The organism is Collimonas sp. OK412, from assembly GCF_900112135.1.
In the GTDB taxonomy this organism is placed as follows: Bacteria; Pseudomonadota; Gammaproteobacteria; order Burkholderiales; family Burkholderiaceae_D; genus Collimonas; species Collimonas rhizosphaerae.
Map to the genome: position 1 here is coordinate 1 of NZ_FOLC01000022.1, position 57,671 is coordinate 57,671.

Sequence of the window (57,671 nt, forward strand, 5' to 3'; positions counted from 1 at the left end):
GTTCCGGTTGACGTGCCGCCCGTTCCGGTTGACGTGCCGCCCGTTCCGGTTGACGTGCCGCCCGTTCCGGTTGATGTATTGCCAGTACCTGATGAGGTGGTACTGGTCGCCGTTGTGCTACCGCTTGAACTGGAATTCTCCCCGGCGCTATCGCCACCGCCGCACGCGCTCAAAGCCATGCCAGTCAAAATTGATACACACAGCAGTTTCATAAAACCAGGCATCGCATTTTCCAAAAAAATCAAGATAACCGGAACATCAACTTTTTCCATCCGGTAAAAAGGGATTCAACATTTACATCGGGACGCGGCCGCCCTGGTCAGAAAGGCAAGAACTCCGTCTTTGAGCCGTCCCTGCGGCTTCCCATGGAAACTATGTGTTTGCAAATCCATTCGTACTGCGCCTGGATCTCGCCAAGCAGGCTGGTATACCGCGCCTCAATTTCCCGAAGCAGCTGGCCTGCCCTCTCCCGCACGGAATTTTCCAGATCCCCATGGTTTTCCAGCGCGTCGAAAATAGCGTCGGCGAGCCTGTCATAAAAATGGAATTGATACTGGCTGCCGCAAATACGCTCCCACTCTTCACGAAAAATCGCATCGAAAGTCAGGCTCTCCACGAATCGCGCGGCGCTGGTCGTTTCATCCAGGTCGAAAGAACGTAGTATTTGCGCCAGCGACAAGGCGTCGTCGTCTGAAATTTTCTGTCCCATGTGGTCTACTCCATCGATCCCGGCAAAACGCGATAATTCGCAAGGTTCACAATCCGCTACACAATCCGCGACACAATCCGCGACACAACCCGTTATCAAGCTGAAAATTCCGGCGCCGGCTGCCTGCGACGCCAGGATGATTTCCTGGCGCCGATAATGAACAATGCGAAAGAATGTTTCAATCAGGCAATCCTGAATTTCGGGTAAGCATTTCCTCCAATCCCGGCATCGCCAGCCAGTTGGCATATCTCAAAAAACCAACGCCATGGGCGGCAAATGCTTGCGCCAATCGATCTCCACGGCAATGACGGCTTCATGGCCGGCGTAAGGAATTCCCTACAAGGCGCTTCCCGGATCCCGCGCAAATATCAAGATCCCCTGATAGCCTGGCCCCTGCACATTGCTTACCCTTGCGGCAAGTTCACCGGTCAAAGGGCATGTCTTGCACGACACTGTCCCTGCAGAAAACCGGAGCTAACGATCTAGCGCATCTTCAAGGGGAAAACCATGCCGTATCCGCCGACAGAAAATATTCAGGCATTCGCCCGGAATGCCATCCATCGATATGGTTGCAGCGATGCGTAAGACTGTCTTTATTTCTGTCAAACACCTCGCTGAAAAAGAACTGTTGCGGTATGAACTCATGATGCCGATCGCGAATGAAAAGACTGTATTCCGCTGGCTTCCGTCCGACTCCAGGGTTGCCTCGGTAGCGCTGCTCGACCCGTCCGTCTTCAATCCCCTGGAGACGCTGCCGGCCAACTGCATCTGCATCTGGGTTGCGGCATCCCCCGATCATCCTGCCGGCAAAGGCGACATGACCTTGCCGGCCAAGTTCCGCCTGTCGGACCTGATCAATGTACTGGACCGGGCGGCCTTGCGGATACTCGACATGAAGACCGGGACAAGCGGCATGGACGATGCGTCCGATCCCCTCTCCCAAAGAACCTATCGCATCTCCAGGTGGATCAGCCTGGAGCACGATTTTTCGGCTGTCAATTTCCAGAAAATCCTTGCGGTCATGACCAAACAATCCGTCGACTGGCGGTGGCTCCTCGTATACGGCGGCTTGTCGGAACGCGACGCTTATCTGTTTCTTGGCGAACTGAGAAAGAAAGAAGTGCTGGTCGAACGAAGCAAGCTGCCGGCCGCCCAAGAACCGGCCCAACAGTTCCACCCTGAGCAGAAGGAAAGCGGCGTCGGATTATTTGTCAAGAAAATCAACCAGTGGCTGGGCCGGACCCGTTCGCAAGAGCTGGAGACGACCCGCTAGTGAGCATACTGAGAATTGTCCTCCTGGGGCCGATGGGCATAGGCAAAACGACAGCCATCCGCTCTTTGTGCGGAGACCTGATGGTCGATTGCGATGTCCCCAACATGGATCCTGCCTCTTCAGCCAAGGCCAGCACGACCGTAGGCGCCGATTTCGGCGTGGTAGAGCTGGATGGCGGCGAACAGCTGCATATCTACGGCAGCCCGGGACAGGACCGTTTCGACTTCATGCGCGGCTGGCTGCTCTCCATGGCAATCGGCGTCATCGTCATGATCGACGCCAATGACGCAGATGCCATCCACACGGCAAAGCAATATCTGCGCACCGTCTTTTCCGTTTCCGAAACCATGCCATGCATGCTGCTGCTGGCGCGCCCGGTCAGCATCGAGGACAGCAACCGGTTTGCGTCGGAACTGACCAGTGCACTGGGCATGGCGGTCCCGATGATGACTGCAGACGTACGCGAAAAATCACAGATGCTGGATGCGCTGGACGTATTTTCATCGCTGCTGACAACAACATGACTTCGCATGGAAAGCAAAGCCAATCTTGCTTCTGCATCAATCACGGGCCATCACGTATTCAACCAGATCGGCTTGTCGCGGAACGGCATCATCGCTGTAGTCATGACTACGCTCGATGGACAGGAAATCGCGATCTACGACCCAGGGCGAAAATTCCACGCATCGCCGCCGCTGGCCGGCCGGCGGCGACGCGTCTGTTCCATCCAACGCCGCTATCTACATACATAAGGGAAAAACATGAGCAACATGACTGTTATCGTTGAGACACTGCTGGACATCGATGGCGCGCTGGCCGCGGCAATCGTCGACAGCAACAGCGGGATGATCCTGGGATCCGGCGGTTCGGGCGTCGACCTGGAACTGGCGGCGGCCGGCAATACCGAGGTGGTGCGCGCCAAGCTGAAGACCATGAAAAGCCTCGGCCTGCAGGACACCATCGAAGATATCCTGATTACCCTCGGCAAGCAGTACCACATCCTGCGGCCGATAGAAAAGCACGAGGGCCTGTTCATCTATGTGGTCCTCGACAAGAGCAAATCCAACCTGGCGCTGGCCCGCCGCAAGGTGCTGGATGCGGAGCAGGCGCTGGTGATGTAATCGCATCGCGCCCCGCGCGGCTTATCCGCAGGCTGCCACCCGCATCACCGTGCGGGCGGCGCATCCAGGCAACTCAATCCCCGATTTTATCGGTAGGGTAAAGAATCGAATCCCGCAGCAGGTATCCCATCGGCATGTTCATGCTCTTGCCTAGCGGCGGAATCGGGTTCATGAACCATTTGCCGTAGATCTTCCGGAAATCGCCGTCGTTCTGCATGTTCGCCATTTGCCGGTCAACCGATGCCTTGAACTCCGCATCTTCTTTGGTCAGCATGATGGCATAGGGCTCGACCGACATCGCATCGCCGACGATTGCGAATTCTTCGGGGTGCGTCATATTCGCGCGAAGGCCGTACAGGATAACGTCGTCCATCACGAACGCAGCGGCCTGCCCTTTTTCCAGCATGCCGAACGACTCGGCGTGATCGGCTCCTTCAATCAGATTCAAGGCCAGCGCTCTCACCTTGTTTCTGTCGTTCAATAATTTGACAGTAGTGGTTCCCTTGGTTGTCACAACGTCTTTTCCGCGCAAATTTATCCAGTTCTTGATACCCGAATCTGTGCGCACCGCCATCCGCACACCAGCAAAAAAATGTGGGACAGTAAACGCTACCTGCTTGCGGCGCTCGGCGTTATTGGTGGTTGTGCCGCATTCCAGGTCGGCGTGGCCGCTTGTGACGGCGTTTATGCGGGTGGAAGGCGTCACCGCCAGATAGCTCACTTTCAGCTGCGGCAGTTTTAACTCCTGTCGTATGCCCTCGATAATTTTCGAGCACAGGTCGATTGTAAAGCCGATCGGTTTCTTGTCCGCGTCAAGGTATGAGAACGGCGCCGTGGTTTCCCGATAGGCGACCGTGATAGTCTGGGTATCCCGAATTTTCGCCAGGGTGGCGCCTGCAATCGCCTCCGGGGAAAACAGCATGTAACTTAGCAACACCACTCCAAAAAGAGAACATCCTGTCCGCAGAAAACCATCAGTGTGCATTGAATCGCCTCGTTATGAAAAAAGAAGGATGCGAAATCCTAGAAAAACGCATTTGGCAGCCATTGCGCCGCACTCAGGGTAATCAGAGCCTGCCGGGAGGTATATCGGGAGATTCTGATCTTGATGTAGGGATAAAAACTTCGGACGCCAGCGCCTAGCCTATATCGCAGCGCCGGTCAGTTTTTCGCTGAGAAAATTCCCTGGTCCTATCGAGGGCCAGGCAGCCGTAGATAAAAAAAGCAAATAACCCGGCGCCACATAAACCGCTCAATAAAATCAGGTCGGGGCTCCACGTCTCTCGGTCCAGGCGAAACACGATAAGGACCGCCAGTGCCGCTCCCATCAACATACCCAGGATGCTTCCCACCGCCAAATCGGTCATTCTCAGATGACTGTTTTGCGACCGTATGAATTGCCAAATGTCGTTGAACCTGAACCGTCCCATCATCACCGCCTGTCGATTTTGGTTTTCTTCCTCACCGCCCCTTACCTTCCTCTTGCCCCTACTCGGGCGCGCCATTCAGTTCCGGACTGATATGAAATTCCAGGTCCTGATACGAATTCACATCCGCCCCCTTCAGCCTGGCCGGCATGAAAGAGGTATCGCGCAACATTGCCTCAATTCGCTCCAGCGCTTGCTGATCGTCGGCAATCATTTGCAATTTGTCGATCCGGGTCACCGCGCCGCTGGCGTCGATATACAGACGCACCCGGATCGGCAACCCCGAGACCGCGACGCCTGCCAGCAAATCCGGATCGGGTGCACTGTATGGCAAAGCGCCCTTGTCCACCTCTTGCGGCCCGTAAAATATCGGCGCCGGCGGCACAGACGCAGTTGTTTCGATCGTATTGCGTTCCTGGCGCGACTGGGCGAATTGGGTCTCATCCAATAGCGGTTTCCTTGCAATCGAGGGTGACGCACCTGCGGCGATAGGAGACGCCGTTGCAATGAGCTGCACCTCGACGCCATTCTCCGTCCCTGCGGCGGCAAGCGCCGACGACAATCCCGCCAGGTTGCTGTGATGCCACCACAGCATCATTAACGACATGTGGAACAGCACGGATGCCGCAATGCCAAGCAAGCGATGCATATCGCTCACGCCGCGCGATTCTGCCATACACGGCCAGTCTCGATAAGGCATTGCGGAAACCATCAATTCGCAACTGGAATCTGCCGCCAGTTCAAGCGATTAAATGGATTGTTCAAGGGCGTACCGGGATCATTAAAATTGTTCTTGCCGTAAGTATTACCCGTCACCACCTTGACTTTTCCATTCACTATTCCAAAATAGATGCCATTGTTCAGTCCCGCTGTAGTTACAAACGGCAGATCGGAATATTGTGATTTGCCGGTACCGTAGCTGACGGCATAATTATCATTGCTTCCTGAGGGAGTGCAGACATCGCCATCCGGCAGATTGGCGGCAAACGATACTATGCCGCCGGTTACGGCTGCTTGCGATGTCACGCGCTGCGCAATATTGTTAGCGTTCAGACCCAGATCGATATACCAGCCGGACGGCTTTTGAGGAGTTGCTCCAATGCCGTTTATCACATTAGTATTGTTATTCAGGTTGGCGCGGGTAATCGGATATTTTCCGATGGCGGCCGGCAAGGTCGCGCTGGTATCGAAGCGGCTGCCGGTGCCATCATTGATGGCGTAAAAAGTTTGCTGCTGGCTACTCTTGATATCGCTGTCCGCCAGCAACTTGCCGGTGCCGATCAGCACATAGCGTTTCAATGAATTCTTGTCAACCTCGATCAGCGGCCGGGTGGTGACAGGCTGTACCGCAGCTGCGTTGGACGAATCCGTCAGCAAAGCGATTTGCGTCGGCGCATCGTAACCGGCGCCGGTGGTTTTGGTTAAATCCAGGCGCCAGACATTGCCCAGCAAATCGCCTGCATACACGGCGTCGGCCGTGTAATCGGTATAGTCGCCGACATAGGCCGACGCCTGAGCCAGGCCGGCCGACGCGCTGACGCTGCCGGCGCCGGTGGAAATCGGCGGCTCCAGCAATTTGCCGTTGCTTGGATTGACGATATAAAAATAGCCTTTGCCGTCAGCATTGTTATAACCCGAGGTCAGGATGACCACCCAGCCGTACTTGGCGGTTTTAACCACGATGGCCGGGCCGTAGCTATAACCCATGGTGGGGTCGGTAAATTCCCACAAAACAGCTTTGGCGAGATTGGCTTCATCGCTCAGCGCACCGGGATCGGTAACGTCAAGCGCATAATAGCCCTTGCCGCCCTTGCCCAGGCCGCCCACCAGCAAAGTGCGCCAATCCGCAGCAGTCTTGGCGCCGCCGGCCTTGCCAAAATCGACATCGGTCTTCACCGGTGTCGCATCGACATAAAAATGATGGACGTAATTGGCGCTGGTCAGCGCAGCCAAGCCGCTCACGGCAGGAGTGGCGGATGGTCCTTGGAACAAGAAGCTAGGCACGTAGGCGAAGAGCTCCTTACCGCCGGTCGAGCCGCCGTCGAAAGCATGCAGCATGCCGTCATTGGCGCCAACGTACACTACCGTGCCGCGCGTTTTATGGGCGCCGACGAAGCTGCTATAGCCTGGATTATTGGAATCTGCGTAACGTTCTGACGGCGCGGCCACCGGATAGGCCTTGGACGTAACGATGTCGCCTAGCAGAAAAGCGCGTTGACGGAATGGCTTGCCTTCCTTGCTGCGGTCGCCGCGCAGGAAATTGACTACCTCCTCGGTGCTCGTGCCTGCCACGGCCAGGGCGGCGGCATTGCCTGCGTCGCTAATATTGGCGGCGCGGAACGGCACGCCTTGGCCGCCATCGCTGGTAGCGATGAAGCGTTGTGTGTCCCAGCCTGCGACCTGCTTTTTGCCGCTGCCGCTGGCAGCCGCTTGTCCCTCCAGCAGCGCACGCGCATCCCATAAGGATGTTTCTGAGGCTATTTGACCGCTGGTCGCATCGAACTGCAACGTGCTGGCAACTAAGTCGCCCGACCAGTTGGCAGAGAAATATTGCGTGCTATAGCTGACCGTGCCATCGGTGATGTTGTTGGGAGACGACACCGCCAGCGACGAGGAAAACTGCGATGCTGAACTGATGCTTTTAAAGGCATCGCTTAGGGACGACACCATCAGGTTAGCCTTGCCTGCATCGTAATAATTATCCGGCCGCAAATCGCTGTTCCGATCCGTGTCGCCAGCTTTGTTCCAGCTCGATTGCGCCAACGGGCTGGTATTCCCATAGGTGCTATAACCACCAGGAATCGCAAAGCCGCCGTATTTGGCGGCCAGCCAGTATTGATTTTTTCCGCTCTCTATCCCACCTTCCATCACATCCAGCCAGTAGGTGGTGGCGGTAGTCTTGAACAATTTAGACGTTGATAGATTGCCATTCGCATCGCGTGCAGTTTTAGTAAAATCGTTGGGCCGCAAATCGCTGGTATGGGCCGCATAGGCCAGGCCGGCAATAAAATAAGTACTCTGCTGGCAACTGCCGCACAATGCCAGGTAAGTCGTTCCAAGATTAGCTATGCCTTCCAGAGTTCCAACCTGATTGGTTGCGTCCGTGACATTGAATGGCCATTTATCCTGCTTCGACGCCGGCACGTCCGATGCGACATTCGCTGGCATGGTCGGTTCTTGACTTGGATTTTTTTTAGTTGCGTCCTGGCTGGACTGAGCGTTCCAGTTAAAGGCGCTTCCAGGAAGATTTGAATCGGCGTGGGTATTTTCGTCGCCGATACCGATAATGAAATTCTTCTGGCACGCATACTGGACCGGATCGTCCCAGCTGTCAATTACCGGAAAACCGTCTGCCATCGCATCAGTCAGGCCGTCTGTGTATTCAGGAACGTTTCCTACATGCCTGAGATAGCGGAGCGCCGCATAATACAATTCGCTAACCGGATCCGAGGACTTGTAGCTGTGGCCGGCAAGGCCGAATTTATTCAAGTAATTGATGACGCCGCTATTCCTTATGGTGCTGCCGGTGACGTTTCCGGTGGCTGCGGCGTCGGCGTTGTCGGGATTATCTGCAAAGATGCCGGTATCGGGGTCCCACTCCTTTTGCAGGTTATCGATACTGGTCGAACCCGGCACCAGCGTCCTGGGGCCGACTGCTTTCATCCTGGCGCGCAATACGCCGCCATCGCGCAGCGGGTTCGGATCGTTGAGATATGAGAACGCCGCAAAGCGCAATTTGTCGGCGTAGTTTTGAATCAAACCGGTGGGCTTGTATATACCGCTGCCATATTTGGTGCAGTTGGCTTCCAGCGACACCGCCTTTGGATCGCAGACCTTGACCAATACCGGTATGTCGTAGGTACTGCCGTCAGTCGTGCTCGACGCCGGGGCGTCCTTTCCGTTCGACTTATACCCACTGGTAACGAAAACGGGAAAAGTCGTGTCCGCGCTTGCGCGAATATTGGTGCGGTCATTCGTGTTCGACACCCGCATCGAAGTCCCCAAGTTATACACACGCACATAAATATTATTCCAGTTCTTGCCGCTGAACGGCGTAGCTCCGCTGATCGTCGCGGCATCATTGGTAATGGTCTGGACCGGAAATTTGCTCGCTCCTCCTTGATTTGTCGGCGCAAAACTCTTTTGCAATACCGTGGCAGTCTTGGTATCTACTACCCGATAGCCGCCGGTCAACGCCCAGCGGAAAGGGTCAATGGTTGCCGTAGTCGCCCAATTCAGGAAATTGCCGCTCCATTGTCCTGAACAGACGTGGTTATTGGCGGCCTTGCTTGGCGCAAAATAGCCGTTGTTATTATCGTAGTCGTAGCATTTGCCAGGATCGAAATAACCGATAAACGTTGTACCCGATGCATACGGATCCGTATGCGCGCGGCTGATCGCGGTAGGCCATTCAACCGATAAGGCGAGCAGTACATTGGAGGGCACGATGATGTTGCTGAACATCGGTGTGTCGTTAAGCGCGGTCTGCGCTTGCGCCGCACTTGGCGCGCCGGCGCTACCCAGCATCAGCGCTGCCAGCAGCAGGCCGTTCAGCCAATGCGACGCCTGTCGCACTTTCGGGATTCGATTCATGTACTGATGCTCCTGTTTATGCCAAACGGATAAAAATGTAACAGTCAGCCGCCTGCACTTTAGTGAGTAAAGGTGGTCTGGGTAAATGTTTGGGTATTGCGCGGGCCAAGCGCCATGATCGTGATCCGATAGACCGGCCCCAGGTCTATGCTCACCTTTGGGGTGTCGCCGGTCCCGCCTTTGTCGTCGACAAAAGAACCCATGGTGCAAGTCGATTTGTCGGGCACAGTCGTGCCCGGCATGCACATCCGGTCAATCACGTAACGCAACCGAATGCCGGTTGCTGTGTCGGTGATGTCGTCCTTTTTTGCCGAGGCTACCAATACGTCCGGTATACCGGGCAATTTTTGCGAGGTCGACGGCAAGGCATGAGCCCAGTAATTTTGGTCCGGCTGGTCGCTGTACAGAACCGTCTCCGACACCAGCGCACCGCTGACAAACTTGGTCCGGACCTGGGCTACGGCGCGTTCGGTCTGGTTCGCCAGATCGCGCTTGAAGGCCAGATTGCCTGCTGTCAGTAAAGACGTATCAGTCGAACTGATCAGCGCCACGCTGGCCAGCATCAGTATCAGCAGGGAAATCAGGGCCATGACCAAGACCGATCCGCGCTGCCTCATGCGTCGGTTTGAGGGCAGACTGGCGGTGGCCGCTTGGTGCAAGTCGCCTGACTCTAATTGGGCAGATGAAAAATAGAGAGATGAAATCATGGCATGCCTTCGTCAGTTGCTTACCACGAGCGCATTGCGCAGGGGAATCGTAGCGTCCAGCACGCGATATCGGAATTTCTGTTCCGCCTCGTTCAAGGTCTTGGCATAGGGAAAATCCGTGTCGCCGAACATGAATGGCAGGGTCGCCGGTGAAACAACGTTCTTATCCTCCACTGCGGAGCGGGTGATCAAGCCGATGCGGATTGCCTTGATGGCGGCAATTCGTTTGCCGGCGTCGACGCTGCCGTCCAGCAATGCGCTGGCAGCGTAGCTGCCGGTAGGCGCAGTCCATGCGATGGTGCCGTTGTTGGCTTGGTCAACACCGTAGATCGCGTGCATCTCGAGCACGCCATCGGCAATCTGGTCGACACTGGTCGCAGTGCCATTCAATAGATCGAAGGCGACCAAGGCATTATTAGATCCGACGCCATAAAGCTGGAGCGATGGGGTGAAACCAAGGTTGAGAGCAACCGAGTTGGACGAATAACTAGTCAGAGCCTTGTCTGTGCCGGCGGTATAAAATTGCCCGCCCAGCGGCAAAACGCCGGTACTCGCTGAGCCCGAATACGCCGTATCAACCGACTCAATCAAACATGCTGGTAGCGATCCGCTGCTGTCGCCAAGACGCTCGGCCAGCAGCAATTGCTGTCCTGCAGAAAAAGACAGCGTATTCAGCAGGTGTAGCGCACTCGGGCTGGCAGTGGGAGCGCTGGTCGACTCGATCGGCATTTCACCATAGCCGGCGGAGCCTGCCATCACGATCAGGGTATCGGAAAGCTTGCCGTTCGGATCTTGCGAGATAATCACCGGCGCCATACGAAAGGCACCGATATTCGCCGTCAGGTTGGAAAACGGATCCGGCAGCGAGGCCGGCGGGATCATCGCCTTGCCGCTATTCTTGGCGTTGATCGCACAACCGAAGGTCAGCGTATACTGTTGGGAAAAACCGGTCCCGGCGCTCCTGATGGCCTGGTCCAGCTGGTATAGCGCAAACGCGCCGTTCTGGTTCATGTCATTCGCGCCGGTGGTGTTTCTTTTACGCGCCTCGCTGACCGAAATCACGCTGAAAATCGCCAGCGACACCACTAGTCCGATGGCCATCGCCACCATCAGCTCGATCAGGCTCAGGCCGCCTTGGAATGGCGGACGCATCAGCGGCGCCATGCTTTCCGATTGCTTTTTCATTGCACGGCTACCTCGGTCGTATATGTATGGCTGGCGGCGGCCGTCTTGCTCTTTGCGGCGGCGGTCCAGCTGATGGTGATAGTGACTAATTTTGCATTGCTGGCGTCGAGTGTGGCTACCCCACTGCCGCCTTGCAGCGCGGCCTTCACCCTGGCCTGCCAGTTGGTATAGTCCTTGGCATTGCCGCCGTCGGCTGCGCACAGCAGATCGCAACTGCCCGTGGCCAGTTTGCCCTTGCTCCACAAGGTGGCGACCAGGTTATCGGCAAGCAACGCAGCCTGGCTGCGGTCTTCGGCGCTGATGGAATTATTGATGGTTGCGGCCTGCAATCCGACCAGCCCCAGGATGCCGAACGAAAAGATCAGGATCGCCGCCAGCACCTCGATCAGCATGAAGCCGCCTTGCCGTTTCAGAGAGTGATTCGTCATTTAGCATCCCGTCGGAGTGGAGTTGGACAAAGTAATGTTCGGGTCGCACATGCGGATCTGCCCGCCTTGCGTAACGACGATCCAGAGCGGACGGTCGCCGGCATTCGAGATCGTGAATATATAAGGCGCCTTACCTGTGTTGTTGAGCCGCCCGAGGCTGGTGAAAGTCAATATATCGACATCGCCGGCGACCGCGACATTGGCATTTGCGCCGGCCAGTGAAGAGCCTTGCACATAGGAACTGGAGGGGTCGCTGGCATCGGCCGCCAGCAACACGCCGTTTTCCTGCACGTACCAGTTGTTGCCGGTTTTCGAGGTGGCGGCGTCCTTGGCAGGGGGCGTGACTGCCGTGAGCCGGAAGTCAACCAGGCGACTGCGCCGCACAGCTTCGGTTTTTGCCAGCCGCATGCCGTTTTGCAGGGCCTCGGCAGTGGACCTGACCTTGGTATTCTGAATCCAGTTGGTGAGCGACGGCAAAGCTACCGTCATCAGGATCGCTGCCACGGAAATGGTGACCATCAACTCGATCAGGCTGAAACCGCGGCCGCCGGACGGCGATAGCGTCACGCGCACGGCTGCCCTTTTTTAACAATCCAGGCGCTGCCGCATGTGCTGCCCCAGCCGTCTTTCAGACTCGTGGTGGCCTTGATCAGCCCCTTGGCAACCGTATAACTGTAGGTGTAAGTAAAAGCGCCGACGGGCCCGGCGCCATTAGCCGTGATGGTATATTCCTGGTCTGCTCGATCGCAAGTAAACGTGAAATTCTTGGTATCGCTGGCGCAGGGACCATTGGTGTATTTCCGATTATCCTGGTAAAACTGCTCCAGCTGCGCTTGCGCAGACGCCATGCCGTTGGTGGCGTCCACCAGATAACCGCGCAATACATAATCGGTATAACTTGGATAGGCAATCGCCGACAGAATCGCAATGATGGCGATCGTGATCATCAATTCGATCAAGGTAAAACCTTTGCTTGCCACTACCATGCTAACCTTCTCTTCAGATGTGATTTTTACAAACAAACCAGACCGCGAGAATAACCATTCTTCAACAGGGGAAATATCGTCACATCCTGAACTTTATGTAGGGATTTCCTTTCTACCGGCAGGCAGGGAGGAGGTTGTCGTCATGTCAAGCAACAAACAGCAAAGACGCGAGGACAACATCGGCAACACGAACGCCATGACGAAAAGAATCCATCAGAGGCTGGAGGTGCGTGATAATGACGGAAAGAAACAGCTGTTCCACGGATGCCAGATCAAGACGCAAAGATCAGGACTGGCATTTCCATCCATGGTGAAGTGAATTGAGGGATTCATGATACGAGTACTGATTGCCGACGATCACGCGATCATGCGTGAAGGATTGAAACAATTGTTCGCTCTTGGCAAAGAGGTGACGGTGGCCGGAGAAGCCGTCAACGGCGGGCAGGTACTCGATGCCTTGCATGCAGGCGGGATCGACCTGGTGCTGCTCGACATGACCATGCCGGGCGTCAGCGGCGTCAACCTCATCCAGCGCATCCGCGCCCATGAATCCTATCCGCCGGTCCTGGTCCTCAGCATGCACAATGAACTGCCGATTGCACGCCGGGCCCTGGCTGCCGGGGCCGCCGGCTACCTGACCAAGGATAACAAACCGGAAACATTGATGAACGCGATCCGCAAAGTGGTCGCGGGAGGCCGTTTCATCGACCCTGAACTGGCGGAACAGATGGTGTTCGAGTCCAGCAGCTCCGACCAGCGTCCGCCCCATGAACTCCTGTCCGATCGCGAGTTCCATATCCTGCGGCTGCTGGTGCGCGGCAAAAGCGTCAACCAGGTTGCGGAAGAGCTGTCGATCAGCAACAAGACGGTCAGCACCCACAAGGCGCGGCTGATGCAAAAGATGAACTTCCAGAATAACGCCGAGCTGGTGCGCTACGCGATTACCTACAACCTTATCGAGTGACCTCTGTCTCCGGCTGTCATTGGTCCAGCTCCGCATCGGCGATGGGAATCGACACCTTGATCGTGGTGCCGACGCCAGGCACGCTGAAAATGGCAACCTCGCCGCCGAGCATGAGCGTCCGTTCCCGGATGCCGATCAGGCCGAACGATTTCTTCTTTTGCACGCTGGCGTCAAATCCCCTGCCGTTGTCGCGCACCTCCAGCAGATAATGCTGTTCCTTTCTCTCCAGGCTGATTTCCACCTGGCTCGCTTGCGCATGGCGGCTGATATTGGTCAATGATTCCTGCGCGATGCGGAAAATGGTGGTCGCCCGCTGATCATCCAGTATGATGTTTTCTTCACACACAAACAGGTTGCACGGAATGCCGGTATTGTCCCTGAATTCCTCGGCCAGCCACTCCAGCGCCGACACTATCCCCATGTCCAGCGCCGACGGACGCAGCGACGAGACGACATTGCGCACCACCTTGATGGTGCCGTCCACCAGCGTCACCATGCGTTCGATTTTTCCTTGCAGCGACGGGTTTTTCTCTCCGAATTCCAGTCCCACCACCGATACCCCCATGCGCAACGCTGACAGGTGCTGCCCCAGTTCATCATGGATTTCGCGCGTCAGGTGCTTGCGCTCTTCTTCGCGCGATGCTTCCAGTTCATAGGCGCGTTCGCGCGCCTGCCGTTCCTTGAGGCGCTGGCGCGCGACCAGCCTGCGGACGCGGTAGCGATGCATCAGGTACAGCAGCATCAGCGACAGCATCCCGCAGGAGGCATAAAAAACCCTGGTCCCCCACCACGGCGGCAGGATCACGACCTCGACTTCCGCCATCGACGAATAAGCCTGCATGGCAGGATTGTCAGCCGCCACCTGGAAACGATAACGGCCGGGAGGCAAAGCCGCATAGCGCACCTCGGGGACGTTTGTCTTGGACCAGCCAGTTTCCAGCCCTTGCATCCGGTAACGGAAATTCAGGGTCTCGCGGTTCTGGTAGGACAATGCCGCCAGCTTGAAATTGAGCGGGCCGGAGCTCCACGGCAAGCGGACAGGCTGGCCGCGGGCAAGGGTTTCGCCGTCGCGCGCGATGCTTTCCACCATCACATCCAGCTGCAATGGCGCGAACAGCGATTCCGGCCGCAGGATATGGGATGCGCCGCCGCTGGTTGCCACCCACATCGAGCCGTCGCCGTCTTCATAAAAGGAGTTCAGGTCAGTGTCGTTCCACACCAGCCCGCTTTCCTGGTTGAAAAACCGCCATTGCTTGTGATTCCATACGCCGATTCCGGCGTCCGTAGCTGCCCACAACCAGCCGCGCCTGTCTTCGAACAGCGCCGTCACTGCCTGATCCAGCAGCAGCGACGGCGTAACATCACTGATCTCCACCGTCTCGCCCTGGTCGACGCCGCGCCAGACATTCCCTGCTTCACTGCCCAGCCACAATATTTCGCCACGGGTGCAGGCTATCGCGCTAGGCTGGAAAACCTGCGCCGCCGGCTTGGTCCGCGGCTTACGCCAATGCACGCCGTCAAAACGCAGCAGCCCCTTGTCTGTGACAAACCACAGCACCCCGGTCCGGCCCTGGCACCCCTGGTAGGCGTTGATATCCTCAATGGATGGAAACTCCGTTACTTTTACCGGAACCGGAACCGGAATGGATTGCGGCTCCCTGATGCTGTAAATGCCTATCTCGGTAGCAATCCATAGTTGTCCCGACTGATCGAAAAACAAGCTGTTGATCGTTGGCAGCTGAGCCACCTTGACCTCCGCTTCGGCGCCGCGCCCGCGGCGCACCAGGAGTCCTGAAAGCGAGCCGGTCCAGACATTGCCTTTGGCGTCTTCAACCATGTTCCCCCACTGGTGGGATGTGCCGCCATAGGTTGTCGGCGTAACGGAAAAATACCCATTCTTCTGCAATATGGCGGAGCCGGAACGGGTACCTACATGCAGCAAATCTTGCCGGTCGCGCAAGAACGACAGCACGACGTTGTTGGGCAGGCCTTGCCTGGAGGTCCAGTTCTCCCAATTCGGATAACCTATCCAATGCACCAGCCCATGTCCCAGCGATCCGAGCCAGACACCGCCGTCGCGATCAAACAGGATGGCGTTGATCCCGCCGCCGACGATCAGCCCGCTGGACTCGCCAAAGGATTCCCAGCGCTTGCCGTTCCAGCGGATGATGCCTTCGTCGTGCCGGCTGAAAATCCGGCCGGCGGCGTCCGCCGCCAGGAATGGAATTCCGTGCGCCTTTTTCTGATCGTTCTGGTCTGGCGAGCGGTCCTGAAAGAGATCTCCGCCGGCCGGCAGCATAAAGATCTTGTGCTCGCCGCGCACCCAGAGCTGCCCTTGCCGGTCATGCAGGATGGCGCGCCAATTTTCCCCGGCGGGCAAACCGCTTTCCTTGCCCAGAACCTGCAGCTTTCCCTGGTCGTAATGGCACAGCGCGCGCTCGCACCCCATCCACAGGTCCCCGTGCGAGCCGACATGGATGCTGAACAAGGTCCGCATATCGGGATAGTGCGACAGCTGCCCTGCCTCGAAAAATTCCTGCGCCTGCCAGGAATGGCCGTGGTCCGCCGACTGCACCAGCCATAACCGGTCCCGGCTCAGCACCAGCAGGCGATCCGGCCCAAGGGTTGCAAAGGTCTGCCCTTCATGGAAGGTGAACTGGACATTTTTAAATTGCATCGGTACAAAACGCTGTCCCTGCCACAGGTACAAACCTTCGCTGGTGCCGACCCACAGCCGGCCGCTGCCGTCGACATGCAATGCGGTTATAAACTGAGCGGACAAGCCCTCTAGCTCAAAACGCTGGAAGCGCGCGCCGTCGTAGCGGAACAAGCCGTTTTGAGTCCCGATCCAGAGGTAGCCGCCTGGCTCTTGCGCCAAGGAGGTAAGGGCCATGTTTGCCAAACCATCGGACTGGCTGTAATAACGCAATGGCAGCTGCTGGCAGATTGCCGCCGTCGGCAGGCAGATCAGCCACAGCATTACGATCAGTCGACGACGCCAGCGCAAGCTCATCATTCAGGTTCCTGCCGCCATGTGAGGACACAAACGAGGTTTTTCCGAGGATACCTCATGCGGCAGGATATGGTGAAAATCCTTATCTAAGCATCCAGCTGATGCCTGCCGCTCAAAGGATCCCCCATGGCAATCAGGACTAAAATGCAGGGCCGCCCTGGAACATACCGCTGCACATTAAAAAAAACTCTTCAGTTCGGCAATCGAAATATCGCTGGTTTCATGGAGGCTGATCAGGATGGATGCGCCGACCCGCAGCCGGCCATGGCGGATTTTACTGATGAGAGGGGGAGCAACTTCAAGGCGGCGCGACAGTGCAGCGTCGTTTTTCAGTTCCAGCTTGGCCATGACGGCATCCAGCATCTTGTTGGCATTCTTGGTGTACTCATCCGCGTCGTCTGCATTCTTCATTGCTTGCCTTCGGTTGTTAACATGAAATCAGATGCATTTCCAAAAATGCAATCTTGTTTTGATACTCCCTCAGCAGAAATGTTAATCAATCCGAAGGACAGGAGGCATCAGGAAATCATGATTTCCAGGTGGGCACGGGAGAAACCGCCGTCGGGAATTCCTTACGTTGCGTCAATTCGACGGCAACAGAACGGCGCAACGCCAGGCATTGTCATTTTTTTGTCATCACTTGGTCATCAGGCTGACGGAGCACGAAAACCATACTACGGGAACGTTGTACCTGTAGTCCAACCCCGTGCCCCCACCACCAAGGAATAATGATGAACATCTCCCTCACCCCAACCCGCATTGCTTGCGCAATTGCTTCCGCTTTGCTGCTGGCTTTCGCTGCGGCGCCGGCATCCGCCGCTCCGGTCAAGAATATCGTGCTGGTGCATGGCCAGTTTGCCGACGCTTCCGGCTGGAAACCCGTGTACGACATCCTGGCCAAGGACGGCTACAACGTCAACATGGTGCAGGAACCGCTGACCTCGCTGGACGAAGATGTCGCCGCCACGGTGCGCGTGCTGGCCCGCCAGCAGGGGCCGAGCATCCTGGTCGGGCACAGCTACGGCGGCGCCGTCATCACCCAGGCCGGCACCGATCCGCATGTCGCCGGGCTGGTGTACATCGCCGCACACGCGCCGGATGCCGGCGAATCCACTGCCTCCAACAAAAACAAGATTCCCGGGCAAATCCGCACCGTGACCACGCCGGACGGTTTCGTTTTTGTCGATCCGGCCCATTTCCATGAAGATTTTGCCGGCGACCTGCCGGCCGACCAGGCCGAATTCATGGCCCGCTCGCAAATACCGGCGGCAGCGCGCGTCAACACCACGCTGATCACCAATCCTGCCTGGCGCGTCAAGCCGAGCTGGTATATGGTGGCGAAACAGGACCGCGCCATCAACCCGGACCTGGAACGCATGTACGCGGCGCGCGCCCACAGCCACACGGTGGAAGTGGATGGCGCCCATACCATCTATATCTCGCGGGCCAAGGAAGTGGCGGCGATGATAGAAGAAGCCGCACAATCTGCAGGCAACTGATTGCCGCGGCACAAGCGCATCAGACCTGCCGGGGTAAAATCAGGCTTCGGCAGCGTGCCAGGTTCAGGATACAGGGACACAGCGTGAGAATTCTTGTCGTCGAAGACGAACTCAAGGCAGGCGAATACCTGCGCAACGGCTTGACGGAATCCGGCTACGTGGTGGATGTCGCCGCCAACGGCAGCGACGGCCTGCACATGGCGCAGGAGCTGCGTTACGACCTGATCGTGCTGGACGTGATGATGCCCGGCATGGATGGCTGGGAAGTGATGCGGCGGCTGCAGCTGGACAAGAAACAAGCGGATACGCCGGTGCTGTTCCTGACGGCGCGCGGCACGCTGGAAGACCGCCTCAAGGGGCTGGAGCTGGGAGCCGACGATTACCTGGTGAAGCCGTTTTCCTTTGCCGAGCTGCTGGCGCGGGTGAAGATCGTACTGCGCCGCGGCAGCCAGGCGCGGCAGGAAGACCTGCTGGAAATCGCCGACCTGCAGATCGACGTGCCCAAGCGCCGGGTGGTCCGCGCCGGCGCCCGCATCACGCTGACCAACAAGGAATTCGCACTGCTGCAGTTCTTCATGCTGAACCAGGGACAGGTGCTGTCCCGTTCCCTGATCGCATCCCGCGTGTGGGACATGAATTTCGATAGCGACACCAATGTCGTAGACGTCGCGGTGCGGCGCCTGCGCAAGAAAATAGACGATCCGTTCGCCATCCGCCTGATCCATACCGTACATGGCGTCGGCTACCGCTGCGAAGTGGAACCATGAGCCATCCGCGCCACTCCCTCGTTTCACGCCTGGCCTTGCTGTTTGCCCTGCTCTCGTTCGCCGTACTGGCGACAGTGGGCTATGCGCTATACAGCGCGCTGGTGGCGCAGCTGGTGAAACGCGACGACGCCGCGCTGGTGAACCGCGTGGAGCAGATACGCACCTTGCTGCGCGACGTCGACCTGCTCGACCTGATCCACCAGAAGCCCGAACTGTTCGCCAACATGCTGGGCAACCGCGAAGCCTTGCTGGTGCTGAAGTTTCCAGGCCAGGCGCCGCTGATCGAAGTCAATCCCGGCGGGATTGCCGTGCCCGAGATGAAGCCGATGGCTGCCGGCGCCGCGCTGGACTTGTCCGCGGTGCATCATTCGGTGGAGAACGGCACGCCTTTCATTGTTGTCTCCGCGACGGCGCGCGTCACCGATCCGCAACACGCAGAGCACGAATTGCAGATCACCACCGGACGCCTGCTCACCGAGCGCACCAGCATGCTGGCGGCATACCGCCTGCAGATATTCGGCGTGGCGCTGGCGGCAGCGTTGCTGGCGGCCATGCTGGCCTATTGGATTGCGCGCCGCAGCCTGTTGCCGCTTCGGCAGCTGGCAGCACAAACCGGTTCCATCGGCATCCGCAACCTGTCCACCCGCATCGACAGCAGGAATGCCCCGCGCGAACTGCTGCCGCTGATCGACGGCTTCAACGCCATGCTGGACCGCCTGGAAACCAGCTTCGCGCAGCTGAGCCAGGTATCCGCGGACATGGCGCACGACCTGCGCACCCCGATCGGCAACATGCTGGGCCAGACCGAGGTAGCGCTGGGCCAGAAGCGCAGCACCGAATATTATGAAAAACTGCTGGGTTCGAACTTCGAGGAATTGCAGCGCCTGTCCAAGATGACCGACAACATGCTGTTCCTGGCCCGCGCGGAACATGCGGATCACGCCATAGAGCGCAAGCCGCTTGAGGTGCCTGCGGAACTGGAGCGCATTGCCGATTATTTTGAAGGACTCGCCGAAGAACGCGAGATCACGCTGGCGTGGCGCGGCGAAGGCGCGGTCTGGGCTGATCCCAACCTGCTGCGCCGGGCGCTGGCAAATCTGCTGTCCAACGCAGTGCGCTATGCGGACGCGGGCACGGAAATCACCTTGCTGTCGCAGCAGGACGCTGCCGGCACCTCCATCAGCGTGGAGAACAGGGGCCCGGTCATAGAGGAGCGGCACCTGGCCCGTCTGTTTGACCGCTTCTACCGCGCCGACGCCTCGCGCCGCGGTTCGTCCGACGCCAGCGGCCTGGGCTTGTCCATCGTGCGTAGCATCATGCTGCTGCACCAGGGAAGCTGGACTGCGGCCAGCAGCGATGGCACAACCCGCTTTACGCTATTTTTCCCCCGGCAAGATGCCCCCTGACGGCCGGCAGCAATACGTCCGCGGCGGAAGCATTTTCAGGGACGAAATTAAAACTGGTCCCACTCGCTGTCGGCGACAGCGGGCGCATTCGCCACACGCTTGAAGGTTTTCACATTCGCCGAAGGCAAGCTGGCATTACGGGCCGCTATGCGTACCGGTGCTGCGACAACCGAAGCCTGACGGCTTGCCGTCTTCAAAAGTGCGCCACCAGGCGCTTGCGTCGCGCCGGTGCTGAATACGCTGACCACTTGCACCAGGTTGCCGGCCTGATCCTGCAGCGATGCAGCCGCCGCCGCGGCTTCCTCCACCAGCGCCGCATTCTGCTGCGTAACCTGGTCCATCTGCATGATTGCCTGGTTAACCTGTTCGATGCCCGCGGTCTGTTCCTCGCTGGCCGCCGTAATTTCGCTCATGATGTCGGTGACGCGCTTGACGCTGTCGACGATCTCGCCCATGGTGGCGCCGGCCTGGCCGACCAGCTTGACGCCGACACCGACTTTTTCCACCGAATCGTCGATCAGGTGCTTGATCTCTTTGGCGGCGACAGCCGAGCGTTGCGCCAGGTTACGCACCTCGCTGGCCACCACCGCGAAGCCGCGCCCCTGCTCCCCGGCCCGGGCCGCCTCCACCGCCGCGTTCAGCGCCAGGATGTTGGTCTGGAACGCGATGTTGTCGATCACGCCGATGATATCCACAATCTTCTTGGCCGACGCGTTGATCAGGTCCATGGTCTCGACCACCTGCGACACGACGCCGCCGCCCTTGACCGCGACGCCGGATGCGGACACCGCCAGCTGATTGGCTTGCCGCGCATTGTCGGCATTCTGTTTCACGGTGCTGGTCAGCTGTTCCATCGAGGCCGCGGTTTCTTCCAGCGAACTGGCCTGCTGTTCCGTGCGTGAAGACAAATCCAGGTTGCCTGAGGCGATCTGGTTTGACGCCGTGGCGATAGTATCAGTGCCGACGCGCACTTCGCCGACCACCTTCAGCAAGCTGTCGTTCATATCTTTCAACGCCTGCATCAGCTGGCCGGTTTCATCGGTGGTTTTTACTTCTATGCGGCTGCCCAGGTCGCCGGAAGCGACGGTTTGCGCTACCTTGATTGCTTCGCCCAGCGGACGCGTGATGGAACGAGAAATCAGGAAGGCGCACACCGCACCCAATGCGATCACCAGCACGCCCAACAGCAGCAGCAGGTTGAAGCTGCGGTTATATAGCTGGGCAATCTGAAGCCCGGTCTGGTCGATATTGTTTCTTTGCAAGGCCAGGAACGCAAAAAGCTCGCCTTGGTAACTTTTCGCCGTCGGCATGAATTCGCTGTTGTATATCCGCGATGCTTCCTCAGCCTTTCCGCCTTGCTTGGCTTTCATCGCCGCGACTTTGGACTGCTGGTATTTTTCGCGTAAAGTCTTGATCAGTGCATATTTCTCTTTTTCCGAGGCAGAGGTCAGCAGCGGTTCGAGCGAATTCTGGATTTCGGTGCCTTTCTTGGCGCTGGCGTCGATGTCCTCCGCAAACGTGGTGGCTAAAGTATCGTCCGTGCTTTTGACAATGAACGAAGTGCGGGCGATGGCGGCGTTGGTGAGGACGGTCCAGTCGGACACGATCCGTTCCTTTGCCAGGGGACTTTCCATCATGCGCTGCGTCTCCATGGCAACCTGGCGCAGGTTCCATATGCCGGTGGTGATCGAAACGACTGAAAGAGAAAGAACAATTGCAAACCCGATTCCCATCCGTGTACCGACTTTAAGATTAACAATTTTCATTTCTATTTCTTCTGTAAAGAGTTCGATTAATAAACGCCGAAGCAGCCGCTTTTCCCGACTGCGGGTTTTCCCACCCATCCCATTTCCGTGCAGGACATCAGCCTGTCGATACCGGCCAGTCATCCGCGAAATATGATGACATTCGCTTAACAACATTGTCCATAACGTTGTTAACGGCAGGAATCGTGATTTTTGTAGAGGGCGGTGCCGGTACTTGCAGCTGGCGGCCGGCATGGCGTTGCCGACTTGACGGCTAATTCGATGAAGCGGGTTGCGGAGGATATCGCCGGAAAGCAGATTGAAGCTTACGGACATGTATTGGCGCCATCGGCGTCCCTACAGAGTCCTGGTCCAGGCCATGGCGCCATCGGCAAACCTGCGCAGCAGGCAAGACAAGTTGCGCACATCTTCGGTTTCCCAGCCGGCAAGCAATTCGTGGATGATTTTCTGCCGCGCCGCGTCCAGCGCCGCTGTCATGACCCGCCCCTGATCGGTAATGATCGCCGCGCGGACCCGCCCGTCCCCTGGACTTGGACAACGGGCGACAAGCCTCAGCCCTTCCAGCTTTGCGATCTGCCGGCTGACCGTACTGTGGTCCCGCCCAACCAGCTCCGCCAGTTCAACGATGCCAATTGGTCCCAACCGTTCGATGCGGACCAGCAGCGGAAAAAGCGCGCGGTCGAGGTCGACCCCTGCCGCTTTAATGAGAGCGCTGTCAGGCTGGGGGCGATTCAGCACACCCGCCAGGTCCAGCATCGCTTCCCGCAGTTCGCGGATTTCTTTTTTCATCAAACTCAACTCCTTGGCAGTTCTTTATTATGTGTATAATACACACATATTCAGTTGTCCAATCCGGAATGGCGCCGATGCGCAGACACTTGACCAAGGAGAATGATATGAAAGCGGCACTCGTTCAAGGCCCCCGCACAACGCCGGTTTACGCCGACTTCGCCGAGCCTGCGGCCACCGAAGGCGTGGTGCGCATCGCGGTTTCAGCGTCTGCGCTAAGCCACCTCACGAAAAACCGTGCATCGGGCAAGCACTATAGCTCAACCGGGAAGTTCCCTCTTGTGCCCGGCGTCGACGGCGTCGGTATGCGCGAAGACGGGACACGCGTCTATTTCGTGCTGCCCGAAGCGCCCTTTGGCGGCATGGCCGAGTTCTGTATTGTCAAGGAGACCCATTGCATCCCTTTGCCGGCGGCGCTGGACGACGTGACCGCAGCGGCCATCGCGATTCCGGGAATGTCGTCATGGGCGGCCTTGCTTGAACGTGCAAAGCTGGTCAAGGGAGAAACCGTGCTGATCAACGGCGCGACAGGCGTATCGGGTCGTCTCGCAGTGCAAATCGCAAAGTATCTGGGCGCAGGCAAAGTCATCGCGACCGGACGGAATGTGGAAGCCCTGCAATCCCTGCGGGCCCTCGGGGCCGACGTCACGATCAGTCTTGCGCAAGACCAGGAGGCGCTCGCAAGCGCATTCGAAGAGCAGTTCCGGGATGGCATTGATGTCATCCTCGACTATCTTTGGGGACAGAGCGCCGAGCTGTTGCTGGTGTCCGGCGCCAAGGCGGCGCCAGAGGCGGTCCCGGTCCGCTTTGTCCATATCGGGTCGGTCAGCGGGCCAACCATCACCCTTCCAGGCGCAGCGCTCCGGTCATCGTCCATCGAACTCATGGGCAGCGGCCTGGGCAGCATTCCGATGCCGCGCATCTTCGATGCGATTGAGCAGCTGCTCAAGGCCACGATCCCGGGCGGCTTCAAGATCGCCACCAGGCCGCTCCCCTTGTCTCAGGTGGCGGATCACTGGCTGGGCGATGAAAGCTCGGCGCGGACCGTATTTACGACTGCTGCTCTTGAGCGTAGCGCAGCGCCATCTGCTCCAGTGGCGTAGCCTTGATCTTCGCTGCCTGCCCGGCTGAGCCAAATGCCTCAAAACGCAATTGGCTCAATATTTCCAACAGGGGCTGTTGTGGAGTCGGCCATTGCCGTGGGACCTGGCCGCCGCATGATCACTTCAAGGGATCTGGCATAGAGTCGCCTGCTGGAGCAACCGCAGCGCCATCTATTCCGCGCCGCTCCAATGCTGCGGCGACAAATCCGCTAGCTTTCATGTCTTCCACGAATTGCGCAAGGTAGGCTGAAGCTTCGGCTCCCCGACTCTTAGGCACACCCATTGCCTGGCGAATGACCATGAAGCGCTGGTCCAGCAGCCTCAGTCCGCTGATACGCCAGGAGTCGGCCTCAAGTTGCTGCTTCACCCCGGCAGCCGCCTCGGCGTGCGTTTCAATAAAGGTATCGACGACTGTGGGAGAAGAGGGAGAACGCAGGATCTCTGCGTGCTTCAATTCGCGCGTCAGATACAGGTCGTAGGCACTGCCGGCGCCAACCACGACGCGGGTACCTGGCGCATCAACTTCTGCATTGCGGCGGATAGGAGAATCGTCCTTAACCAGGTAAAAACCTTCAATCAGGACGTACGGCGGCGTGAAGGCAATCTGGGCGCCGCGTTTAGGATCGATGGCAAAGAATCCGATGTCTGCATTTCCAGCAGCGACTGCATCTACCGATTTTCCGGCAGTATCGACAACCAGCAACTCAAGATCCAATCCTAGCCGAGATGCGAATTCTCTCGCCAGATCCACGGATACTCCACGAGGGGCGCCGGATGCATCTTTGCCGGCCAGGATCGGATTGCCCAGGTTGATGGATGCGCGCAGCTTGCCGGTGGGCGCGAAGGCGGAGACCAGCGTATTTGCCTCGCCGGGAGCCGCATCGCCGGCTCCGGCCACCGATGGCAGCACGGCCACCGCCGTCGCCGATAATGCACCTGCGATTAGCAGGCCGCGCCTGGATATTTTGATGTCGCTGAAGTCGCCCATGCTGTGCGCATCCTCTTGGCCAGTGTATTGGAGGCTTGGAAGGTATGCCTCTTCATCATCATGACGCAAAATGACGCATTTGTGTGCCAGTGGCATGGACCCCGGCCACGAAATACTCACAACTGTTTTTTATTTCCCCGTTTCGGGACGACGAATCGCATCAAGCACATCGTCAAATAACAGTCTCCGCCTTAGCCAGGGATAAACATCCGTATCGCCGCCGCCCCCATCACCGCGGTTGCTATCCAGCCGAGCGCAGTTGTCAGCCGGCCTGCGGTGAATTTCCCCATCACCGACTTCTTTGAAACCATCACGATAATCACGATCATCAAAGGCACGGCGACGACGCCGTTGATCACTGCGCTCCAGAACAGCGCTTTCATCGGACTGATCGGCGAATACTGGATGGCAAGCCCGGCAAGTACGCTGACGGCGATGACGCCATAGAATCCGCGTGCGTCGGCCGCCTTGCGCTCCAGTCCTGATTTCCAGCCCATTGCTTCCGATAACGCATAGCCGGCGGAACCGGCCAGCACCGGCACGCCGATCAGGCCGACGCCAAGAATGCCAAGGGCGAACAGGATATAGGCGAAATTTCCGGCAAGAGGCTTGAGTGCGCTGGCTGCCTGGGCGGCGCTATCGATGTCCTGGACACCGGCGGCGTTGAGCGTGACAGCTGTCGCCAGGATAATGAAATAGGCCGTGATGTTGGAGTAAAACATGCCGCTCCAGGTGTCCCATTGAATGCGGCGGAGTTCGCCGCCGGCATCCTGGCCGTTACGGATTAACGGGACAGCGCCTTTTTTTGCCTGCATATCCTCCACTTCTTCGGAAGCCTGCCAGAAAAAAAGGTAGGGGCTGATGGTAGTGCCGAATACACCGACGATGACAGCGGCGGTAGCGGAATTCCATGCGAATTTCGGCCAGACAGTGCGCAGTGCTACTTCGCTCCAGGGAACATGGACCGTAAACAGGACAGCAGCGTAGGCCAGCAGCGAGAACGTCAGCCATTTCAAGAAAGATACATAACGATGGTACGGGATGAATATCTGCAGCAACAGGGTGCCAAAGACAAAGAACGCTGTCATCAGATGCCGGTTGAAACCCGTGACCAGCTCTGCCACTTCGCCCATGGCCGCGACGTCCGCTGCGATATTGAGAACGTTGGCAACCAACAGCAATAACACTACTGCCAGCAGCACGGCTGGAGAAAACGTCGTCTTGATATTGGCGGCCAGTCCCTTTCCCGTCACCCTGCCGATGCGTCCGCACATGGACTGGATCGCAGCCATCAAAGGAAAAGCCAGCGGCATCGTCCACAGCATGTTGAGGCCGAACTGCGCGCCTGCCTGGGAATAGGTGGCGATGCCGCTGGGATCGTCGTCCGCCACACCGGTGATCAGCCCGGGTCCGACCCGGGCCAAAGGATGTTCTTTCAGGCGTTCCCACAAGACACGGAGGCCATTGGCGGGAATGGAAGCGCCAGAATCGGCGTCGGACGATTTCATGCGCTAGGCCGTCGCCGCGATGCCGGCCAGGCCCAGCGACCTGATTGCCTGTTCCGCGGCATCGTGCGTGCTAAATATATAGGCCGGAGAATGTTCTTTTTTCATGGTTTGTCCTTGGAGATAACAAGCGGAAGAATGTTATGCCGACTTGACAAGCAATACCGGCACGGGGGACGTGCGCGCCACCATCTCGGCATCGCTGCCCATCATCAAGCGCCCCAGCCCGCGCCTGCCATGCGTTCCCATCACGATGACGTCCGCGCCCCAGGCTGCCGCCCGTTCAACGATGATCGCAGCCACTCGCCCGCCCACGCTTTCCCGCAGCTCCGTATCGACCGGAACCTTGGCCGCTTCCAGGATGGCTCGTCCGCGGGCAAGCCAATCTTCGGCTGCAGCCAGCGCCAGTGGCCGGATCTGGCTGACGTAGATTTCCGCCTGTTCGAAGCCGTTGCTGTAGGCAGCCATATCAAGCACATGCAGCAAGCGCACACGCGCAGAACAGATGGCGGCAAGTTTTGCAGCTTCTGCTATTGCACAGTCTGAAGTCGGACTGCCGTCGACGGGAACCAAGATAGTTGTGTACATAATCGATGTCCTGGATGTCAAATAAACAAGGGCAAGCAAGCTTGAAAAACATGCAATTCCTCCCTTTTTTAAATACATCCGAGGAATGCACATCGAATGGTATAGAAACAGGCAATGCGCAATTTGACCTGCATCAAAATCAGGCCGATTCGCTTGCCGACGGGAACCGCCGCAAATTTTCGCGGCAAATTTGATATGTATCAATACCGCCGGGCGAGCGAAGTTCAGAATAAAGCCTGATACCGCATCCTCCGGCCTGGCCGGTGCCTGACAATGTCCATCTCTTGCAAGGAGAAACCATGTTTCCGCTCTTGGAACCAATTTCGGCTGCGATAAAAGCCGTTTACGCGGCACAATTCACCGCAATGGCGGCACTGACCAAAACTGCGGTCGAAGGTGCGGCGAAGGCGGCGAGCCTGAACCTCGATACGATGAAAGACTCCTTGGCAGAGTCGGCAAATGCGTCGCAGCAGATGATGTCGGCCGTTACTCCTCAAGAATGGCTGCTGCTGAGATCTGCCCAGGTACGGCCCACCGTCGAAAGGGCTTTTCACTATAGCCATCACATGGCTGATATCGTCTCTTGCACGCAAGCCGAACTCGCGCGCGGTACCGCAGCGCATGCAGCGGAGACCGCCGGCAGGATGAAGAGCTTGATGACGGATGGAAAGTAGCCCGAACAACAGGCAAGCCGAAAATGCAGCGCTTCGGCGATATCTGGCAGAAACCGTTTTACATCATTCACGGTATTTTTTGAAAGGCATCTCATGTCGACAGGCATTGTCAAATGGTTCAACGATTCCAAGGGTTTCGGCTTCATCGCTCCGGATGATGGCGGCGAGGATCTGTTCGCTCACTTCTCTGCAGTCCAGATGAATGGTTTCAAGACCCTCAAGGAGGGCCAAAAAGTCAGGTTTGAAGTGACCCAAGGCCCGAAAGGCAAACAAGCTTCCAACATCCAGGAAGCGGCTTAAGAAAAGCCGCCTTTAAGACAAAAACTCAGCAGCCGCCCAAGGAGTATTGCATGGCACGCGCCCCCACTATGAATGCCCTGGTCTATCACGGACCTGGGGAAAAATCGTGGGACTCGGTCCCCACGCCAACAATATCCAAACCGACCGACGCCATCGTCAAGATGCTCAAAACCACCATTTGCGGCACAGACCTGCATATATTGAAAGGCGACGTGCCGGAGGTGAGCAGCGGCAGGATTTTGGGGCATGAAGGCGTCGGTATCGTGGAAGAGACCGGCGGCGCCGTCAGCAATTTCAAAAAAGGCGACCATGTTCTCATCTCTTGCATTACCTCGTGCGGGAAATGCGAGTACTGCAAGCGGCAAATGTATTCTCATTGCGAAGATGGCGGATGGATACTCGGGCACCTGATCGATGGCACCCAGGCTGAATATGTATTGATTCCGCAAGCTGACAACAGCCTGTATCCGATCCCTGCGGGCACAGATGAAGAAGCCCTGGTCATGCTGAGCGACATTCTGCCTACCGGTTTCGAAATCGGCGTCTTGTATGGCGCAGTGAAGCCGGGCGATACGGTCGCGATCGTCGGCGCCGGCCCGGTCGGCATGGCCGCCCTGTTGACCGCGCAGTTCTTCTCGCCAGGAAGAATCATCATGATCGACATTGACGAATCCCGGCTTGGCCTGGCTATGAAGTTCGGCGCAACGGAAGTCATCAACAGCGCCAAAGTGGATCCGGCAGAACGGATCAAGGCAAGCACAAAAGACGGCGTCGACGTCGCCATTGAAGCGGTCGGCATTCCGCAGACATTCGACGTCTGCCAGCGGATAGTCCGTCCCGGCGGCCACGTCGCCAACGTCGGCGTGCATGGCAAGAGCGTCGATTTCCAGATCCAGACGCTGTGGGCGCAGAACATTACGCTCACCACAGGCTTGGTCAACACCAATACCACGGCGATGCTGCTCAAGACGGTTGAATCGAAAAAACTGAAACCGGAAAACCTGATCACGCACCGCTTCACTTTCGACCAGTTTTTGCAAGCCTACGAGGTCTTCTCGAACGCAGAAAAAGAACACGCCCTGAAAGTCATCATCAGCAATGCATGACGCACTGGTTTAGAGCACAATTCCTCAGCCTGAAAAACCCTGCTTGACGATTCTTTTCCGCTCATCAAGCCGGGATTTTTCTTCCTTCCTCAATGCCATATCAAGCAGTTTGTCATTGCCGTAAATATCGTCAAAGAAATATACCCTGTCGTCGTTTTTCACAATGACGGTAGCATAAGCAATGACAACCGGCAGCCGCTGCTTGAGGCGCAACGTTGCCGATTTCCCGCTGTCCATCGCCTTGCGTATACGCTGTTCAGTCCATTCCGGCTGGCCATTCAAGACGAATTTCGCCAGCGCCATGGGATCTTCCACACGGATGCAGCCATGGCTGAAATCGCGCCGGTTGCGGTCGAACAGGTCGATTGCAGGGGTGTGATGCAGATAAATGTTGTCGCTGTTGGGGAAAACGAACTTGATGTCGCCCAGCGCATTGGCAGGCCCTGGGCGCTGGCGCAGCTTCATCTGGTTGTGCATCACCGCGTCAAGGTTTGCCGGCGTCAGGTCAGGTACGACGGCGCCAGCGCTGACGAACTCCAGCCCTTGCGCCTGGAAATAGGCGGGATCCCGCTGCAAGCGCGGCACCACTTCCGATTTGGCGATCGAAGCTGGAATATTCCAGTAAGGACTGAATTCGATGAACTGCATGTCTTCCACAAAAAGCGGGGTTCGCTTATCCATCGCCTTTCCCACGATCACATTCATGCTGACCCTCACGCTGCGGTCCCTTGTATCGTAAGCGCGCAGTACAAATTCAGGAATATTCACCACGATCATGCGTTGGTTCGTCAGCAGCGGAGTCCATCTCAGGCGCTCAAGCGTCAGTTCAATCTGCCTTACGCGCGCCGCGGCTGGAATATTCAACGCCGCAAACGTGCTTTTGCCAATCACTCCGTCCGCGGCCAGGCCGTGCCGCAGCTGAAACGCTTTGACTCCGTCGGCCATGGCTTCCGTGTATATCGTGCCGGCCTCGGCGCCGGGACTGGTATCGCCCCAGGCCGCCAGCCTTTGGCCAAGGTCGCGGGCGCCGGCATAAGGCTGGCCTGGTGCGATTCTGTTTGCCGGCAGCGGCGGCAGTGGACGTTGCAGGGCCGGATTCCTTGCGAGTTCTCGATAGGCAGCCAGCGCCTGCTGCAAATGGCGATAGAGCGGCAGCTGCGGCGCGGCCGCGCGCACAGAGGCTGCCAGTGTATGGCCGGCAACGGCTTGCCTCAGGTATTCAGCAGGAACCAGCTGCCTGCGCGGCGCCTTGAATGATGCGTGGACATCAAGCGGATTTACCCGGCCGTAATGCAAATCGGAAATGAAACGTTCCATGGCCCGCGTGAGTGCGGCCGCATTGTCGGCTTTGCCATCGTTTGCAGGGGATGCGCCGCGCCTGGCTTCTTCGACGATGCGCGCGAACAGGCTTGCCTGGTAGTCTTCTGGATTGAGGCCGTCCAGATCGGCAGCCTGCAGGATTTGTACAGCCTGGATTGCCTCTGCGCTGGGGCGGCCATTGCTAAACCAGGCAGGAATATCGTCTGCAAGCACATTGCAGCTGTACCCAAAAAGAAGGACTGCTATCCCGATGTTTGAACATCTGGCAAACCAGGTGCGAAGAAACATTGTTTCCTTGATCTTTTCTTAAATCAGCGCAGCGACTTGATCAGGGTTTCAAGCAAGACCAGCGGCGACTTGTCGTGCGGCGTAACGGCAGGCACCTGGCGGTCGATGCAAAGCAGCTGGTAGACCGCCATCTGCGCAGCCCGCACAGAATATTCGACGGTGAAAACGACATCGTCTGCAATTTCAACGAACTGGCTGATAAAAGCCAGGTTTTTGGAATTCCGCGGGACTGGCAGCGGCCGGTCGCCGCGTGTGCGCGGCATGAACATGCTGGTGATGTACGGCATGCGGCAAGGAATGCAAATCGCTTGAGCGACTGAACCAAGGTCGAAGCGCAGGTGCCCGCACAGCTCGCGAAGGATTTCCTCGCCGTTGCAATCAGCCATGGGCTTGGCGACAAAATTTCCCACCCTGTCCGGAAACAGGGCATATCCCCAGAATACCTGCACATCTTCCGGCTGGCCGGGAAAATGCGGTTGATGCGGCAGCACCACCGACAGCAGCCAGCTGGAATCCTTGAATGTCACCAGGCCGCCGGTCCCGGCCTGGTTTCCGCTGAAATCCTTCATCTGCCTGAAGAACGCCGGATTCTTTAACGTAACGGTGAACGACTCCCAGGATGACTGGGCGATACAGCTGTTGAAAACGGCAGGATTGCCGAATTCCGGCCGTCCCAGCGCCAGTTTTTCCCAGAGTTTCCAGCCGCCGCTGTCAATCTTGGACAAGGATGCGGGCGCGGTTGTCATCGAGCCCAAGCTGGAGGCATCGGTCATCGAGCCGTTTTGAAAGAACACCAGGTCGCCCTGCCTGACTTCAATGACCTCCTCCATTCCTTGCCGCCGGCAGCGGATGGCGGTGACCACGAACATGTCGTCGACTATCTCGTGTCCGAAATCCGTCACCGTGCAATCCATGACGAAAAAAACGCCCTCCGCCGCCAGCCAGTCATGCAATGGACGCACCAGGGAATCGTATTGATTGAAGATGGTGCGCTTGACGCCGCCCAGCGTTTCGATGCGCGTGAATTCCAGCATGAAGCGATGCAGGTAGCGTTTGAACTCTACCGCGCTGTGCCAAGGCTGGAAGGCGAATGTGGTTGACCACATGTACCAGAATGCCGTCTCAAAGAACGGCGGCGACAGCCAGTCTGTGATATTGCTGCTGCCCAGCAGGTCTTCGTCGGCATTGCTGAGTTTCAGCAATTCGGCGCGGTCCTGCATGGAAAACCCCATCGACGTCACCGGGACGTTGCCACGCCAGCGGTCGACCAGGCGTGCCTTTGAAGCGGACCTGTACAGCTCGTTGAATTCAATGGTTTCGTCAAGCACGGACTTGTTCTTTGCAGTCAGCGACGGAATCGACTTGAACAGGTCCCAGGTGCATTCATAGTTATCGAAGGTCAGCATGCGGCCGCCGCGCATGGAATAGCCCTGCTCCGGATTGCCGCAGCCATCCAGGCTGCCGCCCGGAACGGCAGCAGCCTCCAGGATGGTGATATCGCTGCCTCGCATCTTGCCGTCGCGGATCATGAATGCGGCGGCCGCCATGGAACCGATGCCGCCACCTACCAGATATGCTTTCTTGTTCATTTTTCCATTTCCTTGAAAATTCATGGCGTTTCTGCAACGTTGTCCGGTCCGGCTTCGTCAGTCCTTGCGGAAATCGATCACCACGCGCGACGCCACGTCGCCATGCTCAAGCCGTTCAAAAACACGGTTGATGGCTGACAGCGGCTGCAACTCGATCTGCGCCTTGACCTTGCCTTCGGCGGCAAAGGCAAGCGCTTCGACCATGTCCTGGCGGGTGCCGACGAACGAGCCGCGCACCGTGATGCAATTCGCCACCACGTCGAACAGCGGGAACGGGAATTCACCCGGCGGCAAGCCAACCAGGACGCAGGTCCCGCATTTGCGGGTCATGGCGACCCCTTGCTGGAATGCGCTTAGCGAAGGCGCCGTGATCAAGACGCCGTGGGCGCCGCCGCCGGTCGCCTCCCTCATGGCTGCCACCGCGTCGCCGTCCCGGGCATTGATCGTCAGGTCGGCGCCCAGGGATTTGGCGCTGGCCAGCTTGCCGTCGTCGATATCGACCGCACAGACATGCAAGCCCATCACTTTCGCGTACTGGATGGCCAGGTTCCCCAAGCCTCCGATGCCTGAAATCGCGATCCAGTCGCCGGGCTTGACGCCGGTTTCCTTGATGCCCTTGTACGAAGTGACCCCGGCGCAGATAATCGGCGCCGCGTCGACTGCTGCAAGACCTGCGGGGATATGGGCGACATAGCTGGCGTCGGCCAGGATGTACTCGGCAAACCCGCCATTCTTCGTGTAGCCGCCAAACTGCGCTTCCGCACATACCGTCTCGTGCGCCGAAAGGCAATACTCGCAATGGCCGCAAGCTGAATAAAGCCATGGCACGCCGACCCGGTCGCCTTCTTTCACCGTCGTCACGCCGGCCCCGATCCCGACCACCAGGCCGATGCCTTCATGCCCCGGGATGAATGGCAATGCAGGTTTTAGCGGCCAGTCGCCGTGGGCGGCGTGCAGGTCGGTGTGGCATACGCCGCAGGCTTCGGTCTTGACCAGGATCTGGCCGGGACCGGCAACCGGAATATCGCATTCCTGGATCACCAGCGGTTTCCCGAACTGTTCGACAACGGCAGCTTGCATTTTATTTGACATGGCGTTTCCTTCTTTTGGATAGATGATTTGCGCCAGCGTAACCTTGCAGGACGCCAGCGTTATTGATGTGAATCAAATTTCACTTCAATACGAAATTTCTGTCACCCCAGGCTGCGCTGCGGATGAATTTTCTGATCTGGCGACGCAGTCCGATGGCGGTCGAACACCCCGCAAATGACGTGTATCAATAGCCTGCCTCTGGGATGCACCGTGATCCTGTCAGGCGCAATCCGCAGCAGGCCATCGGCCTCCATGGGCCGCAACATGCCCAGTTCTGCCGCAAAATACTCCTTGAAGACAATCGGATAGGCGATTTCCAGGACCCCGATCGACAACTCGAAATTGCAGGCCAGCCGCTCAATGATGAAGCGCCGCAGCAGATCGTCCGTCGTCAAATGCATGCCGCGTCCAATGGGCAGCATACCGGCGTCAATCTTGGCGTAATAGCTGTTGAGCTGCGTTGTGTTTTGGCTATAGGTATTGCCTACGGCAGCGATGGCCGACACGCCGCAGCCAATTGCATCGGTCTCGGGATGTATTGAAAAACCTTGCAAATTGCGATACAGGCGCCCTTGCTGCTGGGCCACCGCGAGGTCATCGCCAGGCTTGGTGAAATGATGCATGCCTATATACGCATAACCTGCCGCATTCAGTTGCCGGACGCACCGATGAAACATCTCCAGCCGGCTTTCCGTGCCAGGAAGTTGCGCGCAGCAAGACGGTTGCCCGGCTCTTGAAGTGCGCGCAGGAGGCATATAGCCATGCAGCATGACACGGTCGGGCCCGGCAGCGATGATGATGGACAAGTTGCGCGCGACCGACATGAGATCCTGGCAGGGGTGGCCATAGATGAAATCGACACTGACCGAGCGGAAACCTGCGGCTTGGGCTGCCTCGACCAATTCAGCGGCCCTGGCGGAGAACTGGGTCCGTTTGCCGTCATGCACAATCCCGTCGGCCGGATGCCGCGAAAAATCCTGGGCGCTCAAGCTTAGCCGGTTGAAGCCTTGCACATGCAACGCATGCACATGTGCAGTTGATGCTGCGCATGCTCCTATCCTGATGGCGTATTCGCGGCCAGGGCCGGCGGCCAGATTAAAGGAATGCCGCAGATGTTGCATCAGGTCGTTGCTCTGTCCTGTGCACAGGCAGGTCGATGCGGCAGCGCCGACATACAGCTGTTCAACCGCATCCATATCGCTGAATAATGCCGCTTGCATGTCGATCTCGCGCTTCAGGTACCCCAGGTAGAGATCTGTACGGCTACGGTATCGCCCGGATCCGCCGCGGCAGGCCTGGCAATCGAAGCCGGCGCCGCAGCCAGGCATGCGCAGGTATAACGACAAGCCATGCCGGGGCCCCGGATTGCGCCGATCGGCAACGGTTTCCAGAAAATCATCAGCGTCAAAGCGCGTTGAAAAATGCTTCATGGCGGGATACGTGACATACCCCGAGCCGTATTTCTCCATGCTCGACAATACAGATTTACTCAGCTGCAGCGGCGCAATGCCCGATCCGTCGGAATGTAACATCGTGGTTCTCGTGGCCGGTCGTCCTGGGCGGACGAAACGTCGGCATAAGCACCGTATGCTGCCTCGCTCCCTTACACCTTGATATGCATCAAATGCGGGCATGTAAAACGGGAAACGCCGGTGTTCACTGGATTCCGCCGTGCGGGCGGCGCTGTCCTGTATAGTTGATCTGCATCAAAATCTTTTGTATCCCTATTGTTATGCTTTGGATATACCACGGCGTCCGGCCTGCTTCCTGCCACCGGACTCTCGTTCAATCTACTTTTGACTAACATGACCGATACTTCTCACGCCGCCTTCCACGACGATTTACGCATACTCCACAACCTGACTTTCGACGAGATCGCCGTCGGCGACAGCGCCAGCATGGAACGCAAGCTGAGCACCGAAGATATCCAGCTGTTCGCCGTCATGTCCGGCGACGTCAATCCCCAGCACCTCGATCCGGCATTCGCCGCAGCCAGCCGTTTCCATGGCGTCATCGCCCATGGCATGTGGGGCGCATCGCTGATTTCAGCAGTGCTTGGCACCCGCCTGCCCGGGCCGGGTACGGTGTATCTGGCGCAGACTTTGCGGTTCCTGCATCCGGTACGGGTGGGCGATACCCTGACCATCAATGTCGTTGTGACCGCGCGCGACCCCGAGAAAAAGCAGCTTAGCCTCAGCTGTTCATGTATCAACCAGGACGGCAAGATAACGATCGAAGGCGATGCCGAAGTGATTGCGCCCGCCGAAAAGATCGCGTACACCAGGATGACCTTGCCGGAAGTCCGGATCAGCTCCGGCGACAACGTGCAGCGCTTGCTGGACCATGTGAAGTCCTTGAGCCCGATCCGTGTCGCGGTGGCCCATCCCTGCGACGAACCGAGCCTGTCGGCTGCGCTGGATGCGCACCGGGCCGGCCTGATCGTACCGCTGCTGGTGGCGCCGCGAGCCAAGCTCGAAGCAGTCGCCAGCGCCGCCGGGCTGGACCTGGCGGACATCTTCATTGAAGATGTCCCGCATAGCCATGCGGCTGCCGCGCGCGCTGCGGAAATGGCCGGCAAGGGCGAAGTCGAAGCAATCATGAAAGGCAGCCTGCATACCGACGAACTGATGGAAGCCATCGTGGCCGCGGCTGCTGGACTGCGCACCAAACGCCGCATCAGCCATTGCTACCTGATGCAAACCGCCGCCTATCCGCGCCCTTTCATCATCACCGACGCCGCCATCAACATTGCCCCGACCCTGGATGACAAGGCAGATATCGTGCGCAACGCCATCGACCTGGCGCATGTGATCGGCGTCGCTTGTCCGCGGGTAGCGATCCTGGCGGCGGTGGAAACCGTCAATCCGCGCATGCCGGCGACGCTGGATGCGGCAATACTGTGCAAGATGGCAGAACGCGGCCAGATTTCCGGCGCCCTGCTGGACGGTCCCCTGGCTTTCGATAACGCCGTCTCCGTTGCCGCCGCCAGCATCAAGGGCATTGTCTCGGAAGTCGCCGGCCGTGCCGACATCCTGGTGGTGCCGGACCTGGAAAGCGGCAACATGCTGGCCAAGCAGCTGGAGTACCTGGGCGACGCCGCCAGCGCCGGCATCGTGCTTGGCGCCAAGGTGCCGGTCATCCTGACCAGCCGCGCCGATTCGCGTGAAACCCGCATCGCGTCTTGCGCCATCGCCTTGATGCTGGCCCACCATTACCGCAGCCATCCGCAATGAACGCGGCCGCAACCCTGCCGTCCAACAGCGCCGGATTCATCCTGGTGCTCAATTGCGGTTCGTCCAGCATCAAATTTGCCCTGTTCGACGCCGCGCCCGCCGTGCTGCCGCGGCAGGCCGAATGGAAGGGCAAAGTCGAAGGCATAGGCGGCGCCAAGCCAAGCCATGTCGAATCCGGCGTCGCATCCGCGCCGTTGGCGCTGGATGCGGCGCAGCCCTACCACAGCGCCCTGATGCATATACGCGAACGGGTGGCCGTTCACCTGGGCGCGCGCCGCTTATGCGCGGTGGCGCACCGCGTAGTCCATGGCGGCAGCAAATATTCCGCGCCGACCAGGATCGATTCGGAAGTGCTGGCGGACTTGAAGAACTACATTCCGCTGGCGCCCTTGCATCAGCCGTTTGCACTGGAAGCCATCGAGGTATTGCTGGCCAGCCAGCCCGGACTGCTGCAGGTGGCCTGTTTCGACACCGCATTCCACCACACCCTGCCCCAGGTCGAGCAGATGCTGCCGCTGCCCTATACGCTATGGGAGCGCGGCTTGCGCCGCTACGGTTTTCATGGCCTGTCCTATGAATATATGTCGGTGGCGCTGGAAGAACGGTTTGGCGCCGCATCCCACGGCCGCGTAATTGCCGCCCACCTGGGCAGCGGCGCCAGCCTGTGTGCGATGAAAGCATTGCGCAGCGTCGGCACCACCATGGGATTTTCAGCGCTGGACGGATTGATGATGGGCACCCGCTGTGGCGCGCTCGATCCGGGAGCCGTGCTCTACCTGATGGAAATCGAGAAGTTGAGCCTGGAACAGGTAGCCAACCTGCTTTATCACGAATCCGGCTTGCTCGGCGTCTCGGGCGTATCACCGGATCCCCCTGCATTGTTTGCCCAAGAGCGGCGGCAGGATGCCGTCGGCGACCAGGTGCGCGCCGCACTGGACTTGTACGTGCGACGCATCGTCCGAGAGATCGGCGCACTGGCGGCCGTGCTGGGCGGTCTCGACCTGCTGGCATTTACCGCCGGCATCGGCGAACACAGCGCGGAGATCCGCAGCCGCGTTTGCCGAGACCTGGCGTTCCTCGGCGTACGCCTTGACCAGGATGCCAATCAATGCAACTCGCCATTGATCTCTTCTGCCGACAGCCAGGTCGCGGTGGCTGTGGAGCCCACCAATGAAGAATGGATCGCAGCCCGGCACGCACTGGCGATCCTCCGTTCCTAGCTGACGATGGTGTCCACCACATCGTCCAATGCCTGGACCGGCGTGCGCGGCGCGTAGATATTATCGATGTCGGCATGAAAATGCGCCAGCAATGCATTGCGCTTGAGTTTCAATGTCGGCGTCATCAAGCCGTTTTGCAGCGACCATGGCTGCGCCGCAATGCGAACCACGCGCGGCACCGCGTAGGCTGGAAACCGCATGCTGGCCTGCTGCACTCTACGCAGGACGGCATCCCGCAGCAGCGGCGAGTCGACGGTAGCGCTTGCGCTTGCATCCAGCTGCAGCTGATGCGACAGTGCGGCCAATCCGGCCTGGTTCAAGACCACAAAAGCTGCGATGAACGGGCGGTTGTCGCCCAGTACGAAAGCCTGTTCAAACAATGGGTCAGCCGTGATCGCCAGCTCCAGGTCCGCCGGTGAAACTTTCTCGCCGGTGGAGGTGACGATGATCTCCTTGATCCTGCCGATGATGCGGATGCGCCCACCCTCCATCGCCGCCTGGTCTCCGGTACGCAGCCAGCCATCCGCAGTCATTGCCTTGGCGCTTTCTTCGGGGCGTTTCCAATAACCGGCCATGACGCTGCCGCCGCGCACCTGCAACTCCTGGTTATCGCCGATACGCACCGCGACACCTGCCAGCGGCTTGCCGACAGTGGCAGGCCAGTTGTCGGTTGGCGTATTGCAGGCAACCACCGGCGAGGTCTCGGTCATGCCGTAACCCTGCACCAAGGGCAAGCCCAGTCCAAGAAAACATTCCGCCACCGCTTGCGGCAAGGGCGCGCCGCCGCACACGGCGATACGCAGGCGGCCGCCGAACTGGGCCAACACCTTGCGCGCCACTAGCCGCCGCAAGACTGGAAACAACAGCGCATCCAGCCAGCGCGGGGACCCGCCGGCGCTCGGCAGGTGCTGGCTGCGGCAAAACCGCCGCCAGCCGACTGTTTGCGCCAGTGCGAACAATCCTTGCGCCATGCGGCTGGAACCGGCCAGCGTCTCCAGCAATTTGACGTGCGACCGTTCGTAGATGCGCGGCACCGAGACCAGTACCGTCGGCCGGACGATTTTCAGGTCTTGCGGAATCTGGGCAATGGACCTGACGTAAGCGACACAGCTGCCGGCGGCAACCGGCAGGTAGTAACCGACAGTACGTTCAAAGGTATGCGACAGCGGCAAGAACGACAGGAACACATCCGATGCGCTCACCGTTACCCTGGCCATCATCGCCCGGATATTCGACAGGACATTATCGTGCGTCAACATGACTCCCTTTGGCCTGCCCGTGGTTCCCGAGGTATAGACGATCGCCGCCAGCGCCTCGCCCGTCATCGCCGGTCGGCTGGCATTGCTGGGCAAGCTGCCGCCGGCCAGCCAGGCCGGCAAGGCGATCACCAGTCCCTGGGAATGCAGCGGCGAGTGATGGCCGGCGAAATTGCCGTCTTCCGTCACCAGCACCAGCTTTAATAGCGGCATTGTTTCGCCGACCGCGGCGATAGCTTCCCATTGCGCACGGGTGGACACCACCAGCATGGCGGCGTCGCAATCCTTGACGATGTACGCGATGCTGGCCGGATTGTCGAGCGCATGCATAGGCACGGGAACCAGTCCCAGCGCCAGGCTGGCCTGGTCGATGCAGACCGCGTCGATGCCGTTGGGAAGCAATACCGCAATCCGTGCGCCAACCGGGAAACGCAAGGCGGCCAGCGCGCTGCGCCAAGTCCTGACGCGTTCGCCGATCTGCCCCCAGCTATGGGAGCGCCAATGTCCCGTCTCGGGATTGAAGTGACGATATGCTTCGTTTTCGGGCGTCTGCCTGACCCGCCAGTCAAACAGATCCGCCAGCGTTGCAATGTTCTCCAGATATGTGTCCTTGGCGCTCTTCATTTCATTCCCCAATCCGTTTTACCCGACGTATGTAAGCCACTCTAGTAGCAACCCTTTCCGCCTGAATTGATCTGGATCAAATTCTTCCGCCTGGCCGTGGTTATGCTGGGCACCATCCGTATGAGGAAGCGCGCCATGAATCGAAAAAAACAGTCCGCCGGAACAGAACGCCTGGCCAGCGCATGGTTAGGCGCAGTGTCCAGGCAATCCGATGCGCCGCGCGGCCAGGCTGTCCAGCAAGACATGATCGCCAGCGCCGCCCTGGCCAAATTTACCGGCGGCCTCTCTCCTGCGGCATTGGGCAACGCCTACTTCGACTGGCTGGCGCATTTCCAGCTGGCGCCGGCGGAACAAGCCGGGTTGCTGCAAAAGGCGTGCGAAAACCTGTGGCGATGGTCGCGGTATGCTGCCGCGGCCTCCATCCCGGGCTCTACCGGCATTGCGCATTGCATTGAACCGCTGCCGCAGGACCGGCGTTTCTCCGACCCGGCCTGGGAGCGCTGGCCCTTCAACCTTATCGCGCAGGGTTTTCTGCTCAACCAGCAATGGTGGCATCGCGCAACCACGGGGATTCCCGGCGTTTCCCGGCATCACGAGGATGTCGTGACATTCACGGCGCGGCAAGTCCTGGACATGCTGGCGCCATCGAATTTCATTTCCACCAATCCGGTGGTCCAGCAAGATGCGCTGCATAGCAACGGCCTCAGCCTGGTGCATGGAGCCCGGCTGGCCATGGCTGACCTGACGCAAGCTGCGGCAGGACATGCGCCGGACGAGGCATTCAAGGTCGGTGAAAACATGGCCGTGACGCCGGGAAAAGTCGTCTTCCGCAACCACCTGATCGAGTTGATCCAATACACGCCAAGCACCGCGCGGGTGCACGCTGTCCCGCTCCTGTTCGTCCCGGCATGGATCATGAAATACTACATCCTCGACCTGTCGCCGCAGGATTCCCTGGTCAAGTACCTGGTCGACAAGGGCTATACCGTGTTCATGATCTCCTGGAAAAATCCGCTCACCGAAGACCGTGAACTGTCGATGGAGGATTACCGCAAGCTGGGAGTGATGGCAACGATCGATGCGGTTACAGGCATCACCGGCTCGGCGCAAGTCAATGGCGTCGGTTATTGCCTGGGCGGCACCTTGCTGGCGATTGCCGCGGCAAGCATGGCGCGCGACGGCGACCGGCGCCTGGCCAGCATGAGCCTGTTCGCCGCGCAGACCGATTTCACAGAGCCGGGCGAATTGTCGCTGTTCATCGATGAAAGCCAGATCGGCTTCCTTGAGGCTGTCATGTGGGAACGCGGCTACCTGGACGGCAAGCAAATGGCGGGCGCGTTCCAGCTGCTGCGCTCGAACGACCTGGTCTGGTCGCGCCGCCTGAACCAGTATTTGCGCGGCATCGCCGAAAACAAGAACGACCTGATGGCGTGGAATGCAGACGCCACCCGCATGCCTTACCGCATGCACAGCGAATACCTGCGCCGGCTGTTCTTGCATAACGACCTGGCCGAAGGCCGTTATCTCACCGACGGCAGGCCGATTGCGCTGGCCGACCTGCATATCCCTCTGTTTGCGGTAGGCACGCTCACCGATCACGTGGCGCCGTGGCGATCGGTATTCAAGATACACCTGCTGACCGATGCCGAAGTGACATTTTTGCTGACTTCAGGCGGCCATAACGCCGGCGTGGTTTCGCCGCCCGGCCACCCGCATCGCAGCTACCAGGTCGCTATCCGCGCCAAGGACGGCCCCTTTGTCGATGCCGACGCCTGGCAACGCGATGCCGCACAGCAAGATGGCTCGTGGTGGCCGGCCTGGGAAGCCTGGCTGGCCGCCCGTTCCGGCAAGCAAGCCAGGCCGCCGGCCATGCTCACGAACCTGGGGAAAGCTCCCGGACTGTATGTATTGCAGCCCTGAAGCCGGAAACGATGCGGATTTTGATTTACATCAATATCTCCTTCGCTCACCGAATTAAGCTCATAACCGATTCTTCATTTTCCGATGAGGCAGAAATGATCTCTTCTCGTCTGACAGGGCAAGTCGAAAGCCAGCTGCAACGGCGCCGGAAATACATACTGGAAGCCATCCGTTCGCACGAGAATTCGACCGACCAGGCGCATTTCAAGCACAGCGGCAAGGACGATGCCATTGCCGCAGAATTGCTGACCGATGCCGAAATCGCCTTGTTGCTGCACAAGCCCGCGGAAGCGGAAAAGATACAGGCCGCGCTACGGCGCATCAAGTCGCATACCTACGGTATCTGCATCGCGTGCGGCGCAACGATTGCGCCACAACGGCTGCGGATACATCCCACGGCAGAGCGTTGCCGGCATTGCCAGGTCGAGATGGAAAACAGCCAGCGCCAAGGTCCCGAGCCTGGCGCCTGATGCATTTTTTTGCAAGGACGTCCCATGTCATTCAATCACATCGTCGTATGGCTCGACCATGCAGAAGCCCATATCATCGCGTTCAGCCCAGATGCGGCCGCACACGAAACCATCAAGATACATTCCAGGCATGTGAATCCATACGCCTCCGAAATGCATTCCAGGATACCGGATGCAGTAGAACAGGCGCCCTACTTTGACGCCATTGCCAATGCACTGCCGCAAACCCTTCAGATCCTGATCGTAGGGCCCGGCCTGGAAAAGATGGCCTTTATCAAGCATTTGCTAAGGCACAAGCACCAACTGGCGGAAAAAATCGTTGGCGTGGAAACCGTAGGCCATCCCGGCGACCCGCAATTGCTGGCGTTTGCGCGTAAATATTTTCTCAAGGCGGATTTCCTGCTTTGATCGACCAGAGAGGCCTCACATGGACTACAAGACTATCCTCGTGCACGTGGACGAATCGCGGCGCGGCCAGGAGCAGATCAGGATTGCCGCATTGCTTGCCCAAAAACACGGCGCGCATCTGATCGGCGCCGCGGCGACCGGCGTTGCGCCGCAGTTTCTCATGCCTGGAGTCATCGGCGAAAGCAACCTGGCGCTGCTCGAGCCGGCAATGAGCGAATTGCGCGAACAAGCGGCAAGCCGGCTGGCGGAATTTGAATCCGCAGCCTGGAAAATGGACGTCAAATCATTCGAAAAACGCCTGGTCGAAGACGATGCAGGCGCCGGCCTGTGCCTGCAGGCACGCTACAGCGACCTGGTGGTGATCGGCCAGGTCAACCCCGCCGACTATTCCGCTGTGCTGCGCGCCGATTTCCCCGAATATGTGCTGTTGAATTGCGGTCGGCCAGTGCTGATCGTGCCCTATGCCGGCCACTTTCCTGCATGCGGGAAAAGGGTGCTGGTGGCGTGGGATGCGAGCGTGGAAGCGACGCGCGCCGTCAGCGCATCAATCCCCCTGCTACAGCAGGCCGATCTGGTGCAGGTTGTGGTGCTTGGCAGGGGCAATCCATCCGGCGCCCATGGCGAGCAGCCGGGGGCCGACATCGCCCTTTACCTGGCGCGCCACGGCATCAAGGTCGAGGTCTCGGAACAGGCCATGCCGAAAGATATCGATACCGGCAACGCATTGCTGTCACATGCCGCAGATTTCGGCGCCGACCTGATCGTGATGGGGGGATACGGCCATAAGCGCTTCCGCGAAATTATGCTGGGAGGCGTGACGCATACGATCCTGGAATCGATGACGGTGCCGGTCTTGATGGCGCACTGAAAGAAAAGCGTTCTGCCGCCGGACCCGGCATGGCAGAACGCGATTGAGATTGAAGGCGGATGCTGCCATCCGCCCGTTCTTCCTAGGCAATCACCATTTTATCGACCACGCGCACAACGCCAGACGCCGCTGCGGCTGCCTGCAATGCGGCGTAGCGCTCCGACCATGAACGCACCGGCCCGGTAAGCGTCACCTGATCACCGTTGACGACGACGGTAAGACGCTGTGTTTCAATGTGAGCGCGCCGTTGCAAAGCAGCTTCGATCTTGACCTTGATGTCGCTCGGCAGCACGGCAGGCTTGACCGCGATCTGATTGCTGACGCCGGTCACTCCCATCAGGTTGCGGACCGCCTTTCCTGCCGCCACGCGCTGGTAATCCCGCTCCAGCTCGCCGCTCAGCGTCACCCATCCGTCTTCCACCATGACTTTCACCGCACCTGGCGGAACCAGGACATTCCATTCCAGCGCAAACTCGGTGGCGCGCACAATTTCAGCGTCTGTCCGCTCGCTTGCCCCGGACAGCCGGACATCGAGTTCGACGGCGACGCCCTTGACGCCGGCAACCCGCAGCACCGCATGCTCGGCCGCATATTTCTCGGCATAGCTGCCCAGATGCCCACCCAAAGTCACCACGCCATCCTTGACCTCGACGCCAATATCGGTGTCATTGATAGACGGATCCCATTCCAGCTCATCCATGACGTCCTGCCTTAACTGTCGATCGCTTTTCATCTCGTTTCTCCATTATCGGTTTAACATGGTGTTCCATCACGCACGCTGAGGACCGTACCGGTCCAGGATAGTCCCGCCGGGCTGGCCGGTGCGGAACCGCATGCCGCGGTTGATTACGCGCCCTGGAACCATCATAGATGCAGCAGGAAACCGGGATTTGATGCACATCAAAAAAGAAGACAGCTGTCATTATTGACAGGTCGAGCCACGGAAAAAGCAGGAAAACGGCGCTTAATTCAATTGCGGCTGACGCTGATTTGTATATCATTCATATACGGTGTACATTCAGCAGCAAGATATCGATACAATGCGCCCCGCTGCTTTGCGAACGCTGCACCGGCCGATAATAGGCGCGCGGAACCGATAGCCAACCAATGATGAATGCGAGATACCCCCGCCAACCATGAATACGCCCTTTTCCAGAGTCGTCTCACCGCTCCTCAATATCCCCGTGCTGAAGGCAAGTTGCGCGGGCTGCAGCCTGCACCAGCTATGCCTGCCGATGGGACTGGGCAACGCCGACATGGATCGCCTTGACCAGATCATCGGACGCGGACAGCGGATCCAGCGCGACCAGCATTTGTACCGGATGGGAGATCCGTTCAAAAACCTTTACGCCATCCGTTTCGGCCACTTCAAGACTTGCCATATAAGCAACAATGGCGAAGAACAGATTACCGGCTTCCAGATGGCCGGCGAATTGCTCGGCATGGATGCCATCAGCTCCGACCATCACCACTGCGACGCCATCGCGCTGGAAGACAGCGAGGTCTGCGAGATTCCATTTTCGCGGCTGGAAGAACTGTTCAGCCATATCCCGACCCTGCTGCATCATTTCCACCGCATCATGAGCCAGGAAATCACGCGTGACCAGAATGTCATGCTCCTGCTCGGCAACATGCGCGCCGAACAGCGCTTTGCCGCTTTCCTGGTCAACCTGTCCTCGCGGTACCTGGCGCGCGGCTACTCCTCCACCGATTTCCAGTTCCGCATGTCGCGGGAAGACATCGGCAATTACCTGGGCCTGACGATCGAAAGCATCAGCCGGCTCCTTTCCAGTTTCAGGGTTAAAGGCTGGATCGCCGTCGACAAACGGGAAATCCAGATCCTGGACCTCTCGAAATTAAAAGAGATCGCGCTTGGCGGCGAAGCGGCGCTGATGGCAAAAAAAACCGGCAAGCCGGCCGGCCCGGCGACCGCTAAAACCTGAGCCGCGCCATCAGCGCTGCAACCCGGGCCGAAGATCCAGGCGCAGCCACATGGTGTTGTTGCGTTCCAGCGGTTTCACCTCGAAACCAAGCTTTTTTACCAGATGCAGGATGCGGACGTTATGCGGCAACGCTTCGCCGATCATCTCCCGGGTGCCATGGCTGCGGCAATACGCAATCAATTTTGTCATCAGCACCTGGCCAAGCCCAAGTCCTTTCAGGTCAGAACGCACGATCACTGAAAATTCCGCCTGGATATTGTCAGGATCCGCCACCACCCTGGCTACGCCGAGCGTCTCGGCGCTACCGTCGCCGCTTGGCCTGGTCGCAATGAACGCCATTTCACGGTCGTAGTCGATCTGCGTGAAACGCGCCAGCTGCGACGGCTGCAAGGCGCGCATGCCGACGAACATGCGGTAACGCACATCCTCTGGATCAAGGGCGTTGAAGAACGCCACATGCGCCTCGCCGTCTTCCGGCCGGATCGGCCGCAGCAGCAGCGGCGCGCCCTGCCAGCAAACGATTTCTTCCAGGTCATCCGGATAGGGGCAGATCGCCAGCCGCTGCAGGCCGCTGCCGGCCTCGCTCGGCTGCACCCTGGCATGCGCGTACATGCCGGCCATTTCCTGGCCGCCTGGCGACGGAAAGCCGATTTCAAGCTCGGCCAGTTCGGGAATATCGGTCAGCAAGCGCGAGACCTTGAGCAGGACCTGGCAAATCTGGTCCGCGCCGGGGGTGGATTGTTGCAGCCCGTCGTCAGCCAATCCCGCCACGCCGCCATGCGCGGCCATGTCACGCGCCAGCACCAGGTTCAGGGGCGGCAAGCCTGCGCTTGTCTCCGTCCGGCCATCTTTCCCGCTCTGCCTGAGGACGACAGCCGGGCCGAATACAGGATCGATGGCAAGGCCGATTGTCAGTGCGGTGGCCTCAGGCAGAGCGTCGCTCGCCTGAGGCGCCTCCTTTACCGCGATGCCGTAAGCGGCTAGCAGCGTGCCGGTGTCGGTCGCCGACAAATGCTGCCGGCTGTCACGCAAGGCAACCTCGACAATCCTGTTCGCGGCCACCCGGTCCACGATGAAACCGGCCGATGCCGCCGGCGGCACCTGCATCAGCAGATTCTGGTTGCGCCGGAAATCCACCATTTGCATGAAGCCGCATACCGCTGAATCCGGCGTCGCATAGGCGGGAATGCCGGCCGCCGCGCAAATCTGCCGGGCCGGATCCAGCGAAGCGCCGCCCAGCCAGCAAGAAAGAATGTTGCGTTCACTTTTCGTTCGTACGGAAGCGATGGCATTGGCGATCTCTGTGCAGGACTCCAGTGCGCTCGGCGCATGGATGACAAGCAAGGCGTCCGCGCCGCGCTCGGCCGATACGGCTTCCATCACCTGTCCGTACAGCAGCGCAGACGCATTGGCCGGCAGCGCGACAGGAACAGCGTTGCTTCCCGCTGCCAGCAGGAGCAGCTTAAGTTTCTCCACCGTCTCGCCCGATAACATCGCTGGCTTGCCGCCGCTGCGCACCAGGGCGTCGCAAGCCATCAAACCCGGTCCTCGGCCATTGCCAATCACCAGCAGCCGGCGGCCGTCGAGTGGACGGATCCGCGACAGGGTTTCGACCGCGCTGAACAGGTCTTCGGTAGAAAAGACGCGCAGCATGCCAGCCCGGCGCACCGCGGCGTCGAAGATCGCAACCGGGACGGCGCCGTACAGGCCGCTCCTGAGCACCAAGACCGGCTTGTTGCGGGCGGCGGCGCGGGCGGCCGACATGAACTTGCGTGCATGCGGGATATGCTCGACGCACAGCAATATCGCCTGCGTGCCGGCATCGCCGGCCAGGAAATCGAGCATGTCGCCAACGTCGACATCGGCGCTGCCGCCCAGCGCAACCACCTTGGAGAAGCCAATACCCTGCGCACTTGCCCAGTCGGCCATGCCGCAAGCCAGCGCGCCGGATTCTGCCAGCAATGCTATCCGTCCTGGCAGCGCTCCGCCGGCAACCAAGCTGGCGTTAAGCGCGACTGCCGGCGCCATGATGCCGGCCGAGCCTGGGCCGATCATGCGCAGCAAATACGGACGCGCCGCCTGCATGGCGGCTTGCAGCAAATCGCCGTCGCTATCGGCCGCTTCGCTCGTCACGATAACCGCCTTGCTGCCCAGGGCGCCCAGCTGGCCGATGATCCTGGGCACCGTGGCCGCCGGAGTACAGATGACGGCCAGCTCAGGCGCTGCCGGCAATTGATCCAGTTTGCGAAAGGTCTTGATGCCGTCCAGCAGGTCATACTTGGGATTGACCGGAAAGATTTGCCCCTTGAAGCTTCCCCGCACTATATGCCGCAACACGCATGTCCCTACGCTCTTCGGCTTTTCAGAAGCGCCGATAACGGCAATCGACTGCGGCTCGAAAAAATACTGCAGGTTTCTTGCGCTCACGCGTATCCTCCCGGGCTAGTGGGCTGTTACAGTCCACTAGCCGCGTTCACCCAGCAAATCCACGACGGCAGCCGCAACCGGCTTTGCCATGTCAATCCGGTTGCTCGAATGGGCGATCGTATTGCAGCTGACGATACGCTCGACGCCGGCTACCTGCAATGCGATATAGCCGTCTCCCGCAAACAGGGGATGGACGGCGATGCATACCGGCGGCGCCATGCCTGCGGCCTTGACCTGCTTGACCGCCGCAACCATGGTGCGCGCAGTGGAGACGATATCGTCGACCAGGACCGGCGTGCGGCCGCTCCACTCCGCCACATCGGGAATCGAAACCTCGACCTCGCTGTCGCCGCGCCGCTTCTTGTGCAATACCGTATGCGGGCACCCCGCCGCGGCTGCCACCGCGGCTACCCATTGTTCGCTTTCCGCGTCCGGGCCGATGATCACCGGCAGCGCCACGTTGGCGACAATCCACTTTGCCAGCTCAGGCGCCGCATGCACAACGCGGCTTGGAACCGTATAGATTTCGGCCAGGCCGCGATACCGGTGCAGATGCGGATCGACCGTCACCAGCCAGTCGCAGCAACTGGAGACCAGGCGCGCGAAATGACTGGCGGTCACGCCCTCCTGCTCCATGAAGCGCGCATCTTGCCGCATGTAAGGCAGGTAGGGGATGACCAGGCCGACGCTGCGGGCGCCTAGTTCGCGGGCAACGCTGGCGGCCAGATACAGCTCCATGATCTTGCCGTCAGGCCGGTCCAGCGCACATGCCAGCACCACATTGCGCCCATCGACGGCGGTCATGAAGCGCGGGCAGGACTCTTTGTCCGGAAAATGATGCATCTGCATGTCGCCAATTTCGGCAGTTAACATACTGCGCAGCTGCGAGGCAAAGCCGTCGTTGCCTGGCATCGAGAAAAGTACGGGTCTCATCAAACCTCCTGTAACAAAATCAAGTTTTCCTGGGCCTCGGCATACGCACGCGCGTAGGCCAGCTCCCCCGGCGACTCGGCATGGATGGTCAGGTACGGCTGCCCGACCTCCATGCGCCTGCCTATCGGCGCATGGAAAACAATGCCGGCGGCAGCCGCCTTCGGAGCCCCCGCCAGCTTGGCAACGCTGGCCAGGCGTCGGTTGTCGACGGCAATCACCAGGCCGCGATGGCGCGACAGGACCGGGTGGGTATATGCCGCCTGGGATGGGATGCGCATGCCGCCCTGGGCTTCGCAAATGGCCTGGAATTTGCGCCAGGCAGCGCCGCTGTCCAGCACGGAAGCGGCCAGCGCCAGCCCCTGCCCCGCCTGAGCCTTGCCGCCCAGCTCTAGTACATTGGCGGCCAGCAGCAAAGCGCGCTCTCGCAGATCCTGCGGCGCCCCGGCCGCGTTCTGCAAGATCGCCAGCACATCGCGGGCCTCCAGCGCGGGGCCGATGCCGCATCCTACCGGCTGGGAACCGTCGGTCATCACCGGCTTGACGGCAATGCCCAACGCCGCGCCCACCGCGATCAGCCGTTCTGCCAACGCCATGGCGGCTTGCGGCGACCGGACCTTGGCGGTCGGCCCTACCGGCAAGTCAATCACGACATGGGTCGAGCCGGCCGCGATCTTCTTTGACAGGACGGAAGCGACCAGCAAACCTTCGCTATCGAGGTCCAGGGGATGTTCAACCCGGATCAGGAGATCGTCGGCAGGACTGAGGCTGACCGCGCCGCCCCAGGCGATGCAGCCGTTTTCACGCTCCACCACGCGCCGCATGGTTTCGATGTCCAGAGCTACCGGCGCCAGGGTTTCCATGGTGTCGGCGGTGCCGGCCGGTGACGTGATGGCGCGTGACGAGGTTTTCGGAATGGTCAGGCCGCAGGCAGCGACGATGGGCACGATCAGCAAGGTGGTGCGGTTGCCCGGCAAGCCGCCGACGCAATGCTTGTCCACTACCATGTCGGCCTGCCATTGCAAACGCTGGCCGACCTTCACCATGGCGTCAGTCAAGCCTATGGTTTCATCGATGTCCAGGCGGCTGCCGGAGCAGGCAGTGATAAGGGCCGCCATTTCGATGTTCGAGTAGCGGCCGGCGACAATATCGTCCACAATCGCGGCAACGCCATCGGAGGTAAACGGATGCCCGTAGATTTTCGCCCGCACCGACGAAAACGACTGCATCGGCGCCGGGTGCCTGACCTGTACCGGCTCGCCCTCGGCGCCGCCGAGCGCACGCCAGGCCGCTTCCGACAATCCTACTTCGTGCATCGCAATCATGGGAAAATGCACGACGTTGAGGGTGGCGACGATATGGCGCTCGCCGCGCCAGACTTCCACCCTTGAGTGCGCCTCGAAACCTTCGGACCGGCAAATATCGCAGTCGCTGCGCATATAGGCGACCAGTTCTTGATAGGTATCGATGCCGACGCGCCGCATCCGCAATGCATCCGTCGCGTGGTTACCGTTTTTTTGGCCCGCCGCAGGCTGGCAACAATGCATGCCGCTCATGGCAACTCCACGCTTTCCAGGTAATCCGGCAGCCGGCAAGGCCAATGCAATTCTTCTTCGATCCGTTTGCGCAACCCGTCCGCCGCCGCCGGCTCGCCATGCGTAATGAATGTCTGCCTGGGCGGGATTGAAAAATGCGACAGCCAGGACAGTATCTCGTTCGCGTCAGCGTGCGCCGACATATTGTCGATCTGGCTTACCTGTGCCCGCAACGGCACATACTCACCGTGGATCTTGATGGCGTCGGCGCCGCCCACCATGGAAGCGCCGCGTGTGCCGCCAGCCTGGTAGCCGGCAAACAGGATCGTATTGCGCGGATCAGGGGCAAAGGCCTTCAAATGATGCAGCACCCGCCCGCCGGTAGCCATGCCGCTGGCGGCGACAATGACCATCGGCTGCTGCCTTTTATTCAGGGCGATCGATTCCTCGACGCTATTGACGATCTTGGCCGCGTGGAACATGGCTTCGCATTGCGCGTGGTCGAGCCGATGGTCTTGCCTGTGCCGGTGATAAATCGCGGTGGCGTTGACCGCCATCGGGCTGTTCAGGTAGATCGGCAGAGCGGCCGGAATATCGCCGCTTTCCTTGAGCAGGTGAATGGCGTACAGCAAAGCCTGGGCCCGTCCCACGGCAAAGGACGGAATGATCGTTACACCGCCGCGTTCGGCGGTTTCGCGTATGGTCTTACCAAGCAGGATGGCGGGATCGGCCGGGTCGTGGCAGCGGTTGCCGTACGTAGATTCGACTACCAGGTAGTCTGTCTTTTCGACGATGGAAGGCGGCAGCATGATCAAGTCGTTGGGGCGCCCGAGATCGCCCGAAAACGTCACGGTCGTATCGCCGCTTTTCAGCACGACGATGGCAGCGCCCAAGATATGGCCGGCGCGCAGCAGGCGCGCGCGCATGCCGGCGCATGCCTGAAATTCTGTATCGAAGTGGACCGGCGAGAAAAAAGCCAATGCACGTACCGCGTCCGCTTCCGAGTATAAAGGCAGGGCGGGACTATGCTTCGAGAAGCCGTGGCGATTCGCATAGCTGGCCTCTTCTTCTTGCAAATGTCCGCTGTCCGGAAGCAGTATCTTGCACAGGTCGAAAGTCGCTTCGCTGCAGAATATCTTGCCCTTGAAGCCGTTCCTGACCAGCAGCGGCAAATAGCCGCTATGGTCCAGGTGAGCGTGGGTCAGGATCACCGCGTCCAGTTCGGACGGCCGCAACGGCATGTGTTCCCAGTTGCGGAGGCGCAGTTGTTTATACCCCTGGAACAAGCCGCAATCGACCAGTATTTTTGCCGATCCGGCGCTCAGCAGGTATTTTGAGCCAGTCACGGTTCCGGTGGCGCCCAGGAATTGGATTTTCATTGTGGTTTTCTTTCTGCCGGTTCAAACGTGTTTCAATTTCTTGCCGGCGTTCTCTGGATCGTTGCCGCGGCTTTCAGCAAACGGAGACTTCAACTCTTTGTGCAATAACGAAATCTCCTTGCGCAGCATGCGCATGTCGGCATGGAGTTCGCGCTCCAGGCGCTGTTCGTCCTCACCCACCAGCATGGCGGATATGTTGGCCGTGACCACTGAAAATAAGGCGTAGCCCAGCAATACGATGAAAGCCGCAAAAATCCTGGACGCCGGTGTCGATGGAACCAGGTCGCCATACCCGACTGTTGCCCCGGTAATGAAAGCCAGCCAGACACCGTCGGCGTAGGTATGGACCCGCGGCTCCAGCCACAGGAACCCGGCGCCTGCCACGGCAAGCACGGCGACGGCGAATGCAACTACGTGCAGCAAGCGGCACGACACGACATACTTTCCCGACAACATCAGCAAGCGGAAGAAGACGATGGCGCAATAACCTATCCGCAAGACCCATTCAAGCATGGGCCAGGGAGGATTGCCTGGCCAAACGCTGAGGACTGCGCCGACAAAAATCACCCCGTCCAGCAGCACCGCGCCTCCGCGCAGCTCCTTCATCTTGTCCCGTCGCAGCAGGTCGGCGCCAACCAATGCCGCGACGACCACATAAAGCCCGCTGCCGAGGCTGCGGTAAAGCGGCCCCATTCCTGCCAAGATCAGGTAAAAAGCAGGAATCGACAACAGCAGCGCGGCTGGCATCAAGACTTTTTGTTGCCAAACCGGTGTCGGATTTTTCATGGCGCTTTAGCCCTCGCCAAAACCAAGAGGGCAATCATGTTGTTTTGTGAATATTGACGCAGATCTCTGGAAACAACTTGCGCTGGATCAAAAACGCGCTCGAATTTCCCCGTCCGCAGACTGGAACAGTCGCCGCCGTGTTTTATCTACGTCAACCACGTCAGCGATAGCGCTACATCGTCAATCGTCCGCCGGTTTCATTGCAACCGGATCCAGGTCGACGCTAGCCTGTTGCGGCCAGGACCAGTTGGCATGCAAGCGCCAATCGCGATGCGCGTCTTCAATCAGGATCCGCCAGCGCGCCTTTTCCAGTTGCGGCAAACGCACCGAGAAATTGCCGTTGACATCCGGCCGCACAAACAGGGTGATATCTTTACCGGGCAAGGTCGAATGAATAAGGCGCAACTGCAAGCCAGGCATCGCTTCAGGCGCCATGTCCGAGGCTGCTGCCTGGCCGCCGGCATGGCGCAAGACCCCGCTCATTACACCGCTTTTCGCGTCATAGCGCAGGTTCCCGGCGATGCCGCGCCGTATTGCTTCCTCATCGCGCCGCAGATCCTGGTTGATCGCATTGCCCTCCTTGTAGTAGTCATCTTCCACCAGCGCATCTTGCCGGGAAAATGCCAGCCAGCCGGTATAACTGGCCGCCGCCACCACCACCAGCGGACCCAGCATCAGCAGCCACGGCCAGCGCTGGGCGTACCACGGTGCGGAGACAGTAGATAGCCTGGTCATCAAATGTGCTTGGTTTTTCATCGTTATCCCGTTCGTCTTGTGTAATCCATGCGGGTTCCTGGCCGTTTCATCCAGGTATGTAAAACACGGCCTTTTCATTCACCTGCGACCTCGCGCCATCGAGCCCCTGCAGCCTGAAAGAAATACTGTTGGAGCCGGGCCTGCCTTGCCCGTGCGGCACTCTTACCCGCACCGGAACCAGGCGCGTCTCGGTGGCGGCGAGCGTCACCTCGCTATCGCCGGAAAGCGCGATGCCATCGATGCCAGTCACGCTGATCTTGTAACGATGCGGCAATTCGTCGGTATTGATCGCCTGCAGCCGATAGACATTCTCAACCATGCCTTCTTCGACTTCCCGGCCCATGGAGCCACGGTCCCGAATCACATCTATCTTGAGCGGAACCCTGAGTATCAGCGAGCCAAGGAAAATCGCCGCGATCACCAGCAGCGCCGAGCTGTAAATCAGCACGCGCGGGCGAAAAACCCGGCGCAGGATGGCAGCCGCCGGTAAATTCTCCGCCATCGCATGTTCCGTTGAATAACGGATCAATCCACGCTGCGCACCGATCCGGTCCATCACCATATTGCAGGCATCGACACAGGCTGCGCAGCCGATGCACATGTATTGCAGGCCAGCCCGGATGTCGATCCCGGTCGGACAAACCTGCACGCACATGCTGCAATCGATGCAGGGCGAAGACGCCGGTTCCAGTGTTTTCCGGTAGCGGCTGGTGCGAGGCTCGCCGCGCGCCGCATCGTAGGTAACGATCAAGGAATCGCGATCGAACATGGCGCTCTGGAAGCGTGCATAAGGACACATGTATTTGCACACCTGCTCTCGCATCCAGCCCGCATTGCCATAGGTTGCGAAGCCATAGAACATGACCCAGAACCATTCCCACGATCCCAGGCTGAGCACGCTTGCTTCACGCGCAAGATCGCGGACAGGCGTGAAATAGCCGGCGAATGTAAAGCCGGTCCACAACGCCACGGCGACCCAGGCCAGGTGCTTGCCGCTTTTGCGCAACAGCTTGTCGGGCGACCACCCCTGCCGGTCGAGCCGCATGCGCGCGCTGCGCGGCCCTTCTATCCGGCTTTCTATCCACAGGAATATCTTGGTGTATACCGTTTGCGGGCAAGCGTAGCCGCACCAGACGCGGCCGGCGATGGCTGTAAACAGGAACAGTGAGAACGCGCAGACAATCAGCAGCACCGCAAGATAGATAAAATCCTGCGGCCACAGCACAACGCCGAACAAATAGAATTTGCGCGCGGCCAGGTCGAACAGCACTGCCTGGCGGCCATTCCACCTTAGCCACGGCATGCCATAAAAAACCAGCTGCGTCAGCCATACGCATAACCAGCGCAGCGTGGCGTAACGCCCGCCCACATCGCGCGGATATATCTGCTGCCGCGCCTGGTACATCCTGACAACGGCAGTCTTGGGAGAAGAATCACGCGTGCTCATGGCTGGCTACCGGGTGTATGGTCATTGCGAGGCAGCAGCCGGGCGATCAAGTGCGGCTACGCTACCGGGATGGTTCGACAAGCTCCACACATAGGCGGCGAGTACATGCACCTTCGGTTCGCCGAGGAAGTCCTTGAACGACGGCATGGTGTTGTCGCGTCCCTTGCGGATGGTTTCCATGATGGTGTCGGCGCTGCCGCCGTACAGCCAGATCTTGTCGCTCAGGTTAGGCGCGCCGATGGCCTGGTTGCCGATGCCGCCGGGTCCATGGCAGCCCATGCAGGCGGCAAACTTCGGCTTGCCGAAAATCGCCTTGATCGGATCGTGGGTCGAGCCGGACAGGCTCAGCACATAATGTGCGACGTTCTCGACATCTTTGTCGCCCCCCAATGCTTCGCCCATGGGCGGCATCACGCCATGGCGCCCCTCCATGATGGTGGCCTTGATGGTTTCCGGCGCGCCGCCATGCAGCCAATCCTGGTCGGTCAGGTTGGGAAAGCCTTTATTGCCGCGTGCATCGGAGCCGTGGCATTGCGCACAGTAAGTCAGGAACAGGCGTTCACCGATCGCATGGGCCTGCGGATCGGCGGCGACGGTTTTCAAGTCCTGATGCAGGTATTTGCTGAACATGGGACCGTAGTCGGCATCGGCTTTCTTCAACTCGTCCTGATAGGCGCCGCTGGATTTCCAGCCAAGCTGGCCGGCGAAGCTGCCGAGGCCGGGATACAGCACCAGGTAAGCCAGGGAAAAGACGATGGTCACGTAGAACAGCCACATCCACCAGCGCGGCAAGGGATTGTTCAATTCCCCCAGGTCGCCGTCCCAGACATGGCCGGTGGTATTGTCGGCGGGATCCTGCCCCGCTTCAAGCGTGACCCTGCGGCTGCACTGCATCCACAGCAGCACGCCGCAGCCGAAGATGCTCAGTATCGTCAATATGGTGATATAGGGACTCCAGAATCCATCGGTAAAATCAGCCATGGCGACGCTCCCTGGCATCGAGTTCCGCCTTCACCTTGGCGAATTGCTCCTGGTCGTCGGCGAAAGGCAATAGCGCCGCCTCGTCGAAATCGTTGGGACGCCGCCGAACGTAGCTCCACCAGACAATGCCGATGAACGTGACAAAGCTGATCACGGTAATGATGCTGTGCGCATCGATCAGTATTTTTTGGATGGCCATGGTTATCTCTCCGCCTTGATTTGTATGCCCAATCCCTGCAGATAGGCAATCAGCGCATCTTGCTCGGTCTTGTCTTGCAACGCCGCGGGCGCGGCGGCGATCTCGGCATCGGTGTAAGGATCGCCCAGGCGCTGCAGCGCGCGCAGGTGCGGCACGATATTGTCAGGAACCAGGCGCGTCGATTCCAGCCATGGATAGCCCGGCATGTTCGACTCTGGCACCAGGTCGCGCGGATTGTGCAGGTGGGCGCGGTGCCATTCGTCGCTATAGCGGCCGCCGACGCGCGCCAGGTCCGGGCCGGTGCGCTTCGATCCCCATTGGAACGGCCGGTCGTAGACCGATTCGCCGGCCACCGAATAGTGGCCATAGCGTTCGGTTTCGGCCCGGAATGGCCGGATCATCTGGGAGTGGCAGTTGTAGCAGCCTTCACGTATGTAAATGTCGCGCCCCGCCAGCCTCAACGGCGAATACGGCCGCAGGCCGGTAATCGGCTGGGTAGTCGACTTCTGGAAAAACAGAGGCACGATTTCTGCCAGGCCGCCGACGCTGACAACCAGGATCACCAGCCCGATCAGCAGCCAGTGATTTTTTTCTATCGATTCATGTGAAAATTTCATGCCAGTGCCCCAGGTTCAGAATGGATCAGCCGTTTCATAGGACCTCCGCCGCCTCAGCCACCGCCGTGGCCGCAGGCGCCAGCGGCGCCACGGGATGAATGCGCGGCACGGCAATGCGCGTATCCACCGGGAAGCTGTAGCGCATGGTCTTGAATACGTTGAAAGCCATCAGCAGCATGCCGCCCAGGTACAGCAGGCCGCCAAAGAAGCGAATCACGTAATAGGGATAAGTAGCCTTGACCACTTCAACGAAGGCGTAAGTCAGCGTGCCATCGGGATTCACCGCGCGCCACATCAAACCCTGCATCACGCCGGCAATCCACATTGCAGCGATATACAGGACGATGCCGATGGTGGCCATCCAGAAATGCAGTTCGATCATTTTCACGCTCCACATCTGCTGCTTGCCTACCAGGCGCGGAATCAGGTAATACATCGAACCCATCGTGATGAAGCCGACCCAGCCCAGCGCGCCGGAATGGACATGGGCGATGCCCCAGTCGGTGTAGTGCGACAAGGCATTGACGGTCTTGATCGCCATCATCGGCCCTTCAAAGGTCGCCATGCCGTAGAACGACAGCGACACCACCAGGAATTTCAAGATGGGATCGGTGCGCAGCTTGTGCCAGGCGCCCGACAAGGTCATCATGCCGTTGATCATGCCACCCCAGGACGGCGCCAGCAGGATCAGCGAAAACACCATGCCCAGCGACTGGGTCCAGTCCGGCAATGCGGTGTAATGGAGATGATGCGGGCCGGCCCACATGTAGGTGAAGATCAGCGCCCAGAAATGCACGATCGACAGCCGATAGGAATACACCGGACGCTCGGCCTGCTTGGGGATGAAGTAATACATCATGCCGAGGAAACCCGCGGTCAGGAAAAATCCCACGGCATTGTGGCCGTACCACCACTGGATCATCGCATCCTGCACGCCGCTATAGGCAGAGTAGGACTTGGTCAAGGTAGCCGGCATCGCCATGCCGTTGACAATGTGCAAAAGCGCTACAGCGATGATGAAAGCGCCGTAGAACCAGTTGGCCACATAGATATGCGCCACCTTGCGCTTGGCCAGCGTACCGAAAAACACCACGGCGTACGCCACCCAGACCACGGCCAGCAGGATAGCGATCGGCCATTCCAGTTCGGCATATTCCTTGCCGCGGGTGTAGCCCATCGGCAGGGTTATCGCCGCCAGCACGATCACCAGCTGCCAGCCCCAAAAGGAGAATGCGGCCAAGCCATCCGAGAACAGGCGCACCTGGCAAGTCCGTTGCACCACATAGTAGGAAGTTGCCATCAGCGCGCTGCCGCCGAACGCGAAGATCACCGCGTTGGTATGCAAGGGCCGCAGCCGGCCGAAGCTCAGCCAGGGAATATCGAAATTCATTGCAGGCCATGCCAGCTGTGCGGCGATCAGCAGGCCGACCAGCATGCCGACCACTCCCCACACGATCGTTGCAATCGAAAACTGCTTGACGACCTT

54 protein-coding genes (1 of these 54 running past the window's edge) are annotated in these 57,671 nt (G+C 59.0%); 21 read left to right on the top strand and 33 right to left on the bottom strand.

The window, feature by feature from the left end; all coding sequences use genetic code 11:
- On the top strand, positions 1-279 hold a 279-nt coding region (locus BM062_RS25680; RefSeq protein WP_175501091.1), incomplete at its 5' end, for a hypothetical protein.
- Positions 280-319: 40 nt separating this feature from the next.
- Here BM062_RS25680 and BM062_RS19355 read toward each other — a convergent pair.
- The gene (locus tag BM062_RS19355; protein ID WP_092399850.1) at positions 320-709 is read right to left on the bottom strand and encodes a hypothetical protein; all 390 of its coding nucleotides are present in this window, start codon (positions 707-709) and stop codon (positions 320-322) included.
- A gap of 643 nt (positions 710-1,352) precedes the next feature.
- On the opposite strand from BM062_RS19355, the gene BM062_RS19360 reads away from it, so the two are divergent.
- The 4 genes from BM062_RS19360 to BM062_RS19370 are packed head-to-tail and all read left to right on the top strand — an operon-like array spanning position 1,353 to position 3,103.
- Entirely contained in the window at positions 1,353-1,982 is a 630-nt protein-coding gene (locus BM062_RS19360; protein ID WP_139220127.1) for a hypothetical protein, read from the top strand.
- Positions 1,982-2,506 (top strand): GTP-binding protein, encoded by a 525-nt coding sequence (locus BM062_RS19365; RefSeq protein ID WP_254785166.1) that lies wholly within the window; start codon positions 1,982-1,984, stop codon positions 2,504-2,506. Before BM062_RS19360 ends, BM062_RS19365 begins: the two co-directional genes overlap by 1 nt.
- Positions 2,507-2,512: 6 nt before the next feature.
- Positions 2,513-2,734 carry a hypothetical protein gene (locus BM062_RS25265; protein WP_139220128.1) on the top strand — a complete coding sequence of 74 codons (222 nt, stop codon included), beginning with the start codon at positions 2,513-2,515 and terminating at the stop codon, positions 2,732-2,734.
- Positions 2,735-2,743: 9 nt separating this feature from the next.
- On the top strand, positions 2,744-3,103 hold the full coding sequence (locus tag BM062_RS19370; protein ID WP_092399854.1) for a hypothetical protein: 360 nt from the start codon (positions 2,744-2,746) through the stop codon (positions 3,101-3,103).
- Positions 3,104-3,176: 73 nt separating this feature from the next.
- Here BM062_RS19370 and BM062_RS19375 read toward each other — a convergent pair whose 3' ends face one another.
- From BM062_RS19375 to BM062_RS19415, 8 genes are all read right to left on the bottom strand, one after another.
- Positions 3,177-4,088, bottom strand: a complete 912-nt coding sequence (locus BM062_RS19375; protein WP_092399856.1) for an amino acid ABC transporter substrate-binding protein — start codon at positions 4,086-4,088, stop codon at positions 3,177-3,179.
- A 503-nt stretch (positions 4,089-4,591) separates the two neighbouring features.
- Complete coding sequence (locus tag BM062_RS19385) at positions 4,592-5,242, bottom strand: hypothetical protein (RefSeq protein WP_217647617.1); 651 nt, start codon at positions 5,240-5,242, stop codon at positions 4,592-4,594.
- Complete coding sequence (locus BM062_RS19390) at positions 5,242-9,123, bottom strand: pilus assembly protein (protein WP_092399862.1); 3,882 nt, start codon at positions 9,121-9,123, stop codon at positions 5,242-5,244. The genes BM062_RS19385 and BM062_RS19390 overlap by 1 nt, the downstream gene beginning before the upstream one ends.
- Positions 9,124-9,182: 59 nt before the next feature.
- Complete coding sequence (locus BM062_RS25980; RefSeq protein ID WP_254785167.1) at positions 9,183-9,713, bottom strand: pilus assembly PilX family protein; 531 nt, start codon at positions 9,711-9,713, stop codon at positions 9,183-9,185.
- 129 nt (positions 9,714-9,842) lie between these two features.
- The gene (locus BM062_RS19400) at positions 9,843-11,015 is read right to left on the bottom strand and encodes a PilW family protein (RefSeq protein WP_092399866.1); all 1,173 of its coding nucleotides are present in this window, start codon (positions 11,013-11,015) and stop codon (positions 9,843-9,845) included.
- Entirely contained in the window at positions 11,012-11,443 is a 432-nt protein-coding gene (locus tag BM062_RS19405) for a PilV family protein (RefSeq protein ID WP_139220130.1), read from the bottom strand. The genes BM062_RS19400 and BM062_RS19405 overlap by 4 nt, the downstream gene beginning before the upstream one ends.
- Complete coding sequence (locus BM062_RS19410) at positions 11,444-12,016, bottom strand: GspH/FimT family pseudopilin (RefSeq protein ID WP_092399870.1); 573 nt, start codon at positions 12,014-12,016, stop codon at positions 11,444-11,446. It abuts the gene before it with no gap.
- A complete protein-coding gene (locus BM062_RS19415; protein WP_092399872.1) occupies positions 12,007-12,429 on the bottom strand; it encodes a type IV pilin protein in 423 nt (140 codons plus the stop codon). The genes BM062_RS19410 and BM062_RS19415 overlap by 10 nt, the downstream gene beginning before the upstream one ends.
- Here BM062_RS19415 and BM062_RS25270 point away from each other — a divergent pair.
- Complete coding sequence (locus BM062_RS25270; protein WP_139220131.1) at positions 12,413-12,748, top strand: hypothetical protein; 336 nt, start codon at positions 12,413-12,415, stop codon at positions 12,746-12,748. The genes BM062_RS19415 and BM062_RS25270 overlap by 17 nt on opposite strands.
- A gap of 12 nt (positions 12,749-12,760) precedes the next feature.
- Positions 12,761-13,393, top strand: a complete 633-nt coding sequence (locus BM062_RS19420; protein ID WP_092399874.1) for a response regulator — start codon at positions 12,761-12,763, stop codon at positions 13,391-13,393.
- A gap of 16 nt (positions 13,394-13,409) precedes the next feature.
- On the opposite strand, the gene BM062_RS19425 is transcribed toward BM062_RS19420, so the two are convergent.
- Both BM062_RS19425 and BM062_RS19430 read right to left on the bottom strand, forming a co-directional pair.
- Entirely contained in the window at positions 13,410-16,409 is a 3,000-nt protein-coding gene (locus tag BM062_RS19425) for a sensor histidine kinase (protein ID WP_092399876.1), read from the bottom strand.
- A 174-nt stretch (positions 16,410-16,583) separates the two neighbouring features.
- Positions 16,584-16,817, bottom strand: a complete 234-nt coding sequence (locus BM062_RS19430; RefSeq protein ID WP_092399878.1) for a hypothetical protein — start codon at positions 16,815-16,817, stop codon at positions 16,584-16,586.
- A 320-nt stretch (positions 16,818-17,137) separates the two neighbouring features.
- Here BM062_RS19430 and BM062_RS19435 point away from each other — a divergent pair, with 320 nt between their 5' ends.
- The 3 genes from BM062_RS19435 to BM062_RS19445 all read left to right on the top strand — a co-directional run bounded on the left by BM062_RS19435 (position 17,138) and on the right by BM062_RS19445 (position 20,078).
- Positions 17,138-17,905, top strand: coding sequence for an alpha/beta hydrolase (locus BM062_RS19435; RefSeq protein ID WP_092399880.1), 768 nt, complete (start codon positions 17,138-17,140; stop codon positions 17,903-17,905).
- Between the two features lie 83 nt (positions 17,906-17,988).
- Positions 17,989-18,672: a heavy metal response regulator transcription factor gene (locus BM062_RS19440; RefSeq protein WP_092399882.1), complete on the top strand. Its 684-nt coding sequence runs from the start codon at positions 17,989-17,991 to the stop codon at positions 18,670-18,672.
- The gene (locus BM062_RS19445; protein WP_092399884.1) at positions 18,669-20,078 is read left to right on the top strand and encodes a heavy metal sensor histidine kinase; all 1,410 of its coding nucleotides are present in this window, start codon (positions 18,669-18,671) and stop codon (positions 20,076-20,078) included. Before BM062_RS19440 ends, BM062_RS19445 begins: the two co-directional genes overlap by 4 nt.
- A 47-nt stretch (positions 20,079-20,125) precedes the next feature.
- Here BM062_RS19445 and BM062_RS19450 read toward each other — a convergent pair whose 3' ends face one another.
- Both BM062_RS19450 and BM062_RS19455 read right to left on the bottom strand, forming a co-directional pair.
- Positions 20,126-21,844 carry a methyl-accepting chemotaxis protein gene (locus BM062_RS19450; protein ID WP_092399886.1) on the bottom strand — a complete coding sequence of 573 codons (1,719 nt, stop codon included), beginning with the start codon at positions 21,842-21,844 and terminating at the stop codon, positions 20,126-20,128.
- Between the two features lie 336 nt (positions 21,845-22,180).
- On the bottom strand, positions 22,181-22,633 hold the full coding sequence (locus tag BM062_RS19455) for a MarR family winged helix-turn-helix transcriptional regulator (protein ID WP_217647618.1): 453 nt from the start codon (positions 22,631-22,633) through the stop codon (positions 22,181-22,183).
- A gap of 107 nt (positions 22,634-22,740) precedes the next feature.
- On the opposite strand from BM062_RS19455, the gene BM062_RS19460 reads away from it, so the two are divergent.
- Positions 22,741-23,736: a quinone oxidoreductase family protein gene (locus BM062_RS19460; RefSeq protein ID WP_092399980.1), complete on the top strand. Its 996-nt coding sequence runs from the start codon at positions 22,741-22,743 to the stop codon at positions 23,734-23,736.
- Between the two features lie 118 nt (positions 23,737-23,854).
- Here the strand turns inward: BM062_RS19460 and BM062_RS19465 are convergent, their stop codons facing one another.
- The 3 genes from BM062_RS19465 to BM062_RS19475 all read right to left on the bottom strand — a co-directional run bounded on the left by BM062_RS19465 (position 23,855) and on the right by BM062_RS19475 (position 26,817).
- The gene (locus tag BM062_RS19465) at positions 23,855-24,724 is read right to left on the bottom strand and encodes an ABC transporter substrate-binding protein (RefSeq protein ID WP_092399888.1); all 870 of its coding nucleotides are present in this window, start codon (positions 24,722-24,724) and stop codon (positions 23,855-23,857) included.
- A 191-nt stretch (positions 24,725-24,915) separates the two neighbouring features.
- A complete protein-coding gene (locus tag BM062_RS19470) occupies positions 24,916-26,232 on the bottom strand; it encodes an NRAMP family divalent metal transporter (protein WP_092399890.1) in 1,317 nt (438 codons plus the stop codon).
- 138 nt (positions 26,233-26,370) lie between these two features.
- Entirely contained in the window at positions 26,371-26,817 is a 447-nt protein-coding gene (locus BM062_RS19475; protein WP_092399892.1) for a universal stress protein, read from the bottom strand.
- Positions 26,818-27,116: 299 nt separating this feature from the next.
- On the opposite strand from BM062_RS19475, the gene BM062_RS19480 reads away from it, so the two are divergent.
- From BM062_RS19480 to BM062_RS19490, 3 genes are all read left to right on the top strand, one after another.
- The gene (locus tag BM062_RS19480) at positions 27,117-27,491 is read left to right on the top strand and encodes a phasin family protein (RefSeq protein ID WP_092399894.1); all 375 of its coding nucleotides are present in this window, start codon (positions 27,117-27,119) and stop codon (positions 27,489-27,491) included.
- Positions 27,492-27,584: 93 nt separating this feature from the next.
- On the top strand, positions 27,585-27,791 hold the full coding sequence (locus BM062_RS19485) for a cold-shock protein (protein ID WP_092399896.1): 207 nt from the start codon (positions 27,585-27,587) through the stop codon (positions 27,789-27,791).
- A gap of 68 nt (positions 27,792-27,859) precedes the next feature.
- Positions 27,860-28,897: a zinc-dependent alcohol dehydrogenase family protein gene (locus BM062_RS19490; protein ID WP_092399898.1), complete on the top strand. Its 1,038-nt coding sequence runs from the start codon at positions 27,860-27,862 to the stop codon at positions 28,895-28,897.
- A gap of 24 nt (positions 28,898-28,921) precedes the next feature.
- On the opposite strand, the gene BM062_RS19495 is transcribed toward BM062_RS19490, so the two are convergent.
- The 4 genes from BM062_RS19495 to BM062_RS19510 all read right to left on the bottom strand — a co-directional run bounded on the left by BM062_RS19495 (position 28,922) and on the right by BM062_RS19510 (position 34,718).
- The gene (locus tag BM062_RS19495; protein ID WP_254785168.1) at positions 28,922-30,430 is read right to left on the bottom strand and encodes a L,D-transpeptidase family protein; all 1,509 of its coding nucleotides are present in this window, start codon (positions 30,428-30,430) and stop codon (positions 28,922-28,924) included.
- A gap of 98 nt (positions 30,431-30,528) precedes the next feature.
- Positions 30,529-32,094: an oleate hydratase gene (locus BM062_RS19500; protein WP_092399902.1), complete on the bottom strand. Its 1,566-nt coding sequence runs from the start codon at positions 32,092-32,094 to the stop codon at positions 30,529-30,531.
- Between the two features lie 57 nt (positions 32,095-32,151).
- Positions 32,152-33,186 (bottom strand): alcohol dehydrogenase AdhP, encoded by a 1,035-nt coding sequence (gene adhP / locus BM062_RS19505; RefSeq protein ID WP_092399904.1) that lies wholly within the window; start codon positions 33,184-33,186, stop codon positions 32,152-32,154.
- 101 nt (positions 33,187-33,287) lie between these two features.
- On the bottom strand, positions 33,288-34,718 hold the full coding sequence (locus tag BM062_RS19510) for an oxygen-independent coproporphyrinogen III oxidase (RefSeq protein ID WP_092399906.1): 1,431 nt from the start codon (positions 34,716-34,718) through the stop codon (positions 33,288-33,290).
- A 273-nt stretch (positions 34,719-34,991) separates the two neighbouring features.
- Between BM062_RS19510 and BM062_RS19515 the strand changes: the two genes are divergently transcribed.
- Complete coding sequence (locus BM062_RS19515; protein WP_092399908.1) at positions 34,992-36,419, top strand: bifunctional enoyl-CoA hydratase/phosphate acetyltransferase; 1,428 nt, start codon at positions 34,992-34,994, stop codon at positions 36,417-36,419.
- On the top strand, positions 36,416-37,639 hold the full coding sequence (locus BM062_RS19520; RefSeq protein ID WP_092399910.1) for an acetate/propionate family kinase: 1,224 nt from the start codon (positions 36,416-36,418) through the stop codon (positions 37,637-37,639). Before BM062_RS19515 ends, BM062_RS19520 begins: the two co-directional genes overlap by 4 nt.
- Here BM062_RS19520 and BM062_RS19525 read toward each other — a convergent pair.
- On the bottom strand, positions 37,636-39,519 hold the full coding sequence (locus BM062_RS19525; protein ID WP_092399912.1) for an AMP-dependent synthetase/ligase: 1,884 nt from the start codon (positions 39,517-39,519) through the stop codon (positions 37,636-37,638). The two genes, BM062_RS19520 and BM062_RS19525, sit on opposite strands and share 4 nt — an antisense overlap.
- A 135-nt stretch (positions 39,520-39,654) precedes the next feature.
- On the opposite strand from BM062_RS19525, the gene BM062_RS19530 reads away from it, so the two are divergent.
- From BM062_RS19530 to BM062_RS19545, 4 genes are all read left to right on the top strand, one after another.
- The gene (locus tag BM062_RS19530) at positions 39,655-41,439 is read left to right on the top strand and encodes a PHA/PHB synthase family protein (RefSeq protein ID WP_092399982.1); all 1,785 of its coding nucleotides are present in this window, start codon (positions 39,655-39,657) and stop codon (positions 41,437-41,439) included.
- Between the two features lie 95 nt (positions 41,440-41,534).
- On the top strand, positions 41,535-41,909 hold the full coding sequence (locus tag BM062_RS19535) for a TraR/DksA family transcriptional regulator (RefSeq protein ID WP_175501092.1): 375 nt from the start codon (positions 41,535-41,537) through the stop codon (positions 41,907-41,909).
- Between the two features lie 24 nt (positions 41,910-41,933).
- Positions 41,934-42,317, top strand: coding sequence for a hypothetical protein (locus BM062_RS19540; protein ID WP_092399916.1), 384 nt, complete (start codon positions 41,934-41,936; stop codon positions 42,315-42,317).
- 19 nt (positions 42,318-42,336) lie between these two features.
- Positions 42,337-43,185, top strand: coding sequence for a universal stress protein (locus tag BM062_RS19545; protein ID WP_092399918.1), 849 nt, complete (start codon positions 42,337-42,339; stop codon positions 43,183-43,185).
- 82 nt (positions 43,186-43,267) lie between these two features.
- Here the strand turns inward: BM062_RS19545 and BM062_RS19550 are convergent, their stop codons facing one another.
- Complete coding sequence (locus BM062_RS19550; RefSeq protein ID WP_092399920.1) at positions 43,268-43,918, bottom strand: BON domain-containing protein; 651 nt, start codon at positions 43,916-43,918, stop codon at positions 43,268-43,270.
- A gap of 403 nt (positions 43,919-44,321) precedes the next feature.
- Here BM062_RS19550 and fnr point away from each other — a divergent pair, with 403 nt between their 5' ends.
- Positions 44,322-45,128 (top strand): fumarate/nitrate reduction transcriptional regulator Fnr, encoded by an 807-nt coding sequence (fnr, locus tag BM062_RS19555; protein WP_092399922.1) that lies wholly within the window; start codon positions 44,322-44,324, stop codon positions 45,126-45,128.
- Between the two features lie 9 nt (positions 45,129-45,137).
- On the opposite strand, the gene BM062_RS19560 is transcribed toward fnr, so the two are convergent.
- The 11 genes from BM062_RS19560 to ccoN all read right to left on the bottom strand — a co-directional run.
- On the bottom strand, positions 45,138-47,555 hold the full coding sequence (locus BM062_RS19560) for a bifunctional acetate--CoA ligase family protein/GNAT family N-acetyltransferase (RefSeq protein WP_092399924.1): 2,418 nt from the start codon (positions 47,553-47,555) through the stop codon (positions 45,138-45,140).
- Positions 47,556-47,591: 36 nt separating this feature from the next.
- The gene (locus tag BM062_RS19565) at positions 47,592-48,488 is read right to left on the bottom strand and encodes a ribose-phosphate pyrophosphokinase (RefSeq protein ID WP_092399926.1); all 897 of its coding nucleotides are present in this window, start codon (positions 48,486-48,488) and stop codon (positions 47,592-47,594) included.
- Positions 48,488-50,032, bottom strand: coding sequence for a thymidine phosphorylase family protein (locus BM062_RS19570; protein ID WP_092399984.1), 1,545 nt, complete (start codon positions 50,030-50,032; stop codon positions 48,488-48,490). The genes BM062_RS19565 and BM062_RS19570 overlap by 1 nt, the downstream gene beginning before the upstream one ends.
- Positions 50,033-50,037: 5 nt before the next feature.
- Complete coding sequence (locus tag BM062_RS19575; protein ID WP_092399928.1) at positions 50,038-51,399, bottom strand: MBL fold metallo-hydrolase RNA specificity domain-containing protein; 1,362 nt, start codon at positions 51,397-51,399, stop codon at positions 50,038-50,040.
- Between the two features lie 21 nt (positions 51,400-51,420).
- Entirely contained in the window at positions 51,421-52,185 is a 765-nt protein-coding gene (locus BM062_RS19580) for a potassium channel family protein (protein WP_092399930.1), read from the bottom strand.
- 180 nt (positions 52,186-52,365) lie between these two features.
- Entirely contained in the window at positions 52,366-52,941 is a 576-nt protein-coding gene (locus BM062_RS19585) for a FixH family protein (RefSeq protein ID WP_254785169.1), read from the bottom strand.
- A 46-nt stretch (positions 52,942-52,987) separates the two neighbouring features.
- Positions 52,988-54,388 carry a cytochrome c oxidase accessory protein CcoG gene (ccoG, locus tag BM062_RS19590; RefSeq protein ID WP_092399932.1) on the bottom strand — a complete coding sequence of 467 codons (1,401 nt, stop codon included), beginning with the start codon at positions 54,386-54,388 and terminating at the stop codon, positions 52,988-52,990.
- Positions 54,389-54,409: 21 nt separating this feature from the next.
- Positions 54,410-55,369, bottom strand: coding sequence for a cytochrome-c oxidase, cbb3-type subunit III (gene ccoP, locus BM062_RS19595; RefSeq protein WP_092399934.1), 960 nt, complete (start codon positions 55,367-55,369; stop codon positions 54,410-54,412).
- Positions 55,362-55,568: a cbb3-type cytochrome oxidase subunit 3 gene (locus tag BM062_RS19600; protein ID WP_092399936.1), complete on the bottom strand. Its 207-nt coding sequence runs from the start codon at positions 55,566-55,568 to the stop codon at positions 55,362-55,364. Before BM062_RS19600 ends, ccoP begins: the two co-directional genes overlap by 8 nt.
- Before the next feature lie 2 nt (positions 55,569-55,570).
- Entirely contained in the window at positions 55,571-56,185 is a 615-nt protein-coding gene (ccoO, locus tag BM062_RS19605) for a cytochrome-c oxidase, cbb3-type subunit II (protein ID WP_092399938.1), read from the bottom strand.
- A 34-nt stretch (positions 56,186-56,219) separates the two neighbouring features.
- A protein-coding gene (gene ccoN, locus BM062_RS19610; protein ID WP_092399940.1) for a cytochrome-c oxidase, cbb3-type subunit I crosses the window boundary here: on the bottom strand, positions 56,220-57,671 show its 3' portion. The gene runs 27 nt beyond the window's last position; 1,452 of the gene's 1,479 nt are visible here — the last part of the coding sequence; its start codon lies beyond the right edge, outside the window; its stop codon occupies positions 56,220-56,222.

Excerpts from the sequence above, each read along its gene's own strand:
- BM062_RS19430 (WP_092399878.1), bottom strand. The coding sequence starts at position 16,817 with ATGAAGAATGCAGACGACGCGGATGAGTACACCAAGAATGCCAACAAG.
- BM062_RS19405 (WP_139220130.1), bottom strand. The coding sequence starts at position 11,443 with ATGACGAATCACTCTCTGAAACGGCAAGGCGGCTTCATGCTGATCGAG.
- BM062_RS19420 (WP_092399874.1), top strand. The coding sequence starts at position 12,761 with ATGATACGAGTACTGATTGCCGACGATCACGCGATCATGCGTGAAGGA.
- BM062_RS19385 (WP_217647617.1), bottom strand. The coding sequence starts at position 5,242 with ATGGTTTCCGCAATGCCTTATCGAGACTGGCCGTGTATGGCAGAATCG.
- BM062_RS19525 (WP_092399912.1), bottom strand. The coding sequence starts at position 39,519 with ATGAAGAGCGCCAAGGACACATATCTGGAGAACATTGCAACGCTGGCG.
- BM062_RS19470 (WP_092399890.1), bottom strand. The coding sequence starts at position 26,232 with ATGAAATCGTCCGACGCCGATTCTGGCGCTTCCATTCCCGCCAATGGC.
- BM062_RS25265 (WP_139220128.1), top strand. The coding sequence starts at position 2,513 with ATGGAAAGCAAAGCCAATCTTGCTTCTGCATCAATCACGGGCCATCAC.
- BM062_RS19480 (WP_092399894.1), top strand. The coding sequence starts at position 27,117 with ATGTTTCCGCTCTTGGAACCAATTTCGGCTGCGATAAAAGCCGTTTAC.
- BM062_RS19580 (WP_092399930.1), bottom strand. The coding sequence starts at position 52,185 with ATGAAAAATCCGACACCGGTTTGGCAACAAAAAGTCTTGATGCCAGCC.
- BM062_RS19510 (WP_092399906.1), bottom strand. The coding sequence starts at position 34,718 with ATGTTACATTCCGACGGATCGGGCATTGCGCCGCTGCAGCTGAGTAAA.
- BM062_RS19550 (WP_092399920.1), bottom strand. The coding sequence starts at position 43,918 with ATGAAAAGCGATCGACAGTTAAGGCAGGACGTCATGGATGAGCTGGAA.
- ccoO (WP_092399938.1), bottom strand. The coding sequence starts at position 56,185 with ATGAAATTTTCACATGAATCGATAGAAAAAAATCACTGGCTGCTGATC.
- BM062_RS19530 (WP_092399982.1), top strand. The coding sequence starts at position 39,655 with ATGAATCGAAAAAAACAGTCCGCCGGAACAGAACGCCTGGCCAGCGCA.
- BM062_RS19455 (WP_217647618.1), bottom strand. The coding sequence starts at position 22,633 with ATGAAAAAAGAAATCCGCGAACTGCGGGAAGCGATGCTGGACCTGGCG.
- BM062_RS19565 (WP_092399926.1), bottom strand. The coding sequence starts at position 48,488 with ATGAGACCCGTACTTTTCTCGATGCCAGGCAACGACGGCTTTGCCTCG.
- BM062_RS19390 (WP_092399862.1), bottom strand. The coding sequence starts at position 9,123 with ATGAATCGAATCCCGAAAGTGCGACAGGCGTCGCATTGGCTGAACGGC.
- BM062_RS19415 (WP_092399872.1), bottom strand. The coding sequence starts at position 12,429 with ATGGTAGTGGCAAGCAAAGGTTTTACCTTGATCGAATTGATGATCACG.
- BM062_RS19370 (WP_092399854.1), top strand. The coding sequence starts at position 2,744 with ATGAGCAACATGACTGTTATCGTTGAGACACTGCTGGACATCGATGGC.
- BM062_RS19535 (WP_175501092.1), top strand. The coding sequence starts at position 41,535 with ATGATCTCTTCTCGTCTGACAGGGCAAGTCGAAAGCCAGCTGCAACGG.
- BM062_RS25980 (WP_254785167.1), bottom strand. The coding sequence starts at position 9,713 with ATGGCCCTGATTTCCCTGCTGATACTGATGCTGGCCAGCGTGGCGCTG.
- BM062_RS19545 (WP_092399918.1), top strand. The coding sequence starts at position 42,337 with ATGGACTACAAGACTATCCTCGTGCACGTGGACGAATCGCGGCGCGGC.
- BM062_RS19570 (WP_092399984.1), bottom strand. The coding sequence starts at position 50,032 with ATGCATTGTTGCCAGCCTGCGGCGGGCCAAAAAAACGGTAACCACGCG.
- ccoG (WP_092399932.1), bottom strand. The coding sequence starts at position 54,388 with ATGAGCACGCGTGATTCTTCTCCCAAGACTGCCGTTGTCAGGATGTAC.
- BM062_RS19515 (WP_092399908.1), top strand. The coding sequence starts at position 34,992 with ATGACCGATACTTCTCACGCCGCCTTCCACGACGATTTACGCATACTC.
- fnr (WP_092399922.1), top strand. The coding sequence starts at position 44,322 with ATGAATACGCCCTTTTCCAGAGTCGTCTCACCGCTCCTCAATATCCCC.
- BM062_RS19445 (WP_092399884.1), top strand. The coding sequence starts at position 18,669 with ATGAGCCATCCGCGCCACTCCCTCGTTTCACGCCTGGCCTTGCTGTTT.
- BM062_RS19575 (WP_092399928.1), bottom strand. The coding sequence starts at position 51,399 with ATGAAAATCCAATTCCTGGGCGCCACCGGAACCGTGACTGGCTCAAAA.
- BM062_RS19485 (WP_092399896.1), top strand. The coding sequence starts at position 27,585 with ATGTCGACAGGCATTGTCAAATGGTTCAACGATTCCAAGGGTTTCGGC.
- BM062_RS19500 (WP_092399902.1), bottom strand. The coding sequence starts at position 32,094 with ATGAACAAGAAAGCATATCTGGTAGGTGGCGGCATCGGTTCCATGGCG.
- ccoP (WP_092399934.1), bottom strand. The coding sequence starts at position 55,369 with ATGGCTGATTTTACCGATGGATTCTGGAGTCCCTATATCACCATATTG.
- BM062_RS19355 (WP_092399850.1), bottom strand. The coding sequence starts at position 709 with ATGGGACAGAAAATTTCAGACGACGACGCCTTGTCGCTGGCGCAAATA.
- BM062_RS19425 (WP_092399876.1), bottom strand. The coding sequence starts at position 16,409 with ATGATGAGCTTGCGCTGGCGTCGTCGACTGATCGTAATGCTGTGGCTG.
- BM062_RS19375 (WP_092399856.1), bottom strand. The coding sequence starts at position 4,088 with ATGCACACTGATGGTTTTCTGCGGACAGGATGTTCTCTTTTTGGAGTG.
- BM062_RS19475 (WP_092399892.1), bottom strand. The coding sequence starts at position 26,817 with ATGTACACAACTATCTTGGTTCCCGTCGACGGCAGTCCGACTTCAGAC.
- BM062_RS19435 (WP_092399880.1), top strand. The coding sequence starts at position 17,138 with ATGAACATCTCCCTCACCCCAACCCGCATTGCTTGCGCAATTGCTTCC.
- BM062_RS19465 (WP_092399888.1), bottom strand. The coding sequence starts at position 24,724 with ATGGGCGACTTCAGCGACATCAAAATATCCAGGCGCGGCCTGCTAATC.
- BM062_RS19400 (WP_092399866.1), bottom strand. The coding sequence starts at position 11,015 with ATGAAAAAGCAATCGGAAAGCATGGCGCCGCTGATGCGTCCGCCATTC.
- BM062_RS19600 (WP_092399936.1), bottom strand. The coding sequence starts at position 55,568 with ATGGCCATCCAAAAAATACTGATCGATGCGCACAGCATCATTACCGTG.
- BM062_RS19460 (WP_092399980.1), top strand. The coding sequence starts at position 22,741 with ATGAAAGCGGCACTCGTTCAAGGCCCCCGCACAACGCCGGTTTACGCC.
- BM062_RS19585 (WP_254785169.1), bottom strand. The coding sequence starts at position 52,941 with ATGAAAAACCAAGCACATTTGATGACCAGGCTATCTACTGTCTCCGCA.
- BM062_RS19540 (WP_092399916.1), top strand. The coding sequence starts at position 41,934 with ATGTCATTCAATCACATCGTCGTATGGCTCGACCATGCAGAAGCCCAT.
- BM062_RS19450 (WP_092399886.1), bottom strand. The coding sequence starts at position 21,844 with ATGAAAATTGTTAATCTTAAAGTCGGTACACGGATGGGAATCGGGTTT.
- BM062_RS19490 (WP_092399898.1), top strand. The coding sequence starts at position 27,860 with ATGAATGCCCTGGTCTATCACGGACCTGGGGAAAAATCGTGGGACTCG.
- adhP (WP_092399904.1), bottom strand. The coding sequence starts at position 33,186 with ATGTCAAATAAAATGCAAGCTGCCGTTGTCGAACAGTTCGGGAAACCG.
- BM062_RS19360 (WP_139220127.1), top strand. The coding sequence starts at position 1,353 with ATGATGCCGATCGCGAATGAAAAGACTGTATTCCGCTGGCTTCCGTCC.
- BM062_RS19520 (WP_092399910.1), top strand. The coding sequence starts at position 36,416 with ATGAACGCGGCCGCAACCCTGCCGTCCAACAGCGCCGGATTCATCCTG.